Raw genomic sequence first — 52,501 nt, 5'->3', positions numbered from 1 at the left:
CGCCCAGGCACAGCACCATCAGGGCGAGCCAGCGCTTTCGGTTGTCGAGGGGTTCGGTCATGGAAGGTGCTTCCTGCGAAGAAGGGAAAAAGTAGAGAGAGGCGACTCCGTGCTCAGACCAGCGCCTTGCCGCCGTTGATGAGCCACGGCGTGCCGAAGCGGTCGGTCACCATGCCGAAGCCTTCGACCCAGAAGGTCTTCTCGAAAGGCATGCCGATCGAGCCGCCGTCGGCGAAGGCGTCGAAGATGCGCCGCGCCTCGGCCACGGTGTCGAGCGTGAGCGCCACGCCGAAGCCCTTCATGCCTTCGAAGGGCTGGCCCGGCATGGTGTCGGAGGCCATGAGGATGCCCTCGCCGTAGGTGAGCGACGCATGCATGATCCGCTTCTTGGCCTCGGCCGGCATCTGCTCGGTGTCGGGCGCTTCGCCGACGGTCATCATCATCTGCATGGTGCCGCGCAGCGTCTTCTCGTAAAAGCGCATGGCCTCGGCGGCGTTGCCGTCGAACGTGAGGTAAGCGTTGATGGGGGACATGTGAGTTCCTTGAATGAGTGAGGTGAGTCGATGAGGGGAGGAGGCGTTTACTTTTCGGTTGCGCTCTTCAGATTGGCCAGGCCCGCCTCGAAGTCCTTGCCGATCATCTGGTCCATGTCGAAGAAGATGCCCATGAGCTTGGCCATGTAGGGGCTCGGGCCGTACATGGCCCAGGTGACCTGCGTGGCGCCGCCCTGCGGCTGCAGCGTGAACTCGGCCGTGTTGTGGCCTTCGAAGGGCTTCACGAAGTCGAGCTTGATCGCGACCTTCGACGCCGGCTGCGACTCGGTGATTTCCATCGTGCCCGCGCCCGCCTTGCTGTTGCCTTCCCAGGCGTAGGTGGCGCCCTTGCCGCTGGCGGCGCCGCCGTAGGTGCGCTTCATGGCCGGGTCGAGCTTCTCGTAGGGCGACCACGCGCTCCAGCGGTGGAAGTCGTCGATCAGCGGAAAGATTTTTTCGGCCGGCGCCTCGATGCGCGTGGTGCGCTCGACGCGAAAGCTGTCGGGCCGCGTGGCGCCGTAGATGAGCAGCGCGGCAATCAGCGCGAGGACGGCGAGGACGATGGTCTTGAGCATGATGAAGAAAAGCGTGTGGGAAGAGTGAAGAGCGAGCCCTCGCGCATCACGCGGCGGCCGGGTCTGCGACCAGCAGCCAGCCCACGCCGAAGCGGTCGCTGAGCATGCCGAAGCTGGTTGTGAAGAAGGTCGGGATCAGCGGTTGCATCACCTGGCCGCCATCGGCCAGTGCGTCGAACCACTTGCGGGCGTCGGCGTCGCTGTCGGCCGACAGCGACAGCATGATTCCCTTGAACTCGGCCTGGCCGGAGCAGCGTCCGTCGGACAGCATGAGCTCGGTCTGGCCGATGCGCAAGACCGAATGCATCACTTTGTCAGGGCCGGGCATGCCGCCGGCGCAGCCGGCTTCGGGGTTGCCCTCGGGGCCGCCGGTGGCCGGCGCCTCGCTGTAGCGCATCAGCTGCACGACTTCGGCGCCGAGCGCCTTCTTGTAGAAGGCAATCGCTTCGTCGCAACGACCTTCGAAGGACAGGTAAGACTGGACTTTCATGGCGTTTCCTTTTGGTTGGTTCACGGGCACAACGGGTCTGCGCGAAAACAATGGAATTACTTTGTGTACACCGTCCACAAAGAATAGCAGAGATAATGGACAGTGTCCACATGGAGTCGCGATGAAGCTCAACAACGTTCCCGAAAGCCTGCCGCCCGCGCGCAGCACCTACCGCCACGGCGATCTGCGCCGTGCGTTGCTGGATGCGGGCATCGAACTGGCGCGGGACGGGGGCCCCAGTGCCGTGGTGCTGCGCGAGGCCACGCGCCGCGTGGGCGTGGTGCCGAACGCGGCGTATCGCCACTTCGCCAGCCGGCACGACCTGCTGCTGGCGGTGCGCGCCGCGGCGCTGTCGGAGGCGGCCAAGGCGATGGAGGGCGAGCTCGCCGTGCTGCCCTGCGACCAGCCGCCCGCCGACTTCGCGCGCGCCCAGGTGCGCGCCATCGGCACCGCTTATCTGCGCTTTGCGCAGGCGCAGCCGGGGCTGTTTCGCACGGCCTTCGTGGTGTCGGAAGACGCGCAGGGCGACGTCGGTCCCGACGGCGCGGGCGCCAGCGGCATGAACCCGTTCGAGTTGTTGGGCGCGGCCGTCGACCGGCTCGTGGACGCGGGCCTGCTCGACCCGGCGCGGCGCCCGGGCGCCGAATACCTCGCGTGGTCGGCGGTGCACGGGCTGGCGTTGCTCATCATCGACGGCCCGCTGCGCGGGGTCGACGCGGCGGCCACGCATGCGCTGGGGCAGCGCCTGATCGACATGGTGGAACGGGGGCTGTGATCGCCGCGTTCAAAGGTCAGAGATAAATCTTCTGCAGCAGCTTGATGAGGGTCTCGCGCTCGCGCGTGCTCAGGCGGCTGCTGGCTTCGGTTTCCAGTTGCACCACGGCCTGCTCGGCCTCGCGGATCAGCGTCTCGCCGGCCGGCGTGAGGTGCAGGCCGACCGCGCGACCGTCGTGCGGATGCGGCCGGCGTTCGATGAGGCCGCGGCCGTCCAGCGTGGCCACCAGGCTCACGAGGTTGGGCGGCAGGATGTCCAGCGTGTTGCACAGCTGCCGCGAGGTGGCGCCCGGGTTGTGCGCCAGCAGGGAGAGCACCGAGAAGTCGATCTGCTTGAGGCCGTAGGGCGCCATGCGGTCGGCGAACACCGTGCTCACGATCAGCCAGGCGCGCCGGGCGTTGTAGCCGACCAGCCCTTCGAGCACGCGGGCGTCGAGCCGGTCCGTGCGGGGCGACGGCACGGCGGCGGATTCGGTTTTGGCGGACGGTGTTTTCGCGGGAGGAGGCATGCGGCGAGCGTAACCGCGCGTTGCTTTCTCGAACAACTAGCGTGACGCCTCTTGTGCGGAATGCGCCAGTGCGACACCCTCACAAGCCCGCTTGACGATGCCCAGTCGCATCTCGAACTCGGGCAGCACCCAGCGCCGGAAGGCCGCCGCGGCGCGCAGGCGATCCGCATCGTCGGGCGCGGCCACCTCGATGCGGGCCCAGGCCCACGCCATCAGCGTGAGCGCCATCACGCGCAGGAAGTCGTCTGCCACCTCGTAGGGCAGCACGGGGTTGGCGTGCGCCGCCATCGCCACCGTGGTGCCCAGGTAACGCAGCTGCGCCAGCCGGCGCTGCACGTCGGCATCGGCCTCGCGCGAGGCGTCGAGCGTGTCGCGCAACTCGAGCAGCACGGCCGACAGCGCCGCGCCGGCGTCGGGCAGCACCTTGCGCACCAGCAGGTCGATGGCCTGGATCTCGTTGGTGCCCTCGTAGATCATGGTCACGCGGGCGTCGCGCACCACCTGCTCGACGCCCCATTCGCGCACGTAGCCGTGGCCGCCGAACACCTGCAGGCAGTCGCTCGCGCCGTGGAAGGCCTGCTGCGTGCAGGCGGCCTTGAGCACCGGCGTGACCAGCGAACACCAGCGCTGCGCGCGCTCGCGGGCCTTGGGGTCGCTGTCGTGCGTGGCGACGTCGAGCATCAGCGCGCTGCGGTAGGCCAACGCGCGCGAGCCGTCGATCCAGGCGCGCTGGGTGTCGAGGATGCGGCGCACGGCCGGATGCTCGGCGATCAGGTCGGCTGCCTCCGTGCCGCGGCTGGCGGGCGCGGCGCCGGGCGCACGCATCTGGCGGCGCTCGGCGGCGTAGGCGTCGGCCTTCTGCCAGGCGGCGTCGAGCAGACCGATGCCCTGCAGCGCCACGTGCAGGCGGGCCGCATTCATCATCACGAACATCGCAGCCAGTCCGCGACCGGGTTCGCCGACCAGCCAGCCGGTGGCGTCGTCGAAGCGCATCGTGCAGGTCGGGCTGCCGTGCAGGCCCATCTTTTCTTCGATGCGCTCGCAGTGCACCGCGTTGCGCGCACCGTCGGGCAGCAGCTTGGGCACGAGCGCCAGCGACAGGCCCTTGGGCCCCGCCGGCGCATCGGGCAGGCGGCACAGCACGAGGTGCACGATGTTCGGCGTGAGGTCGTGCTCGCCGCCCGAAATGAAGATCTTGCTGCCGTTCACGCGCACGCTGCCGTCGGCCTGCGCCGTGGCGCGCGTGCGCACCTGGCCGAGGTCGCTGCCGGCATGCGCTTCGGTGAGGCACATGGTCGCGAGCCATTCACCGGTCGCGATCTTCTGCAGGTAGCGGCTCTTCAGCTCGTCGCTGCCGTGGTGCTTGAGGCAGGCGTACGCGCCGTGCAGCAGCCCCGGCGCCATGGTGAAGCCGTGGTTCGCGGCGCTGAGCCATTCGTAGAGGATGGCCTCGAGCACTGCGGGCAAGCCCTGGCCGCCGTCTTCGGTCGCAGCCGAGAGCGCCGGCCAGCCACCGTCCACGAAGGCCTGGTAGGCCGCGCGAAAGCCCGGTGGTGTGACGACCTCGCCGCCCTCGAAGTGGCAGCCGACCTCGTCGCCCTCGCGGTTCAGCGGCGCGATCACCTCGCCGACGAAGCGTGCGGCTTCTTCGAGCACCTGCGACTGCAGCGGCTCGTCGACCTCCGCGAAGGGCGCCAGTGCGCGCAGGCGCGTGGGCGCATCGAGCACCGCGTTCAACAGGAAGCGGACGTCTTCGGGGCGAGGCTGGTAGTGCATGGGGTTCAGGACTCGGCGGTGAAGCCGATCTTCTTGACCAGCGGGCCCCAGCGTTCGTACTCGGACTGCAGCGACTTCTTCATCTCCTCGGGCGAGGAGCCGTGCGCGATCAGGCCCACCGACAGCAGGCCGTCGGCCACGGCCTTGTCCTTCAGCGCGGCCTGGATCGCGGTGCTCGCGACGGCGATGGTCGCGGCCGGCGTCTTGGCCGGTGCGAAGAAACCGAACCACTCGTCGGCCACGATCTCGGGAAAGCCCTGCTCGGTGAAGGTGGGCACGTCGGGCAGGTAGGCCGGGCGCTGTGCGCCCGAGGTGGCGAGCACGCGCAGCTTGCCGGCCTTGGCGAAGGGCAGGCAGTCGCCGGCGGGCGTCAGGCACGAGGCGATCTGGCCGCCCACCACGTCGTTGATGCCGGGCAGCGAGCCGCGATACGGCACGTGGCGCAGGTCGGTGCCGGTGCTCAGGCCCAGCAGCGCGCCCAAAAAGTGCGGCGTGGAGCCCGCGCCCGGCGAGCCGTAGCTGGCCTGGCCGGGGTTGGCCTTGGCCCAGGCGATGTAGTCCTTCAGCGTCTTCACGCTGGCCGGCACCATCGGCCCGACGGCCAGGCCGTGCGTCATCACGGCGCCGATGGAGATGGGCGCGAAGTCGGGGATGGCGTAGCTCAGCTTGGTGTAGATGTGCGGGTAGATCGACAGCGCCGAGGCCTGCGCGAGGCACAGCACCGAACCGTCGGCCGGCGAGGTCTTGAGCGTGTCGAGCGCGATGCGCCCGCCCGCGCCGGGCTTGTTCTCGACCACCGGGTTGGTGGCGGTGAAGGGCGTGTTGCCCAGCTTGTCGGCCACGCGGCGCGCCACGCTGTCGCCCGCGCTGCCGGCGGGAAAGCCGTAGTAGATCTTCACCTGCTGCTGCACCGCCTGGGCGAGTGCGGCAAGGGGATGCAATGCGGCGAGCGCGGCGGTGCCGCCGAGCGCCGCCGTGAATTGGCGTCGGGTGGTCATGGTCTTGTCTCCTGGTTGTCTGCGGGGGCGGGAATCAGCGCGGCGCCATGCGCAAGGCGCCGTCGAGGCGAATCACTTCGCCGTTCAAGTGGCCGTTGGTGACGATGTGGCAAGCCAGCTCGGCAAACTCCGACGGCTTGCCCAGGCGCGGCGGGAACGGGATCGACGCGGCCAGCGAGTGCTGCACCGGCTCGGGCAGTTCCAGCAGCAGCGGCGTGGCGAAGAGGCCGGGCGCCACGGTGCACACGCGGATGGCGTGCTGCGCGAGGTCGCGCGCCATCGGCAGGGTCATGCCGACGAGGCCGCCCTTCGACGCGCTGTAGGCCTGCTGGCCCACCTGGCCGTCGAAGGCTGCGACCGAAGCGGTGAAGAGCATCACGCCCTTCTCGCCGTTGTCGAGCGCGTCGAGCTTCGCGCAGCGCGCGGCGAAGAGGCGCGCCATGTTGTAGCCGCCGATCAGGTTGATGTTGACCACGCGCACGAAGTCTTCGAGCGGTGCCGGGTTGCCGTCCTTGCCGACGATGCGCTTGGCGCTGCCGATGCCGGCCACGTTCATCAGGATGCGCGCGGGGCCGTGTGCGGCCTGCGCCTTGTCGAGCGCGGCGTTCACGCTGTCGGTGTCGGTGATGTCGCAGACGCAGGCGACGCCGCCGATTTCTGCGGCCACTTTTTCGGCGAGGGCTGCGTTGCGGTCGAGCACCGCGACCTTGGCGCCCAGGCGCGCGAGTTCGCGCGCGGTGGCCTCGCCGAGGCCCGAGGCGCCGCCGGTGACGAGTGCGGCTTGTCCTTCGATCTTCATGGGTTGTCTCCTGAATGGGTTAGCGGGGCTTGAGCGTGAAAGGCAGCGTGTCGGCGTGCAGCGCATCGGCCAGCGCGGCGCGGTGCTTGAGCACGGCGCGCTGGTTGATGGAGCCCTTGTCGGTCACTTCGCCCTTGTCGATCGAGGGCGGCTCGGCCATCAGGTGCAGCCGCGCGATGCGGTTGGCGCTGCCGGTGGCGCCGGCCGCGAGCGTGTCCACCACCTGCTGGAAGTGCGCCTGCACGGGCGCGCTTTCGAGCACCTGCTGCAGCGGGGCGTCGGCGGGCAGGTCGGCCAGCTGGCGCACCTTGTGCGTCGGGAAGATCAGCGCGCCGACTTCCTTCAGGTTGATGCCCGTGAGCACCGCGTCCTGCACATAGGGCGAGCCGGCCGCGATGATCTTTGCGCGCAGCGGGCCCACGCTCACGAAGGTGCCGGTGGCGAGCTTGAAGTCTTCGGCGATGCGGCCGTCGAAGCGCAGGCCGCGGTGGATGTCGCGGTCGTCGATCCACTTCACCGCGTCGCCGGTGGAGAAGAAGCCTTCGTCGTCGAAGGCCTCGGCCGTGGCCTCGGGCGCGCGCCAGTAGCCGGGCGTGATGTTGGGGCCGCGGTAGCGCACCTCGGTCTTGCCGTCGACCTCGATCAGCTTGAGCTCGATGCCGGCGGCCGGCAGGCCCACGTCGCCCGACTTCACATCGGGGCCGGTCACGTACAGCGCGAAGGGGCCCGACTCGGTCATGCCCAGGCCGGTGCCCATCACGATGCGCTCGCCGACTTCCGACTCCTGCGTGCGGTGCAGGCTGTCCCACACGGGCTGCGCGAGCGCGGCGCCCGAGTAGAAGAACATCTTCACGCGCGACAGCAGGTTGCGGCGCAGCACCGCGTCGGTTTCCATCGCGTTGGCAATCGCCTCGAAGCCGGTGGGCACGTTGAAGTAGATGGTGGGCGCGATCTCGCGCAGGTTGCGCAGCGTCTCGGCCATGCCGGCGGGCGTGGGCTTGCCGTCGTCGATGAACAGCGTGCCGCCGTTGTCCAGCACGATGCCCACGTTGTGGTTGCCGCCGAAGGTGTGGTTCCAGGGCAGCCAGTCGACCAGCACGGGCGGCTCGTCGCCCAGGGCGGGAATCGACTGGCGCAGCTGCTGCTGGTTGGCGCACCACATGCGGTGCGTGTTGATCACCGCCTTGGGCATCTTGGTCGAGCCCGAGGTGAAAAGAAACTTGGTGATGGTGTCGGGGCCGGTGGCCTGCATCGCCGCGTCGATGGCGGGCGTGGCCGGCGTGGCTGCGAGCACGTCGAAGCGCGTGGTGGCGCGGCCTTCGAGCGTGCCTTCGGCGAGCACGACCTCGGTGCCGGCGGGCACGGTGGCAGCGATGGCCTTGGCGAAGCGCGCGGCGTCGGCCGCGAACACCAGGCCGGGCGTGAGCGTGTCGATGACGTGGCGCAGCTTGTCGTAGTCCTGGCTCACGATCGCATAGGGCGGCGACACGGGGCAGTAGGGCACGCCCGCGTAGAGGCAGCCCAGCGCGAGCAGCGCGTGTTCGATGCCGTTCTCGCTCAGGATCACGACCGGGCGCTCGGCGTTCAGGCCGCGATCGAGCAGGGCCTGTCCGATACCGCGCGCTTCTTCCAGCGCCTGCGCATAGCTCACGCGCAGCCAGTCGCCGGTGCGGCCGTCGGGCAGGCGCTCGCGGCGTGCGATGAAGGTGCGATCGGGCGCCACCCGCGCCCAGTGCGCGAGCCGGTCGGTCATGCGCTCGCGGTAGGCCCGCAGCGGTGTCTCGGCCGTGAGGTAGCGCGTGCCCGGCGCGCCGTCGCGCAGCACCGCGCGCGTCACGCCGAAGGCCAGCGGGCGGTAGCGGACGGCGGTCATCCCTTGCTCACCTTGGCGCCACGGCCTTCGAGGAAGTCGCGCACGCGTGCCTTGGCTTCGGGCGCGGCCTGGACGATGCCCGACATCAGTGCCTCGGTGAAGAAGCCGTGGTCGGCCGATTGCTCGGAGATGCGCGGCAGCGCGTGCATCAGCGCGTAGTTGGTGAGCGGCGCGTTGGTGGCGATGCGCTTGGCGAGCTCCAGGGCCTTGTCGAAGGCGGTGCCTTCGTCGACCAGGTACTGCGCGAAGTTGGCGCGCTCGCCGTCTTCGGCGTTGTAGACGCGGCCGGTCATCATCATGTCGGTCATGCGGGCCACGCCGATCAGCTTGGGGATGCGCACCGAGCCGCCGCCGCCCACGAAGATGCCGCGCGAGCCTTCGGGCAGTGCGTAGAAGGTGGAGCGGTCGGCCACGCGGATGTGGCAGGCGCTGGCCAGCTCGAGCCCGCCGCCGACCACCGCGCCGTGCAGCGCCGCCACCACCGGCACCGGGCCGTGCTGGATCAGGTCGAGTGCGCTGTGCCACAGGCGCGAGTGCTGCATGCCCTGGCCGGCGTCGCGCTCCTTGAGCTCGCTCAGGTCCAGGCCGGCGCAGAAATGCGGGCCCTCGCCGTCGAGCACGGCCGCGCGCACGGTGGCGGGCAGGGTCTCGAAGGTGTCGCGCAGCGCGAGGATCAGGCCGTCGGACAGCGCGTTGCGCTTGGCGCCGCGCGTGAGACGAACGATGGCGACGTCGTCGCGGATGTCGAGGTGGAGGTCTGGATTGGTCATGATGGTGTGCGGGGTTGCGTTGGATTATGGTTATGAGAAATAATCAATTCAAGGCATTGGAGCCTCCCGAAACCTAGGGACTTACCCGAACCGGAGACAACGACATGGACCCACGGAACCTGATCGCGATCGACATCCACACCCACGCCGAAGTGAGCTGCTGGAACCCTTTCGACAACTACGGCGAGGAATACGACCGCGCGGCCGACAAGTTCTTCGGCTCGAACCGCCGCCCCACCATCGCCGAGAGCGTGGCGTACTACCGTGAAAGGAAGATCGGGCTGGTGATGTTCATGGTCGACGCCGAGTCGAACATGGGCCGCCGGCGCATCCCGAACGAGGAGATCGCCGAGGCGGCGCAGCAGAACAGCGACATCATGATTGCCTTCGGCAGCGTCGATCCGCACAAGGGAAAGATGGGCGCGCGCGAGGCGCGCCGGCTCATCGAGGAACACGGCGTGAAGGGCTTCAAGTTCCACCCGACCGTGCAGGGCTACCACCCCTACGACCGCATGGCCTGGCCGATCTACGAGGTGATCGCCGAGTACAAGCTGCCGGCCATCTTCCACACCGGCCACAGCGGCATCGGCTCGGGCATGCGCTGCGGCGGCGGCCTGCGGCTGGAGTACAGCAACCCGATGCACCTGGACGACGTGGCCATCGACTTCCCCGACATGCAGATCGTCATGGCCCACCCCAGCTTCCCCTGGCAGGACGAGGCGCTCAGCGTGGCCACGCACAAGCCCAACGTGTGGATCGACCTGTCGGGCTGGAGCCCCAAATACTTTCCGAAGCAGCTGGTGCAGTACGCCAACACGCTGCTCAAGGACCGCGTGCTATTTGGCAGCGACTACCCGCTGATCACGCCCGACCGCTGGATGAAGGACTTCGAGGCCGCCGGCTTCAAGCCCGAGGTGATGCCCGGCATCCTCAAGGACAACGCGGTGCGCCTGCTGGGGCTCGGCACCCCGGCGGCCTGAGGTTCAGGCGGCGCGCGGCGCCGCCTCGTTCCAGTGCGGCTCCCACAGCGCCGCACCGCGTTCGAACACGGCGGCCAGCTCCTTCTTGCGGCGCTGCGCCACCGCGGTGATCAAGGCATTGCAGACCGACAGCGCCGCCGTGTACGAATCGAAGGGCGAGGCGCTGGAGGTGCGCACCAGCAGCAGGTGATCGGCCGAGGCTGCCGCGGGCGCGGTGGGGCTGTCGGTGACCATGACGACCTTCGCGCCCTTCTCGCGGAAGTACGCCGCCGTGCGCGCGATCGCGAGCGAGTGGCGGCGGAAGGTGAGCGTGAGCAGCAGGTCGTTGCCGTCGATGCGCAGCAGCTGGTCTTCCAGCGGCAGCGCGCCCGAGCCACCCAGCAGCCGCACGTCGGGCAGGCACAGGTTCAGGTTCAGCGCGAGGTGGCTGGCCAGCGGCAGGCCGTTGCGCTGGCCGAGCACGTGCACGCGCACCTTGCGCTGCGTGAGCAGCTTCACCGCCGCCTCGAACGCGCCCACGTCGAGCGCCGCGAAGGTGGCGGCCAGGTTGTGCTGGTCGTGCAGCAGCGCGTTGTCCAGGCAGCTGCGCACGGAGGTGTCGTCGCCGATGACCGCGTCGGCGCGCGTGGCGGGCGAGGCGAGCAGGGCGGTGACTTCGGCGCGCGCCTCCATCTGCGCCTGGGCGTAGCTCTCGTAGCCGAGCTTGGCGAGCAGCCGCACCACGGTCGAGGCGCTGGTGCCCACCTTTCTTGCAAGGCTCGTTGCAGATTCGAGCAGCCCCTGCGGGTGGTGCGCCTGCAGCTCCTCGATCAGGCGTCGCTCGCTTTTCGTGAGCTTCTTGCCGTAGCCCGAGATGCGCTGGTTCAGGCTGGGGGCGGCGGGGGTGTCTGCGTGCGGCATCGGAGAAACCTCATGTTTGCAATGAGTATTGCAAAAATTAGGCCTCCTTGCAAAAATGAATGCACGATTTCGGCCGGACCTGTCCGCCCGATTGCCCGCTTCTTCTGCAGAAAGACCTTGCCATGCGTTCCACCACCCCCGCCGTGCCCGCCCTGCGCCGGCGCGAGATCCTCGGCGCCGGCCTGACGGCGGCGCTGCTGCCCCTGTCCGCGCGCGCCCAGGCCTTTCCGGCCCGTCCGGTGACGCTGGTGGTGCCGTTCCCGGCCGGCGGCTCGGTCGACCTGATCGCGCGGCTGTACGCCGAACCGCTGTCGAAGGCGCTGGGCACGCCGGTGGTCATCGACAACCGTGCCGGCGCCGGCGGCTCCATCGCCAGCGCCCAGGTGGCACGCGCCAAGCCCGACGGCTACACGCTCGTGGTGTCGTCGCAGAGCTCGCACCTGGCCAATCCGCTGACGCAGGCCAACCCGGGCTACGACCCGATCAAGGATTTCCTGTCCATCAGCCAGCTCGCGCGCTCCATCAACGTGCTGCTGGTGAACCCGGCCGTGCCCGCCAAGACCTTCAAGGAGTTCGTGGCGCTGGTGAAGTCGCGCCCGGGCGAGCTCAACTTCTGCAGCGCCGGGCCGGGCAGCATGGGCCAGCTCAACGTGGAGCTGATGAAGTCGCAGCTGCAGCTCAATGCCACGCACGTGCCCTACCGCGGCGGCGGCCCGCTGGTGACCGCGCTGATCTCGAACGAAGTGCAGTTCGGCCTGGACAACCTCGCGCCCTTTTTGCCGCACATCCAGGCCGGCAAGCTGCGTGCGCTGGCCGTGGCTTCGCCCACGCGCGTCGCGGCGCTGCCCGACGTGCCGACCTTCACCGAACTGGGCTATCCGGTGCTGAACACCACCTCGTGGATCGGCCTGGCCGCGCCCGCGAAGACGCCGCCCGAGGTCATCGCCGCGCTGCACAAGGCGGTGCGCACGGTGGCCGAGCAGCCGACGATGGTCGAGGCGCTGCTGGCGCGCGGCTCGCTCGCGCCCGAGGCGCAATCGCCCGCGCAGTTCACGGCCATGATGTCGGAGCGGCTCGCGCTGTACGGCGAGATGGTCAAGCGCGCCGGCATCCGCGGCGAGTGAGCGGGCGGCCGGTTCCATGACGCAGACACTGCAGGCCTTCGCACCCGACACCGCACCGCTGGAGGTGCTGCCGCGCGACCTCTCGGCCTACCGCCAGGGCAACACCGGCATCGACTACGTGCACCGCTTCGCGTCCGGCAAGCCGGGCCCGCACGTGCTCGTCAACGCGCTCACGCACGGCAACGAGATCTGCGGCATGGTCGCGGCCACGCACCTGCTCGACACCGGCGTGCGCCCGAAGATCGGCACGCTCACCGTGAGCTTCGCGAACGTCGAGGCCTACGAGGCCTTCGACATCGACCGGCCCTACGAGAACCGCCAGCTGGTGCACAACCTGAACCGCATCTGGTCGCCCGAGCTGCTCGACGGCACCGGGGACAGCCCCGAGCTGCGCCGCGCGCGCGAGCTGCGGCCCGTGCTCGACGTGGCCGACTACGTGCTGGACATCCACTCCACGCGCGCGCCCGTGCAGCCCTTCTGGGTCTACCCGGAGTTCGAACGCAATGCAGGGTTGGCGCAGGCCGTCGGCGGCCCGGCGGTGCACCTCGTGATGCCCGTGGGCGCCGCGCCCGGCACGGGCGTCACGGCCTACGGCCGGCACGGCGAGCCGGGCATCGACGGCGGCGCGGTGGTGGTCGAGTGCGGCCAGCATTTCGCGCAGTCGGCGGCCGACCTGGCCACCGACGTGTCGCTGCGCTTTTTGGCGCACCTCGGGCTCGTCGACCCGGTGCCGCGCGTGCCGGTGGCCGCGCGCCGCTTCCGGCTGCTCGAGGTCCACATGGTCACGTCGGACGACTTTGCCTTCGTGCGGCCCGTGCTCGGTTTCGAGACCTTCGACCGGGGCGCGCTGATCGCGGTGCAGGCCGGGCGCGAGATCCGCTCGCCCTGCGACGGCTGCACGATCTTCATGCCGACCCGCGCGCCGGTGATCGGCCGCGAGGGCGTGTACCTGACCGTGCCGGCCTGACCCGGGCTTCAGGGCGCCTTCGCGTCGCCTGCTGGCTCGTCTTCGCCGAGCCGGTCCCAGTCCTGGCCCGAGCGCAGCTTGCGCTCCTCGCGCTCGCGCGCCATCTGCTCCTCGAACTGCTGGCGGCCCGCCTTGTTGGCGGCGATCAGCTTGGCGCGGTCCTTGTAGTGCGGGTAGATCTCGTCGCTGAGCTTGAGGTTTCGCTGGCGGAAACGCATCGAGGCCTCGCGGGCCTCGGCCGCCGGCCAGCCCAGCGCCTCCAGCGCCGAGCGCGCGCTGCGCAGCGACGACTCGAACACCTCGCGCTCGATGTCCTGCACACCGCGGTCGCGCAGCTGGAACAGGTGGGTCACGTTGCGCGCGCGCGCAATGATGCGCGCCTGCGGGAAGTTCTCGCGCACCAGGTCGACGATGTCCAGCGACTGCTCGATGTCGTCCACCGCCACCACGATGGCACGCGCCGTGCCGGCGCCCGCGGTGCGCAGCAGGTCCAGCCGCGTGGCGTCGCCGTAGAACACCCGGAAGCCGAACTGGCGCAGGCCTTCGACGGTGTCGGCGTCGTGGTCGAGCACCGTCACGCGCAGGCCCTGCGACATCAGCAGGCGACCGACGATCTGGCCGTAGCGGCCGAAGCCGCAGATCAGCACCTTGGCGTCCTGCTGCTCCGAGATTTCCTCCAGCTGCGGCCCGCCCGCGTGGCTGTAGCGCGGCAGCACGAACTTGTCGAGCAACACCAGCAAGAGCGGCGACAGCAGCATCGACAGCGCCACCGCGCCGATCAGCAGCGAGGTGGTCTGCGGCGGCAGCACGTCGGGCCCGGCGGCCTGGAACACCACGAAGGCGAACTCGCCGCCCTGCGCCAGCAGCAGCGTGAACACCGGCCGCTCCTGGTAGGCCAGGCCCATGGCCTTGGCCAGCGCGTAGATCACCACCAGCTTGATGACCAGGAAGCTCACGACCAGCAGCGCCATGACCCCCGGGTTGGCCAGCAGCACGCCGAAGTTGATCGACATGCCCACCGCGATGAAGAACAGCCCGAGCAGCAGGCCCTTGAAGGGCTCGATGTCGGTCTCGAGCTCGCGCCGGTATTCGCTTTCGGCCAGCAGCACGCCGGCAAGGAAGGCGCCCAGCGCCATCGACAGGCCGACGAACTGCATCAGCGCCGCGATGGCCACCACCAGCAGCAGCGCGGCGGCGGTGAAGATCTCGGGCGTGTCGCTGCGCGCGATCCAGCGCAGGATCGGGCGCAGCAGCAGCCGGCCGCCGAGGATGATGCCGGCGATCACGCCGACGATCTTCAGCGCCTCGAGCGCGCGGTCCAGCCCGCTCACGGCCTGCTCGGCCGCGGTGGCGCCGGCCAGCAGCGGCAGCAGCGCGAGGATCGGGATCGCCGCCACGTCCTGGAACAGCAGGATCGAGAAGCCGGCCTGGCCGCTGGGCGTCTTCAGCAGGTTGCGTTCGCCGAACACCTGCAGCGCGATCGCGGTGGACGACAGCGCCAGCCCGAGCGCCGCCACCAGCGCCACGCGCCACGGCGCGCCCACGGCCCAGCCGACGGCGAACAGCACCGCTGCGCAACTGAGCACCTGCGCCGACCCCCAGCCGAAGATCGGGCGGCGCAGGCTCCACAAGCGCTTGGGCTCGAGTTCGAGACCGACCAGAAACAGCATCAGCACCACGCCGAACTCGGCGAAATGCAGCACGTCTTCGACGCTGGACACGAGGCCCAGGCCCCAGGGGCCGATGGCGATGCCGGCCACGAGGTAGCCGATGATCGAACCCAGGCCCAGGGCCTTGGACAGCGGCACCACCAGCACGGCGGCGCTCAGGTAGATCAGGCTGCTGGTCAGCCAGGCGGGTGCGTGCTCCATGCTCAGGCCGCCTTGTGGGTGCTGCTGCCGTTGGCGACGGCCAGGCCGTGCGTCATCGCGCTGTGGAACGCGCCGGCCATCACCTGGCCCACGTCGTCGGATTCGGCGGGGCGGTCGGTCTCGGGCACCGGGCAGGCGATGCAGGCGTCGAGCTCGTCCATCTCGGGCCACACCGGGTAGCTTTCCAGGCGCTGCACGAACACCTCGACGTGCGCGGCCACCTCGGCCTCGCTGGCGCGGCGCGCGCCGTGCAGCAGCAGCGGCGGCAAGAAGCGCATGCCGCACAGCGCGGCGGTCTGCTCGTAGGGCGGCAGGAAGGCGTCGAAGAAGTAGCGGTTGTAGCTTTGCGGGTGGTAGCTCGGCTCGGGGCCGCCGGTGGTGGCGACCAGCCAGCAGTCCTTGCCCTGCAGCGCGGTGCCGCCGGGGCCGTAGGCCCAGCCGTAGCCCAGCACGTCGTCGACCCAGAGCTTTTGCAGGGGCGGCATCGAGTACCACTGGATCGGGTGCAGCAGCACCACCAGGTCCGCGCGGGCCAGCCGCTCGCGTTCGACCTCCACGTCGATGGCGAAATCGGGGTAGCTGCCGTACAGGTCGTTCACGTCGGCGCCCGGCACGCGCTGCGCCGCGGCGAACAGCCGGCGGTTCACGCGCGAGTCGCGCCAGTGGGGGTGGGCCGCCAGCACATAGATGCTGGCGGGGTTCTCCGCGGATGTTGTTGTCGTCATGTGGCGAACATAACGCAGACGGCCCGCCGTCGCCGACGCGCCACCCGGGGCGACTACCATCCAGCCCTGTTCTCGTTCTGGAGGAGATCCTCATGCCGGTGGTTCTGGTCGCCAATCCCAAGGGGGGCGTGGGCAAGTCGACGATTGCAACGAACATCGCGGGCTATTTCGCGAGCCGCGGCCATGCCGTGATGCTCGGCGACGTGGACCGCCAGCAGTCCTCGCGGCTGTGGCTCGGCCTGCGCCCACCGCAGGCCCGCCCCATCGCCACCTGGGAGGCCACCGGCGACAGCACCGTGGTGCGCCCGCCGCGCGGCACCACCCACGCGGTGCTCGACACGCCCGCCGGCCTGCACGGCTGGCGCTTCAAGGAGGTGCTGGCGCTGGCCGACCGCGTGATCGTGCCGCTGCAGCCGAGCATCTTCGACATCTACGCCACGCGCGATTTCCTCGACCGCCTGCTGGAAAGCCGCCGCGCCGAGAAGACCCGCATCGGCCTGGTCGGCATGCGCGTGAACGCCCGCACGCTGGCGGCCGACCGGCTGCACGAGTTCATCGCCGGGCTCGGCGTGCCCGTGCTGGGCGAGCTGCGCGACACCCAGAACTACGTGCAGCTGGCCGCGCGCGGCCTCACGCTGTTCGACATTGCGCCGGGGCGCGTGCAGCGCGACCTCGACCAGTGGGCGCCGATCTGCGAATGGCTCGACGCCTGAACTGACCCCGGATTTCCCCGATTCCCGGTTGTCGCAAGTCCGACAGCCACCCCTGTGCCCTTGGCACCAGAATGCCCCGCATGACCAAAAAGACATTCCAGACCCTTCAGGATCTCGCCGCCTGCGTCGGCCAGGAAGTCGCCGTGAGCGACTGGATTTCCGTGACGCAGCAGCAGGTCAACCAGTTCGCCGAGGCGACGGGCGACCACCAGTGGATCCACGTCGATGTGGAGCGGGCCAAGTCCGGCCCCTTCGGCGCGCCGATCGCGCACGGGTTTCTCACCTTGTCGCTGCTGCCGAAGTTCTTCGAGACGGCGATCGACGTGGTCGAGTCGCGCATGGGCGTGAACTACGGCCTGAACCGCGTGCGCTTCATGTCGCCGGTGCCGGTGGGCCAGCGCCTGCGCGCCCGCATGAAGCTGCTGAGCGCCGAGCCGATTCCCAACAACGGCCTGCAGATGACCTGGGAAACCACCATCGAACTCGAAGGCGCCGCCAAGCCGGCGTGCGTCGCCGAGTCGGTGGTGCGCCGTTTTCCCTGAGCGGTTTTTCTTTTCTTCTTCTCTTTACATCCGGCGGTCGGTGACTTCGCCGTAGGTGGCGGCGCCTTGTCGGGTGATGCCGACGGCGCTCGCGCGCACCGCCGCACGGTCGACGTTGCCTGCGGTCGGGCGGGCCACGCCGGTGCCGCCGTTGCTGATCTGCAGCGGCTGCAGGGCTTGCTGCTGGACCTGGGCGCGCGTCAGCGACGACTGGAAGGGCGCGGGCGGCAGCGGGTTCTGCTCGCCCTGGAAGGCATGGGCGCCGCCGGCGCAGGCGAGGGCGGTGATCGTGATGAGGTGCAGGGTGGTGGTGTGCATGGCGAGACTCCTTGGCAATCAGCGTTGAGGGGACGGATGCCGGTGCGAATCACCGGCATGCCTTCCCATACGCTGCGCAGCGCCGATCGGATGTGCCCCTGCCGTGTGAAGGGCCGTCAGGCGAAACCGTTTTGTCGCCAGGCTTCGAACACCGTGACCGCCACCGCGTTCGACAAATTCAGGCTGCGCTGGCCGGCGCGCATCGGCAGCCGCAGGCGCTGCGGCTCGGCAAAGCTGTCGCGGATCGGCGGCGGCAGGCCGGCGGTTTCCGAGCCGAACACCAGCCAGTCGCCGGGCTGGAAGCGCACGTCGTGCACCGCGCGGGTGCCGCGCGTGGTCAGCGCGAACATGCGCTCGGCCGGCGGTTGCTGCGTGGCCAGCAGCGCGGCCCAGTCGGCGTGGCGCTTGACCTCGGCGTACTCGTGGTAATCGAGCCCGGCGCGGCGCAGCAGGCGGTCGTCCATCGAAAAGCCGAGCGGCTCGACCAGGTGCAGCGTGCAGCCGGTGTTGGCCGCGAGCCGGATCACGTTGCCGGTGTTCGGCGGAATTTCGGGGTGGACCAGGACGATATGGAACATGCACCGATTGTCGCGGGCGCCGCCGGCAGGCTCAGCGCGGCGGGTCGGTCCGCGCCAGCACCACGCCGGTGATGTGCGCCGCGCCTGCCAGGCGCAAGGTGGCGGCCGCGGCGAACAGCGACGCGCCGCTGGTCATCACGTCGTCCACCAGCACCACGCGCCGCCCCCGCAGGCCGTCGGCGCGCAGCGGTTCCACGGCGAAGGCGCCGCGCAGGTTGCGCAGCCGGTCGGCGCGCGGCAGGCCGCTCTGCGCGGGCGTGTCGCGCGTGCGCAGCAGAAGGGTCGCATCGGTCTTGGCCGGTGCCAGCCGGCGGGCAAGTTCATGCGCCTGGTTGAAGCCGCGCTCGGCCAGCCGGCCGGGCGCCAGCGGCATCGGCAGCACGAGGTCGCACTGTTCCAGCGCCGGCTCCACCCACGGCGCGCTGCGCAGCAGGGTGGCCAGCGGGCCGGCCCAGCCCGCCTCGCCGCGAAACTTGAACTGGGCGATGCAGTCGGGCCACGGCCATGCGTAGGTGCAGGCGGCGAGGCAGGCGTCGAGCGGCGGCGGGTGCTTGATGCACTCGCCGCAGCGCGCCACGCCCTCGGGCATCGGCAGCGCGCAGCCCCCGCAGCGCGGGGTCGGCGGCGCGAAGCGGGCCACGCAGGCGTCGCACACGCGCTGCGCGGGCCAGGCGCGGCAGACCTCGCACTGGCTGGGCAGCCGCGCGAGCAGCGAGGTGAAAGGCCTCAGGGCCCGGCGGTTGTGCATGCCTCAATATACTCACGGCCCCATGGCCACCGACCCCGCAAGAAGACCGCCGACCATCGATCCCACGGCGGCCGACCGCTGGCGCCGGCTCGCGCCCGCCGAGGGCTCGCCCTGGCTGCACGAGGAAATCGGCCGCCGGATGGAAGACCGGCTGCAATGGATCAAGGCCCAGCCCCGCACCTGGGCCGACTGGTCGCCGCTGCGCGGCGGCCTCGAGGCCCACGCGCTGCTGGCCCGCCGCTACCGCGACGCCGAAGCCTTCGTCATCGAATCCGAACCCGCCTTGGCCGACCGGACCGGCGAGGCACTGACCGCCCCCTGGTGGAGCGCGCGCCGCTGGCAGGGCGGCAAGGCCCGCTTCGACGCCACGCCCGAAGACGGCGTCGACCTGCTCTGGGCCAACATGTCGCTGCACATGGCGGCCGACCCTGAAGCGCTCATCGCGCAGTGGCACCGGCTGGTCGCGACCAACGGCTTCCTGATGTTCTCCTGCCTGGGGCCGGACACCGTGCGCGAGCTGCGCGCCCTGCACGCCCGGCTCGGCTGGCCCGCCGCCGGCCATGAGTACACCGACATGCACGACTGGGGCGACATGCTCGTGCACGCCGGCTTCGCCGAGCCCGTGATGGACATGGAGCGCATCGTGCTCACCTGGGCCACCCCCGAGGCCGCCCTGGCCGAGCTGCGCACGCTGGGGCGCAACCTGCATCCGGCGCGCTTCCCCGCACTGCGCGGCAAGGCCTGGCACCGCGCGCTCAAGCAGGCCCTGCCCGAGCTGGCACCGGCCGCGGAAGGCGAGGGCCGCATCGCGCTGACCTTCGAGGTCATCTACGGCCATGCCTTCAAGCCGACGCCGCGCGTCGCGCTGTCGCCCGAGAGTGCGGTCTCGCTGCGCGAGATGCGATCGATGCTTCAGCGCGGCCGCCCTGGCGCCTGAGCGACCCGGCAGCCCTCATTCGGTGCGCGGGGCCCGCGCTCTACCCGCTACAATCCGCCGTTGCGTGAAACTCGCGGGTATTGTCCCGTGATCGAGGGGTGTCGGATCCTGTTTGTACGAGGGGTTTGGCCACCATCGACGCACCGATTTGCTGAACTCGCCCGTGTCGAATTCCGTGTTTCGTTTTGCCACCGTCTCAGGCCAGAACATCCACTGGTTCCTGAAACGCAATTGCTCGGTGACGCCGAGCCAGCTGGGCTGGCTCTACGCCTCGCTGTGCGTGGTATCTCTGGGAACGGGCATGGTGTTCTGGCTGCACGGTGCGCCGCTGGTATTGCCATTCGCCTGGCTCGAACTGGCCGCGGTGGGCTTTGCGTTCATGATGTACGCGCGGCATGCCACCGATGGCGAACGGATCGCGCTGCAGGGCGGACGCCTCGTCGTGGAGCTCGAGAACGGTGGGCACTACGAACGCACGGAATTTCTTCCGCACCAGGTGCGGATCGAACCGCAGACCGGCGATCGTTCGCTGATCGAGGTCTCGGGGCAAGGTCGATCGGTCAGGGTGGGGCGCTATGTACGCCCGGAGTTGCGAGCCGCACTGGCGCGCGAGATTCGCATGGCGTTGCGTGGCGCCTGAGGGGGCTCGCGCGGTGCTGCACGGTTGGGTTTTCGAAAAATTGAAGAAACGTGAACACGATGAAGAGCATTTGGCGCAATAAGTACAGGCCGGCGAATCTGTTGCTGGCGGCCGGCGCGGCGTTCAGCAACGCGGCGCACGCAGTCAACGATCTGCCCGGCGGCCCCGCGGTGCGCCAGCTGAATCTTCCGGTCGGCGTGACCAAGATCGCGCAGGAGCAGCATCTGCTCCACACGATCATGATGATCATCTGCACGGTCATCTTCGTCGCCGTGTTCGCGGTGATGTTCTATTCCATCTGGAAGCACCGCAAGTCGGTGGGCCACAAGGCCGCCAACTTCCATGAATCGGTGGTGGTCGAGGTCATCTGGACCATCGTGCCCTTCCTCATCGTGATCGTGATGGCGCTGCCCGCCACCAAGGTGCTCGTGGCCCAGAAGGACACCACGAACGCCGACCTCACGATCAAGACCACGGGCTACCAGTGGAAGTGGGGCTACGACTACCTGAACGGCGAAGGCGAGGGCCTGGCCTTCATCTCCACGCTCGACAGCTCGCAGCGCGCCATGTCCGACGCCGGTGCCAAGGGCGCCATGCCCGACGACTACCTGCTCAAGGTCGACAACCCGATGGTCGTGCCGGTGCAGAAGAAGGTCCGCATCATCACCACCGCGAACGACGTGATCCACGCCTTCGCCGTGCCGCAGCTGGGCCTCAAGCAGGACGCCATTCCCGGCTTCGTGCGCGACACCTGGTTCCGCGCCGAGACCGTGGGCGACTACTACGGCCAGTGCCAGGAGCTGTGCGGCAAGGAACACGCCTACATGCCGATCCACGTGAAGGTGCTGTCGGCTGCCGACTACACCGCCTGGGTCGCCACCAAGCGCAAGGAAGCCGCAGCCAAGCTCGACGACCCGACCAAAGTCTGGACGCTGCCCGACATGCTGGCACGCGGCGAGAAGGTCTACGCCGCCAACTGCGCGGCCTGCCACCAGGCCAACGGCAAGGGCGCAGGCCCGATCAAGCCGCTCGACGGCGCAGCCAAGGTGACCGATTCCGACCACAAGGTGCAGCTGCTGGTGCTGCTCAACGGCCAGAACAACGGTGCCATGCCTGCCTGGAAGCAGCTGAGCGACACCGACCTCGCGGCCGTGGCCACGTACACCAAGAACAGCTGGTCGAACAAGACGGGCCAGCTGGTGCAACCGGCCGAAGTGCTGGCCCTGCGCGGCAAGTGATCCGACGGCGCCCCGCGAAGAAGAAATTGCAAGGAACAACGACATGAGCGCAGTCCTCGACCCCCACGGTCACGCCCCCGGCGGCCACGCACACGACGACCATCACGATCACCACGCGCCCACCGGCTGGCGCCGTTGGGTGTTCGCGACCAACCACAAGGACATCGGCACGCTCTACCTGCTGTTCAGCTTCACGATGCTGATGATCGGCGGCGTGCTCGCTCTGCTGATCCGCGCCGAGCTGTTCCAGCCCGGCCTGCAGATGGTGAACCCCGAACTGTTCAACCAGTTCACCACCATGCACGGCCTGATCATGGTGTTCGGCGCCATCATGCCGGCCTTCGTGGGCTTCGCGAACTGGATGATCCCGCTGCAGATCGGCGCATCCGACATGGCGTTCGCGCGCATGAACAACTTCAGCTTCTGGCTGCTGATCCCGGCGGCCATCATGCTGGCGGGTTCGTTCTTCATGCCCGGCGGCGCGCCCGCGGCCGGCTGGACGCTGTACGCCCCGCTCACGCTGCAGATGGGCCCCTCGATGGACGCCGGCATCTTCGCGATGCACATCATGGGCGCCTCGTCGATCATGGGTTCGATCAACATCATCGTCACCATCCTGAACATGCGCGCCCCCGGCATGACGCTGATGAAGATGCCGATGTTCTGCTGGACCTGGCTCATCACCGCCTACCTGCTGATCGCCGTGATGCCCGTGCTCGCAGGCGCCATCACGATGACGCTGACCGACCGCCACTTCGGCACCAGCTTCTTCAACCCCGCCGGCGGCGGTGACCCGGTGATGTACCAGCACATCTTCTGGTTCTTCGGCCACCCCGAGGTCTACATCATGATCTTGCCGGCCTTCGGCATCATCAGCCAGGTGGTCCCGGCCTTCGCCCGCAAGAAGCTCTTCGGTTACGCCTCGATGGTGTACGCCACCTCGTCGATCGCCATCCTGTCGTTCATCGTGTGGGCCCACCACATGTTCACGACCGGCATGCCGCTCACGGGCCAGCTGTTCTTCATGTACGCGACCATGCTGATCGCCGTGCCCACGGCCGTGAAGATCTTCAACTGGATCGCCACGATGTGGCAGGGCTCGATGACCTTCGAGACGCCCATGCTGTTCGCGGTCGGCTTCATCTTCGTGTTCACGATGGGCGGCTTCACCGGCCTGATCCTCGCGGTCGCGCCGATCGACACGCAGCTGCAGGACACGTATTACGTGGTGGCCCACTTCCACTACGTGCTGGTGGCCGGCTCGCTGTTCGCCATGTTCTCGGGCTTCTACTACTGGGCGCCCAAGTGGACCGGCGTGATGTACAACGAAACGCGCGGCAAGGTCCACTTCTGGTGGTCGCTGATCTCGTTCAACGTCACCTTCTTCCCGATGCACTTCCTGGGTCTGGCCGGCATGCCGCGTCGCTATGCCGACTACCCCATGCAGTTCGCCGACTTCAACGCCATCGCTTCGGTGGGTGCGTTCTTCTTCGGCTTCGCGCAGGTCTACTTCTTCCTGTTCATCGTGCTGCCTTCGATGCGCGGCAAGGGTGAAGCAGCGGCTCAGAAGCCCTGGGAAGCGGCCGAAGGCCTCGAGTGGGAAGTGCCGTCGCCGGCCCCGTTCCACACCTTCGAGAACCCGCCCAAGCTTGACGTGACCGCCACCAAGGTGATCGGCTGATCACCCGCGCTCACCGCACAAGCACCACGACCGCACGACGATGACGACGCCCGAACAAAGAAAGAACAACCGACGCATGGGGCTCACGCTGGCCTCCATCGCGGTGATCTTCTTCATCGGCTTCATCGTCCGCATGGTCTGGTTCAGCGGTCGCTGACCGCGCCGCATCGCACCCCCCGAACGGAAGCAACAGCATGAGCCTCGGTCAACGCATTCGCCGCGCCAATGTCCGCATGGTCGGCAAGCTGGCCGTCGTGACCTGCGGCATGTTCGCCTTCGGCTATGCGCTGGTGCCGATGTACCGCGCCATCTGCGAGATGACCGGCATCAACATCCTCGCGCTCTCCGAGCTCCAGGTGCCGGGCGGTGCCAGCGGCGCCAAGAACGTGCGCGTGCCGGACAACACGCAGGTCGACATGACCCGCACGATCAAGGTCGAGTTCGACTCCAACGTGCGCGGTGGCCTGTGGGACTTCAAGCCGGCCGAGCGCTTCATCGAAGTGCACCCGGGCCAGCTGAACACGGTGATGTACGAGTTCCAGAACACGCAGAATCGCCGCATGGCCGCGCAGGCCATCCCGAGCTACGCACCGCAGCAGGCCGCGGCGCATTTCAACAAGCTCGAGTGCTTCTGCTTCAACCAGTACACGCTCGATGCGGGCGAAAAGAAGCAGTGGCCGGTCGCCTTCGTGATCGATCCGAAGATCTCGAAGGACGTCAAGACCATCACGCTGTCGTACACCTTCTTCGAGGTGGGCGGCAAGACGCCTCCGGCCCCGGTGGCCGCCGTTTCGCATGCTGTCGCCGATGAGCCGCGCTCGTGACCTCGCCGTTGCCGCCCGAAGCCCCGCGCCGCAAGCCCACGCTGTGGGACACGATGAAGGCGGTGGGCTGGTCGTTCTTCGGGGTGCGCCGCAACAGCGCCTACAAGGAAGACCTGGGCAAGCTCAATCCGCTGCACGTCATCGTGGTGGCGTTTGCCGCAGTGATCGTCTTCGTGGTCGGGCTGGTGCTGCTGGTGCAGCATGTGGTCGCGGCCGCCTGAGCGCTGCCTGCTGAGCCGAAGATAAGAAACCACGATCTCCAGAATCATTGAATCGAGAGAAGAAAGAAAGCCAGGAGCTGATATGAGTTCAACCACCCACGGCACCACGCCCTACTACTTCGTGCCCGGACCCTCGGCCTACCCGGTCGTGTCCGCGATCGGCTTGTTCTTCGTGATCCTCGGCGCGGGGCAATGGATCAACAGCCACCAGTGGGGCGCCTGGTCGCTGCTGCTGGGCATGGTGATCTGGCTCGGCACGCTCTTCGTGTGGTTCCGCGCTGCCGTCGGCGAGAGCGAGAGCGGCCAGTACGGCCACAAGATCGATCTCTCGTACCGCTGGAGCATGAGCTGGTTCATCTTCTCGGAAGTGATGTTCTTCGGCGCCTTCTTCACGGCGCTGTGGTGGGCCCGCACCCACGCGCTGCCGACGCTCGGCAGCCTGGACAACGCGATCCTCTGGCCCGACTTCAAGGCCGTGTGGCCCAGCGTCGCCGCCGGCGTGACCGGTTCGCCGGCCGGCATCATCGAGCCCTTCCAGACCGTCGGCCCGTTCTGGCTGCCGACCATCAACACCGCGCTGCTGCTGAGCTCGGGCGTGACGCTGACCATCGCCCACCACGCGCTGCGCGCCGACCACCGCGCCCAGTGCATCCGCTTCATGTGGCTCACCGTGCTGCTGGGCGTGATCTTCCTGGGCGTGCAGGGCTACGAGTACTTCCACCTGTACACCGAACTGAACCTCAAGCTCAGCTCGGGCACCTACGGTTCGACCTTCTTCATGCTGACCGGCTTCCACGGCCTGCACGTGTTCATCGGCATGCTGATGCTGTTGTTCATCACGCTGCGCCTGCAGAAGGGCCACTTCACCGCCGAGCGTCACTTCGGCTTCGAAGGCGCCGCCTGGTACTGGCACTTCGTGGACGTCGTCTGGCTGGGTCTCTACGTGCTGGTCTATTGGCTTTGAGCGAAAAACCTCACGGCATTCCAGAAAAAAGGCGCCGTAAGGCGCCTTTTTCATGGTTCTCGTGGAACGAGCACCATCTGTTACTTCCCGAGCGGGAGCCCGGTGGGCTGGATGTAGCCGAGTTTCCAGGCCAGCAGCATGCACAGGAACAAAAAGACCGACAGGCCGATCCGAAAGGTGAGGGCGCGGGCCATGCCGCCGCGCTTGTTCTGCCCGTCGCGACCGTCCTTCAGCATGAAGTAGAGCGCGAAAGCGAGGCTCGCGAAGATGCCCAGAAAGATCAGGGCGACGAAATATTTCATGACCCGCATTATCGGCCGCACGCCCCGTCCGCTCCAGTGACCCCCGAGCCTCTCGTTTCCTCTGCCACGCCGCGCCGCCGCGCGGGCCGGGGCCGTTTCCTGGTCGTGACGCTGGCGGCCGTGCTGGCGCTGGCCGCCACCGTGTCGCTGGGCCGCTGGCAGCTGTCGCGCGCCGCGCAGAAAGAGGCGCTGCAGGCCCGCATCGATGCGCAGAAGCTGAAAGCCCCACTGTCGCAGGCCGAGTTCTTGGCGCTGGGCGAAGCCGCCGGCGAGATGCACCGGCCGGTGCGCCTGCGCGGCCTGTGGCTCACGGCGCAGACGGTCTACCTGGACAACCGCCAGATGCACGGCACGCCGGGCTTCTACGTGCTGACGCCGTTCGCGCTCGAAGGCAGCGAGCAGGCCGTGATGGTCCAGCGCGGATGGGTGCAGCGCAATTTCGTCGACCGTACGCAGCTCGGTGTGGTCGAGACGCCGCCCGGCATCGTCGAGCTCACGGCGCTGATCGAGCCGCCGCCGAGCCATCTGTTCGAACTCGGCGCGAAGACTGCGGCCGCACCGGCACCCGCGGCATCGGCCGCCGCACCGGCCCCTTCGGCTGCCGGCGCCAGCGCTCCGGCACCGGGCATTCAGGGGTCTTCCCCCATCCGGCAAAATCTCGACCTGGAGGCATTCCGTGGCGAGACCCAACTGCCGCTACGCACCGACGTGTCGCTGCAGCAGAGCGGGCCGGCGTCCGAGGGCCTGCAGCGCGACTGGCCGGCCCCGGCGTTGGGCCTGGAGAGGCACTACGGTTACGCATTCCAGTGGTTCGGCCTGTCGGCCCTCGTTGTCATCCTCTATGTCTGGTTCCAATTCATCTCCCCCTTCCGGCGCGCGCGGCGCCGCGCACGCGATGGCCGCGGCCTCTGACGAGCCGCTGGGCCTGACCGTGCACTCGATGCCGTCGCCGGGCCAGGCGCTCGACGAGGCCGAGAACCGCCGCACGGTCCATGGGCGCTGGAAGATGATCGCCGTGCTGCTGATGTGCGCGGCACCCGTCATCGCCTCGTACTTCACCTACTACGTGATCCGGCCCGAGGGCCGCAGCGTGTACGGCGAGCTGATCGATCCGCAGCACGAGATGCCCCGCCTCACGGCAACCGACCGCAACGGCGCGCCGGTCGAGCTGACCACGCTCAAGGGCCAGTGGCTGCTGGTGGCCGTGGCCGATGCGGCCTGCGACGCGCTGTGCGAGCAGCAGCTGTACCTGCAGCGTCAGCTGCGCGAGAGCCTGGGCCGCGAAAAAGACCGCCTGGACCGCGTCTGGCTCGTGAGCGACGCGGCGCCCGTGCCTGAGCGCCTGACCAACGGCCTGCACGGCGCGACCGTGCTGCGCGTGCCGGCCGACCAACTCGCCCGCTGGCTCGCGCCTGTGAAGGGCCACACGCTGTCCGAGCACCTCTACGTGGTCGATCCGATGGGCAACTGGATGATGCGTTTCCCGGCCCGCATGGACGCCGCCGGCGCGAGCCGCGCGAAGCGCGACATCGACCGCCTGCTGCGCGCCTCGTCGTCGTGGGACGAAGCGGGCCGCTGAGCCCGCGCGAACCACCACCGCCTCATGGACACGAGCTCCCTCTACGACCTCACGCCGATCGCCTGGATGATGGGCGCCGGCGTGCTGCTCGCGCTCGGACCGCTGGTCTGGGTGTGGCGCCGCAACGCCGGCTCCGGCCCCGCGCGGCGGCTGCATGCGCTGACCGTGCTCACGCTGTTCCTCACCTTCGACCTCACGCTGTTCGGCGCCTTCACGCGGCTCACCGATTCGGGCCTGGGCTGCCCCGACTGGCCCGGCTGCTACGGCAACGCCAGCCCGGCCGGCGCACGCCACGAGATCGCGATGGCGCAGGCGGCCCAGCCGACCGGCCCGGTGACGCACAGCAAGGCCTGGATCGAGATGGTTCACCGCTATCTCGCGACCGGCGTCGGGGTGCTGATCCTCACGCTGGCCGGCGCCACCTGGATCGTGCGCCGCCGCCAGCGGCGCCAGCCCGCGCCGCCGGTCGACAGCGCGCACCACCACGTCGTGCTCAGCGCGTGGTGGCCCGCGGCCACGCTGGTCTGGGTCTGCCTGCAGGGCGCCTTCGGCGCCATGACCGTCACCTGGAAGCTGTTCCCCGCCATCGTCACGATGCACCTGATGGGCGCCATCGTGCTGCTCGCGCTGCTCTGCATCCAGGCCGTGCGCTACCGCCAGGTGGCCGCGCAGCGCCTGCCCACGGCCGTGTCGCCGGCCCTGCGCAACGGGCTGATCGCCACGGCGGTGCTGCTGGTGCTGCAGATCGCGCTCGGCGGCTGGGTCAGCACCAACTACGCGGTGCTGGCCTGCACGCAGTTCCCGACCTGCCAGGGCAGCTGGTGGCCGCCGATGAACTTCGTGCAGGGCTTCGAGATCTGGCGCCACCTCGGCGTGACCGGCGACGGCCAGCCGCTCGACTTTTCCGCCCTCACCGCCATCCACTACGCGCACCGCCTCATGGCGTATGCCGTGTTCGTGGCGCTGGGCCTGCTGGCCTTGCGCCTGCGTCGCCTCGAGGCACTGCGCGCACAGGCGCACTGGCTGGCCGGCCTGGCGCTGTTGCAGCTGGCCACGGGCCTGGGCAACGTGCTGCTCGGCTGGCCGCTGGCCGCCGCCGTGCTCCACACGGGCGGCGCCGCGGCGCTGGCCGTGGTCCTGACCTGGGCGCTGTGCGAGAGCCGGCGCGAAAGCGCCGCCGCTGCACCGATTCCGCGCGCCGCCGACAATGCGCGCGGCACCCCCCAACCGAAGAAAGCCACCGCGTGAGCACCCCGATTCCTGTTCAGCACGCCAGCACCGCCAACGTGCTGCGCCAGTTCTACGCGCTCACCAAGCCGCGCGTGGTGCAGCTGATCGTGTTCTGCGCGCTCATCGGCATGGTGCTGGCCGTGCCCGGCCTGCCGTCGTGGGCCGACGTGCAGCGCGGCGTGCTGGCCTGCCTGGGCATCTGGCTGGTGGCCGGCGCGGCGGCCGCGTTCAACTGCCTGGTCGAGAAGGGCATCGACGCCAAGATGAAGCGCACCGCCTGGCGCCCCACGGCGCGCGGGCAGCTCAGCGACATGCAGGCGCTGGTGTTCTCGGCGCTGCTGTGCGCGGCCGGCTCGGCGCTGCTGTGGTTCACGGTCAACCCGCTGACCATGTGGCTCACCTTTGCCACCTTCGTCGGCTACGCGGTGATCTACACCGTCATCCTGAAGCCGCTGACGCCGCAGAACATCGTGATCGGCGGTGCCTCGGGCGCCATGCCGCCGGTGCTGGGCTGGGCCGCCATGACGGGCGACGTCGGCCCCGAGGCGCTGATCCTGTTCCTCATCATCTTCCTGTGGACCCCGCCGCATTTCTGGGCGCTGGCGCTGTACCGCGTCGAGGACTACCGCAAGGCCGGCCTGCCGATGCTGCCCGTGACGCACGGCAACGAGTTCACGCGGCTGCAGGTGCTGCTGTACACCTTCATTCTGTTCGCCGCCTGCCTGATGCCCTTCATCTACGGCATGAGCGGCTGGCTCTACCTCGTGGTCGCCATCGGCGTGAGCATCGGCTTCACCGGCTATGCCTTCGCGCTGTGGCGCAACTACTCCGACACGCTGGCGCGCAAGACCTTCCGGTTTTCGCTCATCCACCTGAGCGTGCTGTTCGCGGCGCTGCTCGTCGACCATTACCTCCGCTGACCGGACCTGACCTGCCCATGAACAAGCGCAATGCCCTGAAATCGATCGCCGCCACGGCCGGCTGGGTGGCCGCCTCGGCCACGCTGGGACTGGGCCTCGCGGCCTGCAGCGAGCAGCAGCCGAAGCAGAGCTTCCAGGCGGTCGACATCACGGGCGCCGACTACGCCAAAGACTTCTCGCTCACCGACGCCGACGGCAAGGTGCGCACGCTGGCCGACTTCAAGGGCAAGGCGGTCGTGCTCTTCTTCGGTTACGTGCAGTGCCCTGATGTCTGCCCGACCACCATGACCGAGATGGCGCAGGTCAAGCAGCAACTCGGCGCCGACGGCAGCAAGCTGCAGGTGCTGTTCGTCACCGTCGATCCGGCGCGCGATACGTCCGAGGTGCTCAAGGCCTACATGGGCGCGTTCGACCCGAGCTTCGTGGCGCTCATTCCCACGCCCGAGCAGCTGGCCGCCGTCGCGAAGGACTTCAAGGTCTACTACAAGAAGGTCGATGGCAAGACGCCGACCAGCTACGCCATGGACCACTCGGCCGCCAGCTACATCTACGACCCGCAGGGCCGCCTGCGGCTCTACGCGCGCTACGGCGCGGGCGTGCCGGCGATGGTGTCGGACCTGAAGACGCTGCTCGCGTCCTGAGCCGGGCGCCCGGGGTATGGACGCCGCATCGGTCGCGCACCTGAAGTCGCGCAAGGGCGCGTTCCGCATCGCGCTCATCCCGCCCGAGGTGCTGGGCGCGCTGAACGGCGGGCTGCTCGAGACCGTCAACCTCAACGAATTCCTCGCGCTCGAACTGCCGCTGCTCGCGCGCAGCGTGGCGGGCCATGTCGGCCTCGACGCGGCGCACGAACGGCTGGACGACACGCTCGCCATGCTGGCCGCCTTCAAGCCCATGCAGCGCCACAGCCACATCGCGCGGGCGCTGTACGACATGACGGCCGAACACGCCGAACGCGATGCCGTGGCGCACCGGCTGGCCACGCACGCGAGCGACGTGGCGCGCTGCTGGGCGGTGCAGTGGATCACGCTGTCGGGCCTGCCGCTCGTCGAGCAGCTCGTCGCCGTGCGCCGCTTCGCCGCCGACCCGCATTTCGGCGTGCGCGAGTTCGCCTGGATGGCGGTGCGTGACAGCGTCATCAACTCGCTCGACGAGGCGCTGGCGCTGCTGCAGCCCTGGGTGACCGATGCCGATCCGAACGTGCGCCGCTTCGCCAGCGAGCTCACGCGCCCGCGCGGCGTGTGGTGCGCGCAGATCGAGACGCTGAAGGCCGAGCCCTGGCTGGCGCTGCCGCTGCTGGAGCCGCTGCGTGCCGACGCGCATCGCTACGTGCAGAACTCGGTCGCCAACTGGCTCAACGACGCCAGCAAGACGCAGCCCGAGTGGGTCGAGACGCTGTGCACGCGCTGGGTGGCCGAATCGCCGGTTGCCGAGACCCGCTACATCGCGAAGCGGGCGCTGCGCACGCTGACCAAGTCGACGCCCTGAAGCGCCCCCGAACGAAAAAAAGCCCGGCACTGCCGGGCTTTTTCTTGGAGGAGAGCGGTCGTGACGCTTACGCGTACTCGGCCAGCGCCTTCTTCATCTTCTTCATCGCCGCCACTTCGATCTGGCGGATGCGCTCGGCGCTCACGCCGTACACCGCGGCCAGGTCGTGCAGCGTCATGCCGCCCGAACCGTCGTCGTTCACCTTGAGCCAGCGCTCCTCGACGATGCGGCGGCTGCGGTCGTCCAGCGCCTCCAGGGCGGTGGCGATGCCGTCGCTCGACAGGCGGTCGCGCTGCTGCGATTCGAGCAGGGCGGTCGGTTCCTGCGTGGCGTCGGCCAGGTAGGCGATGGGGCCGAAGCCTTCATCGCCGTCATCGGACGGACCCGGATCGAGCAGCACGTCGCCACCCGACAGGCGGGTTTCCATCTCGAGCACTTCCTCGGGCTTCACGTTCAGGCGCGTGGCCATCTGCGAGACCTCGTCGGGGCTCAGCGTCTCGCGGTGCGTGCCGTTGTCGGCCGCGGCCGAGTCGGCCTTGAAACCCTGCTTCATCGAGCGCAGATTGAAGAACAGCTTGCGCTGGGCCTTGGTCGTCGCGACCTTGACCATGCGCCAGTTCTTCAGGATGTACTCGTGGATCTCGGCCTTGATCCAGTGCATGGCGTAGCTCACCAGCCGCACGCCCTGGTCGGGGTCGAAACGCTTCACGGCCTTCATGAGACCGACGTTGCCTTCCTGGATCAGGTCGCCGTGCGGCAGCCCGTAGCCCAGGTACTGGCGGGAAATGGACACGACCAGGCGCAGGTGCGACAGGATCAGCGCACCGGCGGCTTCGAGGTCGTTCTGGTCGCGCAACTTGCGTGCGAAGCCCTGCTCTTCTTCGAGCGTGAGCAGCGGCAGGCGGTTGGCGGCCGAAATGTAGGCATCCAGGTTGCCCAGCGGGGGGACCATCGACCAGGGGTTGGCGACGGCCAGCTGGTTGGCAGAGACTCCAGACAGCGTTGTCATCAGGGGAAACTCCTTTGTGGCGGTCATATTAGCACTCGGTTAGAGGGAGTGCTAAGCCAAGGGTTCCCTTGGGTTTCTATCGTTGCGATAGCTTTTGTCGCGATTTGTTGGATATTTGTATGCCGTTTGGCGTTTTTCAAGTCCTGGACGCCTGCCCCAGCAGCCAGTCCTGGAACGCCAGGATGCGCGGGTCCTGGGCGCTGCCTTCCGGGTAGACCAGGTGGTAGGCGTAGCCCGCCGCCATGGGCACGCCGATGTCGAACAGCCGCACCAGCCGGCCCTGGGCGAGGTCGGCGCCGATCATGTCCAGGTCGGCCAGGCCGACCATGCCGCTCTCGGTGACGGCGCGCACCACGTCGCTCGAGTCGGCGAAGCCGATGCAGCGGCTGTCGTCGAAGCCCTCGATGCCCGCCGCGGCCATCCACATCGGCCAGTTCGGCCAGACCATGCCGTCGGTCTTCCAGTCGACGTAGCACAGCGTGTGCTGGAACAGGTCGCGCGGTGTTGCCAGCGGGGGGGCGCTGGCCAGCAGCCTGGGGCTGCAGACCGGCACGATGACGGTGTCGAATAGCCGCTGAGAGCGCGTGCCAGGGTCTTGCCCGTTGCCGAAGCGGATCGCCACGTCGATGTCGTCGGCGTCGAAATCCCGCAACGCGTCGGAAATATCGAAACCCAGTTCCAGCCCCGGGTTGGCGGCGCGGAACTGTGGCAGCCGGGGCAGCAGCCAGTTGGTCGCGAAACGGGCGCTGGTCGACAGCCGCAGCGTCGCCGCCCCGCGCGCCATGCGCCGGGCGCGGCCGGCGGCGCGGCGCAGGGTGTCGAGGGCGTCGGCGGTGGCCTCGAACCACGCGGCGCCGGCCGGCGTGAGGCGGATGCTGCGGCTGGTGCGCGTGAACAGCACCACGCCCAGCTGGTCCTCGATCTCCTTGATCTGGTGGCTCACGGCCGCTGGCGTCAGCCCGACTTCTTCGGCGGCCCGCGTGAAGTTCAGGTGCCGCCCGGCAGCCTCGAAGGTGCGCAGGGCGCGAGTGCCGGGGAGCAGTCTGGGTTGCATCGATCTTCAAATGGTTTTTGATGATTTTCCAAAAACTATTCGTTTCTCCTTGGAAAGTCAATGCGGGATAGTTCAGGAACTTGATGATCCATCCCTTCCAGGAGCCACGAAACCATGTCCGCCAGCGTTCCTTCTTCTTCGTTTGTCGTACAGCGCAACGGCCAGCCGGTGCCCGCCGCGGACCTGGCCCCGCTCGCCTTCGCCGGCCACGCCCACTTCACGGCCATGCAGGTGCGCGACGGCCGGGTGAGGGGCCTCGACCTCCACCTGGCACGGCTGCGCTTCGCCTCGCAGACCCTGTTCGGCCAGGCGCTGCCCGACGACACGGTGCGCGCCCACCTGCGGGCCGCGCTCGCGGCCGGCCCGGCGGACCTGTCGCTGACGGCCACCGTCTACTCCCCGGCCGGCGAGTTCACCGCGGTCGACGCGGTGCCCGAGGTGCTGATCCGCACCGGCCCACCTTCCAACGGCCCCGCCGGCCCGCTGACCCTGGCCGCGATCGAACACGAGCGCTTCCTGCCGGCCGTGAAGCACGTCGGCGAAGGCGCCAAGACCCAACTGCTGCGCCAGGCCGTCGCGCAGGGTTTCGGCGACGCGGCCTTTCTCGACCGGCACGGCCGGCTCGGCGAGGCGTCGATCTGGAACCTGGCCTTCTGGGACGGCCAGGCGGTGGTGTGGCCCGAAGCCGACGTCCTGGCCGGCACCACGATGGGCATCGTGCGCCGGCAGCTCGAACGCCTCGGTGTCCCGCAGCGCAGCCAGGTGCTGCGGATGGCCGACCTGCCCGCGCTGGCCGGCGCCGTGGTCATGAACTCGTGGACACCGGGCGTGGCGGTGCACCGCATCGGCGACGTGGTGTTGCCGCCAGCGCCGGCTTTCGTGGAACTGCTGCACCGGGCCTATGAGGCCGAGCCGCTCGCGTCGCCTTGAAGGAACCCCCGCGCGCGGACGCTGCGCACCGGCGTGGCCGGGCCTGCGGGGCTACCAGCGAATGCCGAGCTTGACGAACAGCTTCGACAGCACGAACAGCGGACCGACCCAGAGGTACTGGATGTCCTCGAAGAACGAAGGCTTCTTGCCTTCCATCTTGTGGCCGACGAACTGGAAGATCCACGCCACCACGAAGATCGCCGCCGACACCGGCGCCACCGCGGTGCCCATTGCATGCACCGCCACCAGCGCCAGCACCGTGAGCGCCAGCATCGTGACGAGGAAGGCCGGCGAGCGCAGCAGGGCGTAGTACACGAGGCTGGCCGCCACGAAGGCGTAGGCCACCCACGGATGGATCGCGAACAGCAGCCCGACGATGCTCAGCATGATCGCGGGGATGGCCACGAAGTGGATCAGCTCGTTGGTCGGATGGCGGTGGCTCTCCTCGTAGTGGGCGAGCAGGCGGTCGACCTTGCGCTCGCTGGTGGCGAGCGGGGCGGCGGCAGTGTGGGTCATGGCAGGTCTCCGGGGCGCCGTGCGTTGCGGCAAGACGTCCATGGTGCCCACGGCGCCGCGCCGTGGCAAGTGGCGCCAGCCCGGGTCAGGGCGCCATGACTTAGGGCACTGTCGCGCGGGGCTTGCGCCGCTAAGATCAAATCCGTGGCCTCTTTCGACTCCCCCTCCGCACCCCCGCCGCCCCTCACCGACACCGGTGTGCCTGCCGGCGTGTCCGGCGCGATCCTGGTGGTGGACGACCACGACCTGCTGCGCCTGGGCGTGAGTGCGCTGGTGCAGGCCCAGGCCGCCACCTCGGGCGCACGCATCGCGGTGTTCGAGGCCGGCAACATCGCCGACGCGCTCGCGCTCTATGCGGCGAACGAGGCGGCCATCGGCCTCGTGCTGCTCGACCTCGCGCTGCCCGACACGCACGGGCTCAGCGGCCTGGCCGAGTTCCGCCTGCGCTTTCCGGCGGCGCGCGTCGTCGTGCTCTCGGGCACCGCCAACAGCACGCTGGCGCAGGGCGCGCTCGCACTCGGTGCCAGCGCCTTCCTGCCCAAGTCCGCCGACCTGAAGGAGATGGTGGGCTTCATCCGCGCCTGCGGCCTGTTCGAGGCCGACGGCACGCCGCAGCAGCCGCTGCCGCCCGCGTCGCTGCCCAAGTCGCTGTCGGGGTATGCGGAGTTCGCGCACGCCAGCGCCTGGCAGGAACTCACGCCGCGCCAGATGCAGGTGCTGCAGTGGGTGCTCGAAGGCAAGGCGAACAAGGAGATCGCGCAACTGGCCAACCTGAGCGAGGGCACGGTGAAGAACCATGTCTCGACCATCCTGCTGCTGTTCGGCATGCGCTCGCGCGCCCAGCTGATCAGCATGCTGCGTTGAGCGGCGCCACGCTGGCGGGCCGCGGCGACGCCGCCGCCGGCCAGCTGCTCGGCCAGCGCGTGCTGCGCGAGCACGTCGGCTCGGTCTACGACACCTACGGCATTTCCACGCTGACCCACCTGGGCTTCGTGATCGTGTTCGGCTGCATCATCTACTCGCAGCTCAGCGATGCGCGCCTGCTGTTCTGGATGGCGGCGCTGGTGGCGGTCGACATCTACGTGTTCTTCACGCCGCGCTGGACGCCCGACAAGCCGGCCTCCGAGAGCCCGTACTGGGCGCGCAAGATCTCGCGCATGGTCACGCTGGTGAGCATGATCACGGCGGTGGTGCCCTGGTTCATCGTGCCGCACGAGAACCTGCCCATGACCTCGCTGCTGATGGCCGTGATCGTCGGCAGCTGCGCGCGCGCCGCGCAGTCGCTGTGGCCGCTCAAGCCCGCGCTGTTCGGCTACACGCTGCCCATGTCGCTGGGCATGATCATCGCGCTGGCCTGGCAGGGAGACGGCCTGCACCTGTTCCTGGCCGCGGCCGGCTCGGCCTACCTGATGCTCACGCTGCACGCCGGCGTGCGCCAGCACCGGCTGCTGACCGACTCGCTCATGCTGCGCTTCGAGAACGAGGCGCTGGCCGCGCGCCTGGGCGAGCAGATCGCCGCCACCGAACGCGCCAGCGAAGAAAAGACCCGCTTCCTCGGCGCCGCCAGCCACGACCTGCGCCAGCCGCTGCACGCCATCGCGCTGTTCGGCGCCGCGCTCGAGAACGAACTGCGCGGCCGCCCCGAGAGCCGCAACGCCGAACGCCTGATGCGCGCTGTGAACGCGCTGGGCGCCTCGCTCGACACCATGCTCGACGTGTCCCGGCTCGACGCCGGCGTCATCACGCCGTCGCCGCAGCCGGTGGAGCTCGATGCGCTGTTCCTGCCGCTCAACCACACCTTCTCGGCGCAGGCGGAGCAGAAGGAGCTGCAGCTGCGCGTGCGCGCCAGCGGCCTGTGGGTGCGCAGCGATCCGCAGCTGCTGCACCGCATGCTGTCCAACCTGATGGACAACGCCCTCAAGTACACCGTGCAAGGCGGTGTGACCGTGACGGCGCGCGACCGCGGCGACACCGTCTGGATCGAGGTGCGCGACACCGGCATCGGCATCGCGCCCGAGCAGTCGCACCGCATCTTCGAAGAGTTCTACCAGATCGATAACCCGGGCCGCGACCGCGCGCGCGGGCTGGGCATCGGCCTGTCGATCGTGCGTCGCCTGTCGCGCCTGCTGGGCCATCCGGTGCAGATGCATTCGCGCCCGGGCCGCGGCACGCACTTCCGTGTCGTGCTGCCGACCGTGCCGCCGCAGGTCAGCGCGCTCGTGGGACCGTTCCCGGCCGGCAGTGTCGAACTGGCTGCACGTCGGCGCGCGGCCACGCTGCCCGGTCGCGTGCTGCTGATGGACGACGAGCTCGAAATCCGCGAGGCCATGACCGGCCTGCTGCGCTCGCACGCGATCGACGCACACGCCGTCGCCGACGAGGCCGCCGCGGCCGATGCGCTGCACCAGGCCCGCGCCGAGGGCCGGCCCTTCGGCCTGCTGATGTGCGACTACCGCCTGGCCGACGGCGTCGACGGCCTCGACGTGGGCCTGCGCCTGAGTCGGCACCTGGGCACCGAGCTGCCGTTGCTGCTCATCACCGGCGAGACCTCGCCCGACCGCCTGCAGCGCGTGCGCGAGTCGGGCGTGCCCGTGCTGTTCAAGCCCGTGGCGCCCGATGCGCTGCTACAGGCCATGGCAGGGCTCGCAGCGGCGTCGTAGCGTCCCGCACACAGCTTGCGATCGAAAGTGAATACGTTGTAGTTCATTGCGTGCCGATCGATCCGGATGGGCACACATGCAATGACTTTTGGCACTGCCGGGAACATCGGCCCCGTCGTAATTTCGGGTTTCCACGGCGTCGACGGACTGCGGTCCGCGTCGCCACCGAACAAGAATCGACAAGGGAGTGACCATGAATTTCAAACCTGCTGCAGTGGCCGCCGCGACGGCCGCGCTGCTGGCCCTGACGGCGTGCGGAGGTGGAGGCGGCGGTGGTGGCGGTGGCGGTGGCTTCGTGTTGCCGCTGCCCGCACCGGCGCCAGCCCCGGCGCCTGCACCCACACCAGCACCGGCCCCGGCACCAGCACCGAATCCGGGTGCCACCACTTTCCTGTACGAGGGCCTGCCGGCTGCGACCACCGCGTCGGCCTTCTTCGACAGCCTCGCTGCGCAGGGTGCGCGCGGGTTCCGTTTCCTGAGCGGTTTCTCTTTCATGGCCAGCCCGACCACTGTCGATCAGGTCGATGGTTTCGTGAAGACCGTCGATGCGACCTACAGCTACGAGAAGAAGCCGCAGGCCACGTCCAACGCGGACCTGCTGAACCAGCTGAATGAAGCCGGTGCGCGGGGCTTCCAATGGGCGGGCGAGTGGAGCGTCGGTGGCGAGACCTTCTACTTCTACCGCAAGAGCAGCGCCGACACTGCCACCTACAGCTACCGTGTCGAGCTGGCGCCTAAGAGCAAGGCGGACTACCTGGCGCAGGCGAACACCCAAGGCGCGAGCGGCTTTTTCAACCGGACGACCGCATTCATAACCGGAGATCCGGCGGGCACGGTCGCCGTCTATGAGAAGAGCTCGGTTGGCAACGCCACCTTCGCCTACGAGATGGGTGACATCAGCGGTGATCACGCTGGGTACCTTGCGCAATTCAACGAGCGCGGAAGCCGTGGCTTCCGTTTCCGGGGCGAACTCCTCTTTGCGGGGGGCAACGGTGTGCTCTACGCCAAGGACCTGTCGCAGTCGGCGACCTTCAACTTCTATTCGCTCGCACCGAGCACCAACACCACGGCCCTCATCCAGCAGGCGAACGCCGAAGGGGCCAAGAAGGCGGCGCTGCTCGGACACCTGGCGCTGGGCACCAGCGAGCAGAAGGCCTACTACTTCACACCGACCAACTGCAACGCCAGCCCGGTGTGCGGTCCGACGTCACTGTTCGGTTTCTGATTTCCGAAGAGGCACACACGCAGGGGGAAATACAAAGGGAGAAAAAAGAAAGACAGGGAGCTGACGGTCCCCGGCGCGAGTCGGGGACCGTTTTTTTTGACCGAAGCGAACGGCGGCGAAAGCGCCGGTCAGCCCAGGAGCGCCTGCGCGAACTCGCGGGCGTTGAAGGTCTCGAGGTCTTCGAGCTTTTCGCCCACGCCGATGAAGTACACCGGAATCGGCCGCTCGCGCGCGATGGCGCACAGCACGCCGCCCTTGGCAGTGCCGTCGAGCTTGGTCACGATGAGGCCCGTGAGGCCCAGCGTCTCGTCGAAAGCCCTGACTTGCGCCAGCGCGTTCTGGCCGGTGTTGCCGTCGATCACCAGCAGCACCTCGTGCGGCGCGGTGGCGTCGGCCTTGGTGACGACGCGCTTGATCTTCTTGAGCTCGTCCATCAGGTGCAGCTGCGTCGGCAGGCGGCCGGCCGTGTCGACCAGCACGACGTCCTTGCCGCGCGCCTTGCCGGCGTTCACGGCGTCGAAGCTCACGGCCGACGGGTCGCCGCCTTCGTTGCTCACGATCTCGACGGTGTTGCGGTCGGCCCAGACCAGCAGCTGCTCGCGCGCCGCCGCCCGGAAGGTGTCGGCCGCGGCCAGCAGCACCGAGGCGCCCTCGGTGGCCAGGTGCTTGGTGAGCTTGCCGATGGAGGTGGTCTTGCCCGCGCCGTTGACGCCGGCCACCATGATCACGGTGGGCGTGTACTCGCCGATGACCAGTGGCTTCTCCAGCGGCTTGAGCAGGTCGGTGACGGCATCGGCCAGCAGGCGCTTGACCTGCGAGGCGTCGGTGGCCATCTGGCGCTTGACGCGCACCTTCAGGTCGTCGAGCAGGAACTCTGTGGCCTTGACGCCGGTGTCGGCCATGAGCAGCGCCGATTCGAGCTCTTCATACAGCGCGTCGTCGATCTGCGCGTTGACGAACACGGCCTGGATGCCGGTGCCGGTCTTGCGCAGGCCGGTCTTGAGCTTGTCGAACCAGCTCTTGCGCTCGGTGGCGATGGGGGCCGGCTCGACGACGGCGACAGGCGCGGGAGGCGGTGCGGGCACGGGCGCCGGAGGGGGCGGCGGTGGCGCGATGACGGGAGCGGGTGCAGGAATGGGGGCGGGCGCTGCCGCAGGGATCGGCGCAGGTGCGGCGACCGGAACTGGCGCGGGCGCCGGCGCCACCACGGGCGCGGCCGGTGCCGGCTCGGGGGCCGGCGCAGGTGTGGGTGCGGGTGCGGGAACAGGCGCTTCCGCTGCCGGCTTCGACCCGAACCAGCTCGACGGCGAGAACACCGAGCGTGCCGGTGCGGGTTCCGCGGCCGGGGGCGGCGCGGGTTCGGCGGTCGGCGGCGGGGCCGGTGTCACCGGGGCATCGGCAGGTGGTTTTTTCTTGAAGAAACTGAACATCGGGAGCTTTTTACAATCCGACCCATTCTATGAAACACCTCTCGCCACGCCGCGCTGCGTCTGGTGCGGTGCTGGCCCTGGCGCTTTCGGCGCTGTGGACCGTGCCCGCGCAGGCCCAGTCCACCCCCGCTCCCGCCGCGTCGACCCCTGCCGCCGCGGCCCCGGGCCCCCAGCAATTCACCCTCGCCAACGGCATGACCGTGATCGTGCAGACCGACCGGCGCTCGCCGACCGCGGTGCAGATGGTCTGGGTGCGGGTCGGTTCCATGGACGAGGTCGACGGCACCACGGGCGTGGCGCACGTGCTGGAGCACATGCTGTTCAAGGGCACGAAGAGCGTGCCGGCCGGCGAGTTCTCGCGCCGCGTGGCGGCGCTGGGCGGCCAGGAAAACGCCTTCACCATGCGCGACGCCACCGGCTACTACCAGCAGATCCCGGTCGGCAGCCTCGAACAGGTGATGAAGCTCGAATCGGACCGCTTCGCCAATAACCAGTGGCCCGACGACGAGTTCAAGCGCGAGATCGAGGTGGTCAAGGAAGAGCGCCGCCTGCGCACCGACGACCAGCCGCGCGCCCTGCTCGGCGAGCAGCAGAGCGCGGCCGTCTTCACCGCGTCGCCGTACCGCCGCCCGGTGGTGGGCTGGATGAGCGACCTCGAATCGATGACGCCCGCCGACGCGCGCGCCTTCTTCCAGCGCTGGTACGTGCCGGCCAACGCCGTGCTCGTGGTGGCCGGCGACGTCGACGTGGCGCGCGTGCGCGCGCTGGCCGAGAAGTACTACGGCAGCATCCCCGCGCGCGCCGTGCCGGAGCGCAAGCCGCGCACCGAGCCCGCGCAGCGCGGCATCCGCCGCCTCGAATTCAAGGCCCCGGCCGAGCAGGCGTACGTGTCGCTCGCCTTCCGCGTGCCGCAGCTCACGAACATCGACGACGCCAACAGCGACGCCTGGGCGCTGGTGGTGCTCTCGGCCGTGCTCGACGGCTACGCCGGCGCGCGGCTCGACCGCGCCCTCACGCAGGGCCCCGGCCGCGTGGCCGATTCGGCCGGCGCGTACGCGGGTTTCATCGGCCGCGGTCCGCAGCTGTTCATGCTCGACGGCGTGCCGGCCGCCGGCAAGACCGCCGAGACCGTCGAGGCCGCGCTGCGCGCCCAGGTGGCGCGCGTGGCGAAAGAGGGCGTCGGCGAGGCCGAGCTGGCTCGCGTCAAGACGCAGTGGGTGGCGAGCGAGACCTACAAGCGCGATTCGGTGATGGCGCAGGCACGCGAACTCGGCAGCAACTGGATCCAGGGCCTGCCGCTGGACGCCAGCGAGCGCATCGTCGCCCGGCTGCAGGCCGTGACGGCGGCGCAGGTACAGGCCGTGGCCGCCAAGTATTTCGGCGATGACCAGCTCACGGTCGCCACGCTGCGGCCCCTGCCGCCCGAACCCAAGCGCGGCCGCGGCTTCGCAGCCCCCGTGGGCGAGATGCGCTGAAAGGCACCGGATTCCCTCATGAAGAAACTCCACAAGATTGCAAGCACCGCCCTCCTGGCGGGCATCACCGCGCTGTTCGGCATGGGCAGCGCGCAGGCCGCGCTGCCCATCCAGCACTGGACGCTGGCCAACGGCGCCAAGGTGTACCTGGTGTCGACCAACGCGCTGCCGATCGTCGACGTGCAGATCGACTTCGACGCCGGCAGCCGGCGCGACCCGGCCGCGCAGGCCGGGCTGGCCAGCACCAGCGCCGCGATGGTCGAGAAGGGCGTGCGCGCCGGACGCAACGGCGAGCCCGCGCTCGACCAGAATGCGCTGGGCGAGGCCTGGGCCGACCTGGGCGCCAGCTTCGACGTGAGCGCGGGCACCGACCGCACCAGCTACACGCTGCGCACGCTGTCCGACCCGGCGCTGCTGACCAAGGCCGTGGCGCTGGCCGCGCGCGAGATCGGCGAGCCCTCGTTCCCCGACGACATCTGGCCGCGCGAACGCGAGCGCATCAACGCCGCCATCAAGGAAGCCAACACCAAGCCCGCCACCGTCGTCGGCCGCGCTTTCGCGCAGGCCGTGTACGGCACACATCCCTACGGCCAGGAAGTGACCGAAGCCACGCTGGCGCGCATCGACACCGCCGCCATGCGCCAGCGCTACGAGCAGCTGATCCTGCCGTGCCGCGCCAAGCTCAGCATCGTGGGCGCGGTCACGCGCGCCGAGGCCGAGGCGCTCGCGACCACGCTGCTGTCGCGCCTGCCCAGCCCCGCCGCCTGCGCACCGCTGCCGGCCATCGCGCCGGTGGTGGCGCTCACGGCGCCGAAGGACGAGCGCATTGCGTTCGACTCGGCGCAGGCCCATGTCTTCATCGGCCAGCCCGGCTACCCGCGTCAGGACCCGGACCACTTCGCGCTCACGCTCGGCAACTACGTGCTCGGCGGCGGCGGCTTTGTCTCGCGGCTGACCGAAGAGGTGCGCGAGAAGCGCGGCCTGGCCTACAGCGTGTACAGCGGCTTTGCGCCGGGGCTCGACGCGGGCGCCTTCCGCATCGGCTTCCAGACCCGGCCCGACCAGGCCGAGGCGGCGACGAAGGTCTCGCGCGACGTGCTCGCGAAGTTCGTGGCCGAAGGCCCGACCGAGAAGGAGCTGAAGGCCGCCAAGGACAACCTGATCGGCGGCTTCCCGCTGCTGCTGGACAGCAACCGCAAGCTGATCGGCAACGTCGCCAACATCGCCTGGTACGGCCTGCCGCTGGACTACCTCGACACCTGGACCGCGCGCATGAACGCCGTCACGGCCGCCGACATCCAGGCCGCATTCGCCCGCAAGCTGCAGCCGCAGCGCATGGTGACGGTGGTGGTGGGCGGCAAGCAGGCCGCCGCGGCGCAGTAAGAAAAGTTCAGGCCAGCGCGTGCGGCCCGCTGCGCGCGGCCTCGCGCACCGCGGCGCCGAGCTGCGCCAGCAGGCGCGGCGCCGCGCGGGCGTGCTGCCAGTACAGCGGCACCGGCAACGTCGCGCTGGGCACCAGTTCCACCAGCGTGCCGTCGCGCAGCGCATCGGCCACCATGCTGGTCGGGTGCATGCCCCAGCCGATGCCGCGGCAGGCCGCCTCCACGAAGGCGGCGGGCGAGGGCACCCAGTGGCGCGGCGTCTCCACGTTGCGGTGGCAGATGCGGCGCACCCAGCGCGCCTGCAGCCGGTCCTTGCGGTCGAACACCAGGTTCGGCGCGGCGGCCAGCGTGCGCGCGCCCACGCCCTTGGCGAAATGGCGTTCCACGAAACCGGGGCTCGCGGCGGCCACGTAGTGCACCGTGCCCAGCGCCTCGCTGTTGCAGCCCGTGACCGGCTGGGCCAGCGCGGTCACGGCCGCCAGCACCGCGCCGCTGCGCAGCCGCTCGGCCGTGTGGTCCTGATCGTCGGCCGTGAGGTCGAGCAGGGCGTCGGGCGCCTGCGCGGCGAAGGCGGCGGCGCCCGCCATGAACCAGGTCGCGAGGCTGTCGGCGTTGACCGCCACCCGCACCGTGACCCGCTCGTGCGCCTCGCCGCTGCCCATGCCCAGCGCGGGCAGGGCCTCGCGCAGCTCGTGCTCCAGCATGCCCACGCGCTCGACATGCCGGCACAGCTGCAGGCCAGCCTCGGTCGCCACGCAGGGCTGGCCGCGCACCAGCAGCGCGCCGCCGGTGCGTTCCTCGAGCAGCTTCACGCGCTGCGACACCGCCGAGGGCGTGACGTGCAGCGCGCGGGCGGCGCGCTCGAAACTGCCTTCGCGCACCACGGCGGCAAGGGCGTGCAGGGCGGCGTAGTCGAGCATGGTTGTGAATGAAGTAAAACTGAATCGGCGTTAGAAAGTTTAGTTTGATTGAATCGGCTGCGGACGGCAAGCTCGGACCATGACCGCCGTTCACGCCTCCACCGCTTTCCTCAACGGGCTCTTCATGAGCCTGGTGCTCATCGTCGCCATCGGCGCCCAGAACGCGTACGTGCTGCGCCAGGGCTTGCGCCGCGAGCACGTGAGCGCGGTGGTGCTGTTCTGCGCCGTCTGCGACGCGGTGCTGGTCGCCGCCGGCGTGGCCGGCATGGCGCAGGCGCTGAAGGGGCGGCCGATGCTGGCGACGCTGCTCGCGGGCTTCGGCGCGGCCTTTCTCTGCGGCTACGGCCTGCGCGCGCTGTGGCGCTCGCGCCAGCCGGGCGCGCTGCAGACGGTGGCGCAGGGCGCTTCGCGCTCGCGTGCCGCGGTGGTTGCGCAGGCCGCCGGCTTCACGCTGCTGAACCCGCACGTCTACCTGGACACCGTGCTGCTCGTGGGCACGGCCGGGGCGCAGTACCCGGGCCTGCTCAAGGCCTGGTTCGTGGCCGGGTCGACGCTGGCCAGCGTGCTGTGGTTCACCGCGCTGGGCTTCGGCGCGCGCCTGCTGGCGCCGGTGTTCGCACGGCCGCGCGCCTGGCAGATGCTCGATGCGCTCATCGGCGGCACGATGCTCGTGCTGGCGGTGCTGCTGGCGCGTCGCGCGTTCATGGGCTACTGAGTGAAGGGGGGCCAGCTGCAGCGTTAAGCTCGCCGCATGCCCCAGAAGCCCCCGAAGAAGAACGCCGCCGCGCCCATTGCGCGCGCCCCCGCCGCCAAGCGCCCGTCGCGGCCCAGCGAGGTCCGCATCATCGGCGGCGAATGGAAGCGCACCCGCCTGGCCGTGGCCGACAAGCCCGGCCTGCGCCCCACGCCCGACCGCGTGCGCGAAACGCTGTTCAACTGGCTCGCGAGCCTGGCCGGCGTGGGCGGCGGTGCCTTGCCGGGCTGGCACTGCATCGACGCCTTCGCGGGCACCGGCGCGCTCGGCCTCGAAGCCGCCTCGCGCGGCGCGGCCCACGTGCTGCTGTGCGAGCAGGACGCCGCGCTGGTCGCCCAGCTGCAGGCCGCCAAGGCCAAGCTCTCGGCCGAGGCCGTGCGCGTGGAACGCGGCAACGGCGTCACCGCGCTCGAACGCGCGGCAGCGGGCAGCCTGCAGGCGGTGTTTCTCGATCCGCCCTTCGACAACCTCGCGCTGTACGAGCCGGCCCTGCGCGCCGCCGCGCGCGCGCTGCATGCCGACGGCGCGATCTACCTGGAGGCGCCGCGCCGCTGGGCCGCCGAGGAGCTCGCCGCGCTGGGCCTGGCCGAATTCCGCTACCTGAAGGCCGGCGCCGTGCATGCCCATCTGCTGCGCCGCGCCGTGTCCGTGCCTGCATAATCCGCCGGACAAGCCGCACCGGCAGCATGAGGAAGAAGCAACCATGGCCAGCAACGTGATCGCGGTTTATCCCGGCACTTTCGACCCCATCACCCTCGGTCACGAGGACGTGGTGCGGCGTGCAACCCAACTCTTCTCCAAGGTGATCGTCGCCGTCGCGGCGGGCCACCACAAGAAGGCGCTGTTCACGCTCTCCGAGCGCATGGACATGGCCCGCGAGGCGGTGAAGCCCTACAGCGACCAGGTGACGGTCGAGAGCTTCTCGGGCCTGCTGCGCGACTTCGTCGTCGCGCGCGGCGGCAAGGCCATGGTGCGCGGCCTGCGCGCCGTGACCGACTTCGACTACGAGTTCCAGCTCGCCGGCATGAACCGCTCGCTGATGCCCGACGTCGAGACCGTGTTCCTGACCCCGAGCGACAAGTACCAGTTCATCTCCAGCACCTTCGTGCGCGAGATCGCCATGCTCGGCGGCGAGGTCAACAAGTTCGTCTCGCCGAACGTCGAGCAGCAGCTCACGGCCAAGGTTCGCAGCCTCGGCCGTGAATAAGCACTCCCCCAGTCTTCGCGCACTTCGTGTCGCTTCGCCAACCCCCTCGCCGGGGGCAACACCAGCGGCCCGGCAAAGCCGGTTCCGCGGTGTTCCGCGAAGAGACCTGCGGCTCGCCGCGGCGAGTGTCGTGAGGTGAACAACACCCCCTTGCCCCGCCTGCATCCGCTGGGCGATGCGGCGCTGGTGTGCGACCTGCCCGCGCCCGCCACGCTGGCGCAGCAGCAGCGCATCTGGGCGCTGGCCGCCGAGGTGCTGGCCTGGCCCGGCGTCGGCGAAGCGCTGCCGGGCATGAACAACCTCACGCTGACCTTTGACCCGACCGCCGTGGCGTTCGAGGAACTCGCGGCGCGCGTGCTCCAGGCCTGGCCGGGGCTCGCGGCCCATGCCGCCGAAGGGCGACGCATCGAGATTCCCGTGGCCTACGGCGGCGAGCACGGCCCCGACCTGGCCGACGTGGCGGCCCACACCGGGCTGTCGGCGGCCGAGGTGGTGCGACGCCACAGCGGCGGCGACTACGTGGTCTACCTGCTCGGCTTCCTGCCGGGCTTTGCCTTCATGGGCGGGCTGGCGCCCGAACTCGCGACACCGCGCCGCGCCGAACCACGCACCGCCGTGCCCGCGCGCTCGGTCGGCATCGGCGGCGAGCAGACCGGCATCTATCCGCTGGTGTCGCCGGGCGGCTGGCAGCTCATCGGGCGCACGCCGCTCGAGCTGTTCGATCCCTCGGCGGAATCACCTACGCTGCTGCGCCCCGGCGACCGCGTGCGCTTCGTCGTCGAAAGCCTGCAGACATGATCCTCGTGCGCAAACCCGGCGTGCATGCCTCGGTGCAGGACCTCGGGCGGCCCGGCCTGCGCCAGCTCGGCATCTGCCCGGGCGGCGCGCTCGACATGCTCGCGCTCACGCTGGCGAACCGGCTGGCCGGCAACGCCGACGCGGCGGCGGGCATCGAATTCACCATGGGCGGCTGCGAGCTGCAGTTCGAAGTCGACACCCGCATCGCGCTCACCGGCGACGACTTCGGCGCCACGCTCGACGGCGTGCCGCTGTGGCCCTGCTGGAGCGTGCCCGTGCGCGCCGGCCAGACCTTGCGCCTGGCCGGCGCCAACGCGCCCGGCACGCCGAAGGCCGGCCTGCGCAGCTGGCTCGCGGTGGCCGGCGGCATCGACGTGGCGCCCGTGCTCGGCTCGCGCAGTACCGACCTCAAGGCCGGCTTCGGCGGTCACGAGGGCCGCGCGCTGCGCAAGGGCGACCGGCTCGCGCTGGGGGCTTCGCGCCTCGGTGCAGACCAGAACGCGCGCCGTCCCTTCGGCCTGCGTGCGCCCGACTGGGGCACGGCCGAGCCCGACGGCGCGCTCGCGCTGCGCGTGCTGCCCGGTCCCGAGTTCGACCTGTTCACGCCCGACGCGCAGGCGCTGCTGTGGAACGAGCGCTGGCGCATCACGCCGCAAAGCAACCGCATGGGCAGCCGGCTCGCCGGCGCCGAGCTGCAGCGCAAGGCGGGCGGCGACATGCTGTCTTCGGGCGTGATCCCCGGCACGATCCAGGTGCCGCCTTCGGGCCAGCCGATCATCCTCATGGGCGACGCGCAGACCACCGGTGGCTACCCGCGCATCGGCGTGGTGATCCGCGCCGACCTCTGGAAGCTCGCGCAGGCGCCGCTGGGTGGCCGGCTGCGGCTGGTGCGCACCGACCTGTCGCACGCGCTCGCGGCCTGGGCTGCGCAGCAGCGTTACCTGGCGCAGGTGGCGCAGGGGCTCGCCGCTGCGGGCTGGCCCGGCGCGGCCTAGACTGTGGCCTGAAGCAGGTGGCTCCCGCACCTGCCCCCGAGACGGAGAACACCCCATGCAGATCGACCTGAACGCCGACCTCGGCGAAGGCGCCGGCAGCGACGAAGCGCTGCTCGGCCTCGTGAGTTCCGCCAACATCGCCTGCGGCTGGCACGCGGGCGATGCCAAGACGATGCAGCAGTGCGTGCGCTGGGCCATGGCGCACGGCGTGGCGATCGGCGCGCACCCGAGCTTTCCCGACCGCGAGAACTTCGGCCGCAGCACCATGCACCTGCCGCCCGAGGAGATCGTCGCGAACGTGCTCTACCAGGTCGGCGCGCTGGCCGCGATCGTCAAGGCCGAGGGCGGCCGGCTCGCGCACGTGAAGCCGCACGGCCAGCTCTACAACCAGGCGGTGAAAGAACCCGAGCTGGCCGAGGCGTTGTGCGAGGCGGTGCGCCGCTTCGACCCTTCGCTCAAGTTCTTCGGCCTGGCCGGCAGCAACATGATCGACGCGGCCCGCCGCGCCGGCCTGCAGCCCGTCGAAGAAGTGTTCGCCGACCGCGGCTACATGCCCGACGGCAGCCTCGTGCCGCGCAGCCAGCCCGGCGCGCTCATCGAGAGCGAAGAACAGTCGTTGGCGCAGACGCTGTCGCTGGTGCGCGACCACCGCGTGGTCGCCATCGACGGCAGCACCGTGGCGGTCAACGCCCAGAGCGTGTGCCTGCACGGTGACGGCGCGCACGCGCTGGCTTTCGCGCGGCGCATCCGCGAGCGGCTGCAGCAGGAAGGCATCGACATTCGCGCGATGGCCTGAACAGGATGCCGGCGAAGCGCGCCTCTCCCAACGTCCTGCTGACGGGCTTCGAGCCCTTCGAGCAGGAGCTGCTCAACCCGTCGTGGGAAGCGGTGCGCACGCTCGACGGCTGGAAGTGCGGCCGCGCCACCGTGCATGCGCGCCTCGTGCCCTGCGTCTTCGGCGAGGCGCTCACCGCGCTCGACCGCGCGATGGACGAGCTCCAGCCGATGCTGGTGATCTGCATCGGCCAGGCCGGTGGCCGCGCCGAGTTCACGCCGGAGCGCATCGCCATCAACGTCGACGACGCCCGCGTGCCCGACAACCTCGGCCGCCAGCCGATCGATGTGCCGGTGGTGCCCGGCGCGCCTGCGGCCTACTTCTCGAGCCTGCCCGTGAAGGCCATCGTGCGCGAACTGCGCGCGGGCGGCGTGCCGGCCTCGGTGTCGAACAGTGCGGGCACCTTCGTGTGCAACCACCTCTTCTACGGGCTGATGCACCGCATCGCGACGCATCCGTCGGCGAAGGGCGCGCGCGGCGGCTTCATCCACATTCCCTACCTGCCCGCGCAGGCGGCGCGCTTTCCGGGCGCGCCGAGCATGGCGCTCGAGACGCTGGTCGATGCGTTGCGCATCACCGTGAATACCGCGCTCGCTGTGAAGCAGGACGTCGCGGAAACCGGCGGCCAGCTGCACTGACCGGGGCTCTCAAGCGCTGGGGAAGTGCTTGCCCAGCCAGGCGTTGAGCGCCGTGTTGACGAACGCAGGTTTTTCCATCGTCAGCATGTGACCGCATTGCGGCACCCACACCACCTCGGCGCGCGGCAGCAGCGCCGCCATCTCGCGCGTGCATTCGGGCGGCGCGAGGCGGTCGTCGTCGCCGCACATCAGCAGCACCGGCGCGCGCAGCAGGGCCAGGTGCGTGCGCGCATCGGGGCGGCGCATCACGGCATGGTTCTGGCGGATGAGCTGGGCCGCGCCGGCGCCGAGCACGATGTCCAGGTAGCGCTGCACCAGCGCCGGGTTGGCGGCCTGCGCGGGATGGAAGGCGAAGGCGACGTTGGGCTCGATGATCTCGCGCACCTCGCCCCGCTCGAACCATTCGATGGCGCCTTCGCGCAGCGCGAACATGTCGGGCGTCTCGGGCCGCGCGCTGGTGCCCAGCAGCATCAACCCGGCGATGCGCTCGGGCGCCTGGCGCGCTGCTTCCATCGCGACCATGCCGCCCATCGAGGCTCCGCACAGCACCAGCGGGCCGTCGTGCTCGCGCAGCACGGCACTGGCCATGCCTTCGATGGTGTCGTGGCGCGTCTGGACGTCGCTCACGCGGGCGCCGAAGGCGGCGGGAAGTGCGGGCAACTGGGCCTCCCAGAGGCGTTCGTCGCAGGCAAGGCCGGGCAGCAGGACAAGATGAGGCATGCGCCGATTTTGCGCGATCGGACGCGCCCGGCGCACGGCCCGTACGCGGTGGCGACCGTGCAACAGCGGGTTGGCACGAAGCCGCCGTGTCATGCACTCGGGGGACAATGCATGCAATGTCCACCACCACCCCCGACTCCGCCCCCACCGACCTCATCCTGATCCGCCACGGCGAAACCGCCTGGAACCGCGAGCTGCGCTTCCAGGGCCACGCGGACGTCCCGCTCAACGACATCGGCCACGAGCAGGCACGCCGCCTCGGCCTGCGGCTCGCGGGCGAGACGGCACGGCACCTCATCAGCAGCGACCTCATGCGCGCCCAGCAGACCGCGGCGCCCGCGGCGCAGCAGCTGGCGCTGCCGGTCGTCACCTCGGTGGCGCTGCGCGAGCAGCACTTCGGCGTGGTCGAGGGCCTGCGGGCCGACGAGATCCAGAGCCAGCATCCGCGCGCCTGGGAAGAGTGGCTGGAGTTCCGCGAAGACCACGCCATGCCGCAGGGCGAGAGCGCGCGCGAGTTCCATGCGCGCGTGATCGGCGCGCTCGGCGCCGTCGCCGCCGCGCACCGCGGCCAGCGCCTGATCGTCGTCACGCACGGCGGCGTGCTCGACATGGTGTGGCGCACCGCGCGCGGCCTGAGCCTCAGCGGCCCGCGCCAGAGCGAGATCCCGAACGCGGGCTTCAACCGCATCCGCATCGCCGACCCGGCCGCGCCGGACGCCATCGAGATCGTCGAGTGGGCCGACACGCGCCACCTTGTCGATATGCCGCCGCAGCCGACCTATGACCAGCGGCGGCACCTGAAGAAAGACTGATCTCTCGGTTCAGGCCGGGCAGCTGCCCGGCTTCGGCGTGCGCAGCAGCGGCACGCCGGCGCCCACGCCCGTGGGCTGCCCGCCGTCCACCGCGAGGCGGCCGTTCACCAGCACCGTGACCACGCCCTCGGACAGCAGCGTGGGCTGCGTGTAGGTGGCCTTTGCCGCAAAGCGCTTCGGATCGAACACCACCACGTCGGCGTGGTAGCCGGGGCGCAGGTGGCCGCGCTGCACGAGGCCCAGCGTGTCGGCTGTGTACGCGCTGCTGCTGCGGATGAACTGCGCCAGCGAGATCGCGCGTTCCTTCACCACGTACTGGTCGTACTTGCGCGCGAAGGTGCCATAGGCGCGCGGATGGCCCAGCGACGAGTCGGACGAGGTCATGACCCAGGGCCGCTTCATGAAGGCGCGCACGTCGTCGTCGCTCATGTTGAACGAGGCGATCATCAGGTCGCCGTCGCGCAGCACGGCGATGGCGGCGTCGACCGGGTCGGCGTTCGAGGCCTTGGCCACGTCGGCCAGTGTCTTGCCCACGTACGTCGTGCTGCCGGCCGAGAACAGGATGGCCTCGGGCCCGCCGCGCAGGCGCAGGTTCTCGCGCATGTCCTTGCGCAGGCGCTCCTGCTGCGCCGCATCGTCGAAGCGTTGCAGCGTCGCGGCGCGGCCGCCTTCGTTGGCCCAGGGCGGCAGCAGCGCGGCCGAGAAGCGCGTGCTCGACGCGGTCCAGGGGTAGTGGTCGGCCGTGATGTCCAGGCCCGCGGCGCGCTCCTTCTCGATGCGCCGGATGATGTCGCCGCTCTGGCCCTGCACCGCCACGCCCAGCGCCTTGATGTGCGCCACGTGCACCGGCAGCTTGGCCTCGTGGCCGATGCGGATCACCTCGTCGATCGAGCCCTTCAGGCCCACGTTGTACATGGCCTCGTCGCGGATGTGGCTGTCGTACAGGCCGCCGTGTGCGGCCGCCACCTTCGCGAGTTCGATGACCTCCTCGGTCTTCGAGAAATTCTGCGGCGGGTAGAACAGGCCCGTCGACAGCCCGAGCGCACCGTCGCACATCGCGCGGGCCAGGTGCTGCTTCATCGTGTCCATCTGCGCGGGCGTGGGGGCGCGGTTGGCCTCGCCGAGCTGGCTGATGCGCAGCGGCCCGAAGCCCGCGTACATCGCGACGTTGGTGCCGACCGGCACGGCGCGCAGCTTCTGTGTCTGCGCCGCGATGTCGTAGCCGCCGAAGCCGTCGTTGCCGATCACGGCCGTGGTCACGCCCTGCGTGAGGAAGGGAATGTTCAGGCGCTTGCGCGCGTCGCTCGAGAGCAGGTCGGCGTCAGCGTGCGTGTGGGCGTCGATGAAGCCGGGCGCCACCACGAGGCCGGTGGCGTCGATGGTGCGCCGCGCGCTGAACTGCGCCGGCATGGCGCGGCCCGCGAACACGATGCGGTCGCCCGCGATGCCGACGTCGCCGACCACGGGTGTGTCGCTGTCGCCCGTGTAGATCGTGCCGCCGCGCAGCAGCAGGTCGAGCTCGACGGGGGCTTCAGCGGCGGTGGTGGGGAAGGGCGAGGCGAGGGCCGCGAGAACGGCCAGCGTGACGAGGGAGCGCTGCATGGGCGAACGGGAGGAGAGCGGGAGGAGCGGCCAGTTTAGGAGTCGCTCCCGCGCAGCCGTTAATTCCTTTTGCGGCACGCCCCATGACCGGAAGGCATGGGCGGTGCCGCGCGCCGCTCAGCGCGCCGTGAGCTGCCCGAGTCCCAGTTGCGCGTAGACCGCGTCGGTCTGCCGCCGCAGCCGCAGCGATTCGGGCTGGCCGTTGAGCTGCTGCTGCAGCAGGCCCTGCGCGCCTGCGAGCGCGGCCTCGGTGTCGGTGCGCACCAGCGCGTCGAGGTACAGCTGCTCGAACAGGTCGCGCTGCGCATGGCTGCCGCCGATCTCGATCATGCGCGGCAGCGCGACGCCCAGGCCCTCGACCGCGCCAGCGACATCGCCGCGCGCATGGGCCACGAGGCCGCGTGCGGCCGGCACGCACACGCGCTGCCACGCGGCGCGCGTGGACGTCGGTGCGACGGGCGCGAAGGCCTCGATGTTGTGCAGCAGCACTTCGGCTTCGGGCCGGCCGGCGCGCGCCAGGCCGTAGAGGTACTGCAGGTCGAGAAAGGGCAGCACATGGTCGGCCTGGCGCTGCCGCAGGTGGTCGGCCACGTCGTCCCAGCGCGCGCCGACGTCGATGCCTGCCAGCTCGAGCCGCGCGAGCAGCGACACGGCGCCGATCTGGTCCTGCGAATAGTCCTTCACCACGCCCCAGGCGTGCTCGTCGTACACCGCGAGCGCCTCGGCGTCGCGGCCCAGGTCGATGAGGAACAGCGCCACGTGCCACCAGTTGTGCGTGACCATGAAGGAGTTGAGCCCGGTCCAGGTGTCGCTCACGCTTTGCATGAACGCCAGCCCCTCGGCCAGCCGGCCTTCGGTGAGCATCACGTGTGCCAGCGCATGGTGCGCCCAGGGCTCCTTGCGGCACAGGCCGATCGCGCGGCGCGCGCTGGCCTCGGCCTCGCGCAGCAGG

Annotated in this window: 59 protein-coding genes (2 of these 59 running past the window's edge); 34 read left to right on the top strand and 25 right to left on the bottom strand. The window is 69.7% G+C overall.

The features are described 5' to 3' along the window. The 4 genes in view from AC07SQ_RS08860 to AC07SQ_RS08845 are tightly spaced (at most 52 nt apart) and all read right to left on the bottom strand, a layout consistent with a single transcriptional unit that may run on beyond the window. Positions 1 to 61 carry the 5' end (the start) of a DHA2 family efflux MFS transporter permease subunit gene (locus AC07SQ_RS08860; RefSeq protein WP_495272103.1) on the bottom strand. 1,415 nt of this gene lie to the left of the window's left edge, so the window shows 61 of its 1,476 coding nt (coding positions 1–61); it begins with the start codon at positions 59 to 61; its stop codon lies off the left edge, out of view. 52 nt (positions 62 to 113) lie between these two features. Further along, a complete protein-coding gene (locus AC07SQ_RS08855) occupies positions 114 to 533 on the bottom strand; it encodes a VOC family protein (protein ID WP_139699953.1) in 420 nt (139 codons plus the stop codon). 47 nt (positions 534 to 580) lie between these two features. Then, positions 581 to 1,108 (bottom strand): SRPBCC family protein, encoded by a 528-nt coding sequence (locus tag AC07SQ_RS08850; protein WP_070061949.1) that lies wholly within the window; start codon positions 1,106 to 1,108, stop codon positions 581 to 583. Between the two features lie 46 nt (positions 1,109 to 1,154). Continuing rightward, on the bottom strand, positions 1,155 to 1,598 hold the full coding sequence (locus AC07SQ_RS08845; protein WP_062479529.1) for a VOC family protein: 444 nt from the start codon (positions 1,596 to 1,598) through the stop codon (positions 1,155 to 1,157). A gap of 121 nt (positions 1,599 to 1,719) precedes the next feature. Here AC07SQ_RS08845 and AC07SQ_RS08840 point away from each other — a divergent pair, with 121 nt between their 5' ends. After that, positions 1,720 to 2,373 (top strand): TetR/AcrR family transcriptional regulator, encoded by a 654-nt coding sequence (locus AC07SQ_RS08840; RefSeq protein ID WP_095951005.1) that lies wholly within the window; start codon positions 1,720 to 1,722, stop codon positions 2,371 to 2,373. Between the two features lie 16 nt (positions 2,374 to 2,389). Here AC07SQ_RS08840 and AC07SQ_RS08835 read toward each other — a convergent pair whose 3' ends face one another. From AC07SQ_RS08835 to AC07SQ_RS08810, 6 genes are read right to left on the bottom strand one after another with little or no spacing between them, the layout of a single operon-like run. Further along, on the bottom strand, positions 2,390 to 2,881 hold the full coding sequence (locus AC07SQ_RS08835) for a MarR family winged helix-turn-helix transcriptional regulator (protein WP_139699939.1): 492 nt from the start codon (positions 2,879 to 2,881) through the stop codon (positions 2,390 to 2,392). Positions 2,882 to 2,917: 36 nt separating this feature from the next. After that, positions 2,918 to 4,657 (bottom strand): acyl-CoA dehydrogenase family protein, encoded by a 1,740-nt coding sequence (locus tag AC07SQ_RS08830; protein WP_495272104.1) that lies wholly within the window; start codon positions 4,655 to 4,657, stop codon positions 2,918 to 2,920. Positions 4,658 to 4,662: 5 nt separating this feature from the next. Further along, positions 4,663 to 5,655 carry a Bug family tripartite tricarboxylate transporter substrate binding protein gene (locus AC07SQ_RS08825; protein ID WP_062479517.1) on the bottom strand — a complete coding sequence of 331 codons (993 nt, stop codon included), beginning with the start codon at positions 5,653 to 5,655 and terminating at the stop codon, positions 4,663 to 4,665. Between the two features lie 34 nt (positions 5,656 to 5,689). Further along, positions 5,690 to 6,454 (bottom strand): SDR family NAD(P)-dependent oxidoreductase, encoded by a 765-nt coding sequence (locus AC07SQ_RS08820; protein ID WP_062479514.1) that lies wholly within the window; start codon positions 6,452 to 6,454, stop codon positions 5,690 to 5,692. 19 nt (positions 6,455 to 6,473) lie between these two features. Then, the gene (locus tag AC07SQ_RS08815; RefSeq protein WP_495272105.1) at positions 6,474 to 8,327 is read right to left on the bottom strand and encodes a feruloyl-CoA synthase; all 1,854 of its coding nucleotides are present in this window, start codon (positions 8,325 to 8,327) and stop codon (positions 6,474 to 6,476) included. Further along, positions 8,324 to 9,097 (bottom strand): crotonase/enoyl-CoA hydratase family protein, encoded by a 774-nt coding sequence (locus AC07SQ_RS08810; RefSeq protein ID WP_062479508.1) that lies wholly within the window; start codon positions 9,095 to 9,097, stop codon positions 8,324 to 8,326. Before AC07SQ_RS08810 ends, AC07SQ_RS08815 begins: the two co-directional genes overlap by 4 nt. Before the next feature lie 104 nt (positions 9,098 to 9,201). On the opposite strand from AC07SQ_RS08810, the gene AC07SQ_RS08805 reads away from it, so the two are divergent. Continuing rightward, a complete protein-coding gene (locus tag AC07SQ_RS08805) occupies positions 9,202 to 10,077 on the top strand; it encodes an amidohydrolase family protein (protein WP_062479505.1) in 876 nt (291 codons plus the stop codon). A gap of 3 nt (positions 10,078 to 10,080) precedes the next feature. On the opposite strand, the gene AC07SQ_RS08800 is transcribed toward AC07SQ_RS08805, so the two are convergent. Beyond that, positions 10,081 to 10,977: a MurR/RpiR family transcriptional regulator gene (locus AC07SQ_RS08800; RefSeq protein ID WP_495272106.1), complete on the bottom strand. Its 897-nt coding sequence runs from the start codon at positions 10,975 to 10,977 to the stop codon at positions 10,081 to 10,083. Between the two features lie 122 nt (positions 10,978 to 11,099). On the opposite strand from AC07SQ_RS08800, the gene AC07SQ_RS08795 reads away from it, so the two are divergent. Together AC07SQ_RS08795 and AC07SQ_RS08790 are read left to right on the top strand one after the other, a co-directional pair. Beyond that, positions 11,100 to 12,101 carry a Bug family tripartite tricarboxylate transporter substrate binding protein gene (locus tag AC07SQ_RS08795; RefSeq protein WP_070061958.1) on the top strand — a complete coding sequence of 334 codons (1,002 nt, stop codon included), beginning with the start codon at positions 11,100 to 11,102 and terminating at the stop codon, positions 12,099 to 12,101. A gap of 16 nt (positions 12,102 to 12,117) precedes the next feature. Next, entirely contained in the window at positions 12,118 to 13,068 is a 951-nt protein-coding gene (locus tag AC07SQ_RS08790) for a M14 family metallopeptidase (RefSeq protein ID WP_495272107.1), read from the top strand. Between the two features lie 8 nt (positions 13,069 to 13,076). Here the strand turns inward: AC07SQ_RS08790 and kefC are convergent, their stop codons facing one another. Together kefC and kefF are read right to left on the bottom strand one after the other, a co-directional pair. Next, positions 13,077 to 14,939, bottom strand: coding sequence for a glutathione-regulated potassium-efflux system protein KefC (kefC, locus tag AC07SQ_RS08785; protein ID WP_307589379.1), 1,863 nt, complete (start codon positions 14,937 to 14,939; stop codon positions 13,077 to 13,079). A gap of 2 nt (positions 14,940 to 14,941) precedes the next feature. Beyond that, positions 14,942 to 15,664, bottom strand: coding sequence for a glutathione-regulated potassium-efflux system oxidoreductase KefF (kefF, locus tag AC07SQ_RS08780; protein ID WP_495272108.1), 723 nt, complete (start codon positions 15,662 to 15,664; stop codon positions 14,942 to 14,944). Between the two features lie 92 nt (positions 15,665 to 15,756). On the opposite strand from kefF, the gene AC07SQ_RS08775 reads away from it, so the two are divergent. Then, positions 15,757 to 16,377 (top strand): nucleotide-binding protein, encoded by a 621-nt coding sequence (locus AC07SQ_RS08775; protein WP_070061962.1) that lies wholly within the window; start codon positions 15,757 to 15,759, stop codon positions 16,375 to 16,377. Positions 16,378 to 16,448: 71 nt separating this feature from the next. Beyond that, on the top strand, positions 16,449 to 16,919 hold the full coding sequence (locus AC07SQ_RS08770) for a MaoC family dehydratase (RefSeq protein ID WP_062479484.1): 471 nt from the start codon (positions 16,449 to 16,451) through the stop codon (positions 16,917 to 16,919). Positions 16,920 to 16,943: 24 nt separating this feature from the next. Here the strand turns inward: AC07SQ_RS08770 and AC07SQ_RS08765 are convergent, their stop codons facing one another. The 3 genes from AC07SQ_RS08765 to AC07SQ_RS08755 form a co-directional block, all read right to left on the bottom strand. Beyond that, complete coding sequence (locus AC07SQ_RS08765) at positions 16,944 to 17,237, bottom strand: DUF4148 domain-containing protein (protein ID WP_495272109.1); 294 nt, start codon at positions 17,235 to 17,237, stop codon at positions 16,944 to 16,946. A 116-nt stretch (positions 17,238 to 17,353) separates the two neighbouring features. Beyond that, positions 17,354 to 17,815, bottom strand: coding sequence for a tRNA (uridine(34)/cytosine(34)/5-carboxymethylaminomethyluridine(34)-2'-O)-methyltransferase TrmL (gene trmL, locus AC07SQ_RS08760; protein ID WP_495272110.1), 462 nt, complete (start codon positions 17,813 to 17,815; stop codon positions 17,354 to 17,356). A 31-nt stretch (positions 17,816 to 17,846) separates the two neighbouring features. Beyond that, a complete protein-coding gene (locus tag AC07SQ_RS08755; RefSeq protein WP_492731034.1) occupies positions 17,847 to 18,563 on the bottom strand; it encodes a ComF family protein in 717 nt (238 codons plus the stop codon). Positions 18,564 to 18,585: 22 nt separating this feature from the next. On the opposite strand from AC07SQ_RS08755, the gene AC07SQ_RS08750 reads away from it, so the two are divergent. The 8 genes from AC07SQ_RS08750 (at position 18,586) to AC07SQ_RS08715 (ending at position 25,068) form a co-directional block, all read left to right on the top strand. Continuing rightward, a complete protein-coding gene (locus AC07SQ_RS08750) occupies positions 18,586 to 19,500 on the top strand; it encodes a class I SAM-dependent methyltransferase (RefSeq protein WP_062481352.1) in 915 nt (304 codons plus the stop codon). A 163-nt stretch (positions 19,501 to 19,663) separates the two neighbouring features. Beyond that, positions 19,664 to 20,140 (top strand): DUF2244 domain-containing protein, encoded by a 477-nt coding sequence (locus AC07SQ_RS08745; RefSeq protein WP_056578078.1) that lies wholly within the window; start codon positions 19,664 to 19,666, stop codon positions 20,138 to 20,140. Positions 20,141 to 20,199: 59 nt separating this feature from the next. Continuing rightward, the gene (coxB, locus tag AC07SQ_RS08740; RefSeq protein ID WP_062481354.1) at positions 20,200 to 21,378 is read left to right on the top strand and encodes a cytochrome c oxidase subunit II; all 1,179 of its coding nucleotides are present in this window, start codon (positions 20,200 to 20,202) and stop codon (positions 21,376 to 21,378) included. Between the two features lie 43 nt (positions 21,379 to 21,421). Continuing rightward, positions 21,422 to 23,059 (top strand): cytochrome c oxidase subunit I, encoded by a 1,638-nt coding sequence (ctaD, locus tag AC07SQ_RS08735; protein ID WP_062481356.1) that lies wholly within the window; start codon positions 21,422 to 21,424, stop codon positions 23,057 to 23,059. Between the two features lie 40 nt (positions 23,060 to 23,099). Next, positions 23,100 to 23,216 carry a cytochrome oxidase small assembly protein gene (locus AC07SQ_RS08730; protein WP_217493469.1) on the top strand — a complete coding sequence of 39 codons (117 nt, stop codon included), beginning with the start codon at positions 23,100 to 23,102 and terminating at the stop codon, positions 23,214 to 23,216. Between the two features lie 37 nt (positions 23,217 to 23,253). Continuing rightward, positions 23,254 to 23,883, top strand: a complete 630-nt coding sequence (locus tag AC07SQ_RS08725; RefSeq protein WP_056577955.1) for a cytochrome c oxidase assembly protein — start codon at positions 23,254 to 23,256, stop codon at positions 23,881 to 23,883. A gap of 53 nt (positions 23,884 to 23,936) precedes the next feature. Further along, positions 23,937 to 24,104 carry a DUF2970 domain-containing protein gene (locus tag AC07SQ_RS08720; protein WP_495272233.1) on the top strand — a complete coding sequence of 56 codons (168 nt, stop codon included), beginning with the start codon at positions 23,937 to 23,939 and terminating at the stop codon, positions 24,102 to 24,104. Positions 24,105 to 24,186: 82 nt separating this feature from the next. Next, on the top strand, positions 24,187 to 25,068 hold the full coding sequence (locus tag AC07SQ_RS08715) for a cytochrome c oxidase subunit 3 (protein WP_062481365.1): 882 nt from the start codon (positions 24,187 to 24,189) through the stop codon (positions 25,066 to 25,068). Positions 25,069 to 25,148: 80 nt separating this feature from the next. Here the strand turns inward: AC07SQ_RS08715 and AC07SQ_RS08710 are convergent, their stop codons facing one another. Beyond that, complete coding sequence (locus tag AC07SQ_RS08710) at positions 25,149 to 25,379, bottom strand: twin transmembrane helix small protein (protein ID WP_062481367.1); 231 nt, start codon at positions 25,377 to 25,379, stop codon at positions 25,149 to 25,151. A gap of 27 nt (positions 25,380 to 25,406) precedes the next feature. Between AC07SQ_RS08710 and AC07SQ_RS08705 the strand changes: the two genes are divergently transcribed. Genes AC07SQ_RS08705 through AC07SQ_RS08680 form a run of 6 tightly spaced genes read left to right on the top strand, consistent with a single transcriptional unit; the run spans position 25,407 to position 30,587 of the window. Continuing rightward, complete coding sequence (locus tag AC07SQ_RS08705) at positions 25,407 to 26,282, top strand: SURF1 family protein (RefSeq protein WP_492744934.1); 876 nt, start codon at positions 25,407 to 25,409, stop codon at positions 26,280 to 26,282. Next, a complete protein-coding gene (locus tag AC07SQ_RS08700; RefSeq protein WP_495272111.1) occupies positions 26,266 to 26,949 on the top strand; it encodes a redox-active disulfide-containing membrane protein in 684 nt (227 codons plus the stop codon). Before AC07SQ_RS08705 ends, AC07SQ_RS08700 begins: the two co-directional genes overlap by 17 nt. A 24-nt stretch (positions 26,950 to 26,973) precedes the next feature. Beyond that, positions 26,974 to 28,197 carry a COX15/CtaA family protein gene (locus AC07SQ_RS08695; RefSeq protein WP_495272112.1) on the top strand — a complete coding sequence of 408 codons (1,224 nt, stop codon included), beginning with the start codon at positions 26,974 to 26,976 and terminating at the stop codon, positions 28,195 to 28,197. Beyond that, on the top strand, positions 28,194 to 29,099 hold the full coding sequence (cyoE, locus tag AC07SQ_RS08690) for a heme o synthase (RefSeq protein WP_070061969.1): 906 nt from the start codon (positions 28,194 to 28,196) through the stop codon (positions 29,097 to 29,099). The genes AC07SQ_RS08695 and cyoE overlap by 4 nt, the downstream gene beginning before the upstream one ends. A gap of 17 nt (positions 29,100 to 29,116) precedes the next feature. Beyond that, a complete protein-coding gene (locus tag AC07SQ_RS08685; RefSeq protein ID WP_495272113.1) occupies positions 29,117 to 29,740 on the top strand; it encodes an SCO family protein in 624 nt (207 codons plus the stop codon). A gap of 16 nt (positions 29,741 to 29,756) precedes the next feature. After that, the gene (locus AC07SQ_RS08680; RefSeq protein ID WP_495272114.1) at positions 29,757 to 30,587 is read left to right on the top strand and encodes a DNA alkylation repair protein; all 831 of its coding nucleotides are present in this window, start codon (positions 29,757 to 29,759) and stop codon (positions 30,585 to 30,587) included. A 67-nt stretch (positions 30,588 to 30,654) separates the two neighbouring features. On the opposite strand, the gene rpoH is transcribed toward AC07SQ_RS08680, so the two are convergent. Further along, on the bottom strand, positions 30,655 to 31,596 hold the full coding sequence (gene rpoH, locus AC07SQ_RS08675) for an RNA polymerase sigma factor RpoH (protein ID WP_056577975.1): 942 nt from the start codon (positions 31,594 to 31,596) through the stop codon (positions 30,655 to 30,657). Between the two features lie 136 nt (positions 31,597 to 31,732). Continuing rightward, positions 31,733 to 32,650 (bottom strand): LysR substrate-binding domain-containing protein, encoded by a 918-nt coding sequence (locus tag AC07SQ_RS08670; protein ID WP_495272115.1) that lies wholly within the window; start codon positions 32,648 to 32,650, stop codon positions 31,733 to 31,735. A 114-nt stretch (positions 32,651 to 32,764) separates the two neighbouring features. Here AC07SQ_RS08670 and AC07SQ_RS08665 point away from each other — a divergent pair, with 114 nt between their 5' ends. Further along, complete coding sequence (locus AC07SQ_RS08665) at positions 32,765 to 33,580, top strand: aminotransferase class IV family protein (protein WP_495272116.1); 816 nt, start codon at positions 32,765 to 32,767, stop codon at positions 33,578 to 33,580. Positions 33,581 to 33,631: 51 nt separating this feature from the next. Here AC07SQ_RS08665 and AC07SQ_RS08660 read toward each other — a convergent pair whose 3' ends face one another. Continuing rightward, positions 33,632 to 34,096 (bottom strand): Mpo1 family 2-hydroxy fatty acid dioxygenase, encoded by a 465-nt coding sequence (locus AC07SQ_RS08660; RefSeq protein WP_095746687.1) that lies wholly within the window; start codon positions 34,094 to 34,096, stop codon positions 33,632 to 33,634. Between the two features lie 144 nt (positions 34,097 to 34,240). Here AC07SQ_RS08660 and AC07SQ_RS08655 point away from each other — a divergent pair, with 144 nt between their 5' ends. From AC07SQ_RS08655 to AC07SQ_RS08645, 3 genes are all read left to right on the top strand, one after another. Further along, positions 34,241 to 34,960, top strand: coding sequence for a response regulator transcription factor (locus AC07SQ_RS08655; RefSeq protein WP_495272117.1), 720 nt, complete (start codon positions 34,241 to 34,243; stop codon positions 34,958 to 34,960). Beyond that, a complete protein-coding gene (locus tag AC07SQ_RS08650) occupies positions 34,957 to 36,756 on the top strand; it encodes a hybrid sensor histidine kinase/response regulator (protein ID WP_495272118.1) in 1,800 nt (599 codons plus the stop codon). Before AC07SQ_RS08655 ends, AC07SQ_RS08650 begins: the two co-directional genes overlap by 4 nt. 193 nt (positions 36,757 to 36,949) lie before the next feature. Beyond that, positions 36,950 to 37,981, top strand: a complete 1,032-nt coding sequence (locus tag AC07SQ_RS08645; protein WP_495272119.1) for a hypothetical protein — start codon at positions 36,950 to 36,952, stop codon at positions 37,979 to 37,981. A gap of 128 nt (positions 37,982 to 38,109) precedes the next feature. Here the strand turns inward: AC07SQ_RS08645 and ftsY are convergent, their stop codons facing one another. Continuing rightward, a complete protein-coding gene (gene ftsY, locus AC07SQ_RS08640; protein ID WP_495272120.1) occupies positions 38,110 to 39,411 on the bottom strand; it encodes a signal recognition particle-docking protein FtsY in 1,302 nt (433 codons plus the stop codon). Between the two features lie 29 nt (positions 39,412 to 39,440). On the opposite strand from ftsY, the gene AC07SQ_RS08635 reads away from it, so the two are divergent. Then, a complete protein-coding gene (locus AC07SQ_RS08635) occupies positions 39,441 to 40,886 on the top strand; it encodes a M16 family metallopeptidase (protein ID WP_307589393.1) in 1,446 nt (481 codons plus the stop codon). 18 nt (positions 40,887 to 40,904) lie between these two features. Next, positions 40,905 to 42,269 (top strand): M16 family metallopeptidase, encoded by a 1,365-nt coding sequence (locus AC07SQ_RS08630; protein ID WP_495272121.1) that lies wholly within the window; start codon positions 40,905 to 40,907, stop codon positions 42,267 to 42,269. 7 nt (positions 42,270 to 42,276) lie between these two features. Here AC07SQ_RS08630 and AC07SQ_RS08625 read toward each other — a convergent pair whose 3' ends face one another. Then, the gene (locus tag AC07SQ_RS08625; protein ID WP_495272122.1) at positions 42,277 to 43,188 is read right to left on the bottom strand and encodes a LysR family transcriptional regulator ArgP; all 912 of its coding nucleotides are present in this window, start codon (positions 43,186 to 43,188) and stop codon (positions 42,277 to 42,279) included. 79 nt (positions 43,189 to 43,267) lie between these two features. Between AC07SQ_RS08625 and AC07SQ_RS08620 the strand changes: the two genes are divergently transcribed. The 7 genes from AC07SQ_RS08620 to pcp all read left to right on the top strand — a co-directional run bounded on the left by AC07SQ_RS08620 (position 43,268) and on the right by pcp (position 48,415). Further along, complete coding sequence (locus tag AC07SQ_RS08620; RefSeq protein WP_495272123.1) at positions 43,268 to 43,903, top strand: LysE/ArgO family amino acid transporter; 636 nt, start codon at positions 43,268 to 43,270, stop codon at positions 43,901 to 43,903. 36 nt (positions 43,904 to 43,939) lie between these two features. Continuing rightward, a complete protein-coding gene (locus tag AC07SQ_RS08615; protein ID WP_070061980.1) occupies positions 43,940 to 44,602 on the top strand; it encodes an RsmD family RNA methyltransferase in 663 nt (220 codons plus the stop codon). A 43-nt stretch (positions 44,603 to 44,645) separates the two neighbouring features. Further along, positions 44,646 to 45,149, top strand: a complete 504-nt coding sequence (coaD, locus tag AC07SQ_RS08610; protein WP_062481439.1) for a pantetheine-phosphate adenylyltransferase — start codon at positions 44,646 to 44,648, stop codon at positions 45,147 to 45,149. A gap of 150 nt (positions 45,150 to 45,299) precedes the next feature. Further along, on the top strand, positions 45,300 to 45,947 hold the full coding sequence (gene pxpB / locus AC07SQ_RS08605; RefSeq protein WP_070062022.1) for a 5-oxoprolinase subunit PxpB: 648 nt from the start codon (positions 45,300 to 45,302) through the stop codon (positions 45,945 to 45,947). Then, the gene (locus tag AC07SQ_RS08600; protein ID WP_492731064.1) at positions 45,944 to 46,942 is read left to right on the top strand and encodes a 5-oxoprolinase subunit C family protein; all 999 of its coding nucleotides are present in this window, start codon (positions 45,944 to 45,946) and stop codon (positions 46,940 to 46,942) included. Before pxpB ends, AC07SQ_RS08600 begins: the two co-directional genes overlap by 4 nt. 55 nt (positions 46,943 to 46,997) lie before the next feature. Then, on the top strand, positions 46,998 to 47,738 hold the full coding sequence (gene pxpA / locus AC07SQ_RS08595; RefSeq protein WP_495272124.1) for a 5-oxoprolinase subunit PxpA: 741 nt from the start codon (positions 46,998 to 47,000) through the stop codon (positions 47,736 to 47,738). A 5-nt stretch (positions 47,739 to 47,743) separates the two neighbouring features. After that, complete coding sequence (pcp, locus tag AC07SQ_RS08590) at positions 47,744 to 48,415, top strand: pyroglutamyl-peptidase I (protein ID WP_495272125.1); 672 nt, start codon at positions 47,744 to 47,746, stop codon at positions 48,413 to 48,415. A 9-nt stretch (positions 48,416 to 48,424) separates the two neighbouring features. Here the strand turns inward: pcp and AC07SQ_RS08585 are convergent, their stop codons facing one another. Then, on the bottom strand, positions 48,425 to 49,135 hold the full coding sequence (locus tag AC07SQ_RS08585; RefSeq protein WP_174543705.1) for an alpha/beta fold hydrolase: 711 nt from the start codon (positions 49,133 to 49,135) through the stop codon (positions 48,425 to 48,427). A 116-nt stretch (positions 49,136 to 49,251) separates the two neighbouring features. On the opposite strand from AC07SQ_RS08585, the gene AC07SQ_RS08580 reads away from it, so the two are divergent. Then, positions 49,252 to 49,947, top strand: coding sequence for a histidine phosphatase family protein (locus AC07SQ_RS08580; RefSeq protein WP_495272126.1), 696 nt, complete (start codon positions 49,252 to 49,254; stop codon positions 49,945 to 49,947). Positions 49,948 to 49,956: 9 nt separating this feature from the next. Here AC07SQ_RS08580 and AC07SQ_RS08575 read toward each other — a convergent pair whose 3' ends face one another. Further along, a complete protein-coding gene (locus tag AC07SQ_RS08575) occupies positions 49,957 to 51,549 on the bottom strand; it encodes an N-acyl-D-amino-acid deacylase family protein (protein WP_495272127.1) in 1,593 nt (530 codons plus the stop codon). A gap of 117 nt (positions 51,550 to 51,666) precedes the next feature. Then, positions 51,667 to 52,501 carry the 3' portion of a tetratricopeptide repeat protein gene (locus AC07SQ_RS08570; RefSeq protein WP_495272128.1) on the bottom strand. It continues 527 nt past the right edge of the window, so 835 of the gene's 1,362 nt are visible here — the last part of the coding sequence; its start codon lies off the right edge, out of view — the gene reads right to left on this strand; its stop codon occupies positions 51,667 to 51,669.

Source organism: Variovorax sp. GW821-FHT06D12, assembly GCF_059419205.1.
The sequence above is the reverse complement of the archived record's forward strand: the minus strand, read 5'-3'. Positions and strand labels throughout refer to the sequence as shown.

Excerpts from the sequence above, each read along its gene's own strand:
- AC07SQ_RS08635 (WP_307589393.1), top strand. The coding sequence starts at position 39,441 with ATGAAACACCTCTCGCCACGCCGCGCTGCGTCTGGTGCGGTGCTGGCC.
- AC07SQ_RS08600 (WP_492731064.1), top strand. The coding sequence starts at position 45,944 with ATGATCCTCGTGCGCAAACCCGGCGTGCATGCCTCGGTGCAGGACCTC.
- AC07SQ_RS08855 (WP_139699953.1), bottom strand. The coding sequence starts at position 533 with ATGTCCCCCATCAACGCTTACCTCACGTTCGACGGCAACGCCGCCGAG.
- pxpA (WP_495272124.1), top strand. The coding sequence starts at position 46,998 with ATGCAGATCGACCTGAACGCCGACCTCGGCGAAGGCGCCGGCAGCGAC.
- kefC (WP_307589379.1), bottom strand. The coding sequence starts at position 14,939 with ATGGAGCACGCACCCGCCTGGCTGACCAGCAGCCTGATCTACCTGAGC.
- AC07SQ_RS08800 (WP_495272106.1), bottom strand. The coding sequence starts at position 10,977 with ATGCCGCACGCAGACACCCCCGCCGCCCCCAGCCTGAACCAGCGCATC.
- ftsY (WP_495272120.1), bottom strand. The coding sequence starts at position 39,411 with ATGTTCAGTTTCTTCAAGAAAAAACCACCTGCCGATGCCCCGGTGACA.
- AC07SQ_RS08620 (WP_495272123.1), top strand. The coding sequence starts at position 43,268 with ATGACCGCCGTTCACGCCTCCACCGCTTTCCTCAACGGGCTCTTCATG.
- AC07SQ_RS08665 (WP_495272116.1), top strand. The coding sequence starts at position 32,765 with ATGTCCGCCAGCGTTCCTTCTTCTTCGTTTGTCGTACAGCGCAACGGC.
- AC07SQ_RS08850 (WP_070061949.1), bottom strand. The coding sequence starts at position 1,108 with ATGCTCAAGACCATCGTCCTCGCCGTCCTCGCGCTGATTGCCGCGCTG.
- AC07SQ_RS08830 (WP_495272104.1), bottom strand. The coding sequence starts at position 4,657 with ATGCACTACCAGCCTCGCCCCGAAGACGTCCGCTTCCTGTTGAACGCG.
- AC07SQ_RS08710 (WP_062481367.1), bottom strand. The coding sequence starts at position 25,379 with ATGCGGGTCATGAAATATTTCGTCGCCCTGATCTTTCTGGGCATCTTC.
- AC07SQ_RS08660 (WP_095746687.1), bottom strand. The coding sequence starts at position 34,096 with ATGACCCACACTGCCGCCGCCCCGCTCGCCACCAGCGAGCGCAAGGTC.
- AC07SQ_RS08615 (WP_070061980.1), top strand. The coding sequence starts at position 43,940 with ATGCCCCAGAAGCCCCCGAAGAAGAACGCCGCCGCGCCCATTGCGCGC.
- coxB (WP_062481354.1), top strand. The coding sequence starts at position 20,200 with ATGAAGAGCATTTGGCGCAATAAGTACAGGCCGGCGAATCTGTTGCTG.
- AC07SQ_RS08810 (WP_062479508.1), bottom strand. The coding sequence starts at position 9,097 with ATGACCAATCCAGACCTCCACCTCGACATCCGCGACGACGTCGCCATC.
- AC07SQ_RS08580 (WP_495272126.1), top strand. The coding sequence starts at position 49,252 with ATGTCCACCACCACCCCCGACTCCGCCCCCACCGACCTCATCCTGATC.
- AC07SQ_RS08765 (WP_495272109.1), bottom strand. The coding sequence starts at position 17,237 with ATGCACACCACCACCCTGCACCTCATCACGATCACCGCCCTCGCCTGC.
- pcp (WP_495272125.1), top strand. The coding sequence starts at position 47,744 with ATGCCGGCGAAGCGCGCCTCTCCCAACGTCCTGCTGACGGGCTTCGAG.
- AC07SQ_RS08815 (WP_495272105.1), bottom strand. The coding sequence starts at position 8,327 with ATGACCGCCGTCCGCTACCGCCCGCTGGCCTTCGGCGTGACGCGCGCG.
- AC07SQ_RS08575 (WP_495272127.1), bottom strand. The coding sequence starts at position 51,549 with ATGCAGCGCTCCCTCGTCACGCTGGCCGTTCTCGCGGCCCTCGCCTCG.
- AC07SQ_RS08585 (WP_174543705.1), bottom strand. The coding sequence starts at position 49,135 with ATGCCTCATCTTGTCCTGCTGCCCGGCCTTGCCTGCGACGAACGCCTC.
- AC07SQ_RS08755 (WP_492731034.1), bottom strand. The coding sequence starts at position 18,563 with ATGCACAACCGCCGGGCCCTGAGGCCTTTCACCTCGCTGCTCGCGCGG.
- AC07SQ_RS08825 (WP_062479517.1), bottom strand. The coding sequence starts at position 5,655 with ATGACCACCCGACGCCAATTCACGGCGGCGCTCGGCGGCACCGCCGCG.
- AC07SQ_RS08820 (WP_062479514.1), bottom strand. The coding sequence starts at position 6,454 with ATGAAGATCGAAGGACAAGCCGCACTCGTCACCGGCGGCGCCTCGGGC.
- kefF (WP_495272108.1), bottom strand. The coding sequence starts at position 15,664 with ATGACGACAACAACATCCGCGGAGAACCCCGCCAGCATCTATGTGCTG.
- AC07SQ_RS08750 (WP_062481352.1), top strand. The coding sequence starts at position 18,586 with ATGGCCACCGACCCCGCAAGAAGACCGCCGACCATCGATCCCACGGCG.
- AC07SQ_RS08845 (WP_062479529.1), bottom strand. The coding sequence starts at position 1,598 with ATGAAAGTCCAGTCTTACCTGTCCTTCGAAGGTCGTTGCGACGAAGCG.
- AC07SQ_RS08790 (WP_495272107.1), top strand. The coding sequence starts at position 12,118 with ATGACGCAGACACTGCAGGCCTTCGCACCCGACACCGCACCGCTGGAG.
- AC07SQ_RS08720 (WP_495272233.1), top strand. The coding sequence starts at position 23,937 with ATGAAGGCGGTGGGCTGGTCGTTCTTCGGGGTGCGCCGCAACAGCGCC.
- AC07SQ_RS08680 (WP_495272114.1), top strand. The coding sequence starts at position 29,757 with ATGGACGCCGCATCGGTCGCGCACCTGAAGTCGCGCAAGGGCGCGTTC.
- AC07SQ_RS08700 (WP_495272111.1), top strand. The coding sequence starts at position 26,266 with ATGGCCGCGGCCTCTGACGAGCCGCTGGGCCTGACCGTGCACTCGATG.
- AC07SQ_RS08695 (WP_495272112.1), top strand. The coding sequence starts at position 26,974 with ATGGACACGAGCTCCCTCTACGACCTCACGCCGATCGCCTGGATGATG.
- coaD (WP_062481439.1), top strand. The coding sequence starts at position 44,646 with ATGGCCAGCAACGTGATCGCGGTTTATCCCGGCACTTTCGACCCCATC.
- trmL (WP_495272110.1), bottom strand. The coding sequence starts at position 17,815 with ATGTTCCATATCGTCCTGGTCCACCCCGAAATTCCGCCGAACACCGGC.
- AC07SQ_RS08625 (WP_495272122.1), bottom strand. The coding sequence starts at position 43,188 with ATGCTCGACTACGCCGCCCTGCACGCCCTTGCCGCCGTGGTGCGCGAA.
- AC07SQ_RS08630 (WP_495272121.1), top strand. The coding sequence starts at position 40,905 with ATGAAGAAACTCCACAAGATTGCAAGCACCGCCCTCCTGGCGGGCATC.
- AC07SQ_RS08775 (WP_070061962.1), top strand. The coding sequence starts at position 15,757 with ATGCCGGTGGTTCTGGTCGCCAATCCCAAGGGGGGCGTGGGCAAGTCG.
- rpoH (WP_056577975.1), bottom strand. The coding sequence starts at position 31,596 with ATGACAACGCTGTCTGGAGTCTCTGCCAACCAGCTGGCCGTCGCCAAC.
- AC07SQ_RS08715 (WP_062481365.1), top strand. The coding sequence starts at position 24,187 with ATGAGTTCAACCACCCACGGCACCACGCCCTACTACTTCGTGCCCGGA.
- AC07SQ_RS08670 (WP_495272115.1), bottom strand. The coding sequence starts at position 32,650 with ATGCAACCCAGACTGCTCCCCGGCACTCGCGCCCTGCGCACCTTCGAG.
- AC07SQ_RS08805 (WP_062479505.1), top strand. The coding sequence starts at position 9,202 with ATGGACCCACGGAACCTGATCGCGATCGACATCCACACCCACGCCGAA.
- AC07SQ_RS08795 (WP_070061958.1), top strand. The coding sequence starts at position 11,100 with ATGCGTTCCACCACCCCCGCCGTGCCCGCCCTGCGCCGGCGCGAGATC.
- AC07SQ_RS08685 (WP_495272113.1), top strand. The coding sequence starts at position 29,117 with ATGAACAAGCGCAATGCCCTGAAATCGATCGCCGCCACGGCCGGCTGG.
- AC07SQ_RS08835 (WP_139699939.1), bottom strand. The coding sequence starts at position 2,881 with ATGCCTCCTCCCGCGAAAACACCGTCCGCCAAAACCGAATCCGCCGCC.
- AC07SQ_RS08770 (WP_062479484.1), top strand. The coding sequence starts at position 16,449 with ATGCCCCGCATGACCAAAAAGACATTCCAGACCCTTCAGGATCTCGCC.
- AC07SQ_RS08645 (WP_495272119.1), top strand. The coding sequence starts at position 36,950 with ATGAATTTCAAACCTGCTGCAGTGGCCGCCGCGACGGCCGCGCTGCTG.
- AC07SQ_RS08730 (WP_217493469.1), top strand. The coding sequence starts at position 23,100 with ATGACGACGCCCGAACAAAGAAAGAACAACCGACGCATGGGGCTCACG.
- ctaD (WP_062481356.1), top strand. The coding sequence starts at position 21,422 with ATGAGCGCAGTCCTCGACCCCCACGGTCACGCCCCCGGCGGCCACGCA.
- AC07SQ_RS08840 (WP_095951005.1), top strand. The coding sequence starts at position 1,720 with ATGAAGCTCAACAACGTTCCCGAAAGCCTGCCGCCCGCGCGCAGCACC.
- AC07SQ_RS08725 (WP_056577955.1), top strand. The coding sequence starts at position 23,254 with ATGAGCCTCGGTCAACGCATTCGCCGCGCCAATGTCCGCATGGTCGGC.